The organism is Lentzea sp. NPDC092896 (genome assembly GCF_044754905.1).
Lineage (GTDB): Bacteria > Actinomycetota > Actinomycetes > Mycobacteriales > Pseudonocardiaceae > Lentzea.
The window spans coordinates 111,552-168,805 of sequence record NZ_JBIVPX010000013.1 but is presented as its reverse complement, the minus strand read 5'-3'; the positions used below and the strand labels follow the sequence as shown (position 1 = coordinate 168,805).

Sequence of the window (57,254 nt, the reverse complement as noted above, 5' to 3'; positions counted from 1 at the left end):
ACGGGGTCAAGCTCATCGAGGCCGGTGACCGCAAGTTCCTCGAGATCGCGCCCGAGACGCTGACGCTGCTCGCGAAGGAAGCGATCCGGGACATCCAGCACCTGCTGCGCCCGTCGCACCTCGCCCAGCTGCGCAAGATCATCGACGACCCCGAGGCCTCCGGCAACGACCGCTTCGTCGCCATGGACCTGCTGCGCAACGCCGCCATCTCGTCCGGTGGCGTGCTGCCGATGTGCCAGGACACCGGCACGGCGATCATCATGGGCAAGCGCTCCGAGACCGTCCTGACCGGCGGCGACGACGAGCAGGCGCTGGCCCGCGGCGTCTTCGAGGCCTACCAGGAGCTCAACCTGCGCTACTCGCAGATGGCTCCCGTGACGTTCTGGGACGAGAAGAACACCGGCACGAACCTGCCCGCGCAGATCGAGGTGTTCCACAAGCCCGGCCAGGAGCCCGTCTACGAGTTCCTGTTCATGGCCAAGGGTGGCGGTAGCGCGAACAAGACGTTCCTCTACCAGGAGACGAAGGCGGTGCTGAACCCGAAGCGCCTCGCGTCGTTCCTGGACGAGAAGCTGCGTTCGCTCGGCACCGCCGCGTGCCCGCCGTACCACCTCGCGGTCGTCGTCGGTGGCCTGTCCGCCGAGCAGAACCTGAAGGTCGCGAAGCTCGCCTCCGCCCGCTACCTGGACACCCTGCCGTCCGAGGGCTCGGCGCTGGGCCACGCGTTCCGCGACACGGACCTCGAGCAGCAGGTCCTGGAGCTGACCCGGAACTTCGGCATCGGCGCCCAGTTCGGCGGCAAGTACTTCTGCCACGACGTGCGCGTCATCCGCCTCCCCCGGCACGGCGCGTCCCTGCCGGTCGGCATCGCGGTGTCATGCTCCGCGGACCGCCAGACCAAGGCCCGCATCACGGCCGAGGGCGTGTTCCTGGAGCAGATGGAACGCGACCCGGCGCGGTTCCTGCCCGAGATCGAGGGCGAGGACCTGTCCGACGAGGTCGTCAACATCGACCTCACCCGCCCGATGACGGAGATCCGCGACATCCTCACCAAGCTCCCGGTGAAGACCCGCGTCTCGCTGACCGGTCCGCTGGTCGTGGCCCGCGACATCGCGCACGCCAAGATCAAGGAACGCCTGGACGCCGGCGAGGAGATGCCGCAGTACCTCAAGGACCACCCGGTCTACTACGCCGGTCCGGCCAAGACGCCCGAGGGCTACGCCTCCGGTTCGTTCGGCCCGACCACCGCCGGCCGCATGGACTCCTACGTCGAGCAGTTCCAGGCCGCGGGCGGCTCGCTGGTGATGCTCGCCAAGGGCAACCGCTCCAAGCAGGTGACGGACGCCTGCTCGTCGCACGGCGGCTTCTACCTGGGCTCGATCGGTGGCCCGGCGGCGCGGCTGGCGCAGGACTGCATCCGCAAGGTCGAGGTGCTCGAGTACCCCGAACTGGGCATGGAGGCGGTCTGGAAGATCGAGGTCGAGGACTTCCCCGCGTTCGTCGTGGTCGACGACAAGGGCAACGACTTCTTCGCGGAGACGTCGACCCCGACCCTGCAGATCAGCTTCCGCCGCTAGGTTTCCTCGGCTGTTCCGAAGCCCCCGATCAAACAGTACGGTTGTCCCGTATTCGTTGCGATCGGGGGTTTCGCATTGATCCACCACGTGCAGGTCACCTGTCCGGCGGGAGCCGAGGACGAGCAGCGCGCGTTCTACACGGGCGTGCTGGGCTGGACCGAACTGCCCAAACCGCCACTGCTCGCCGCGCGCGGCGGCTGCTGGTTCGCGGTACCCGGCGGCGGCGAGATCCACGTCAGCGTCGAGGCCGACTTCCGCCCCGCACGCAAGGCGCACCCGGCGTTCGTGGTCGACGTGACCGCGGTGGCCGAGTCCGTGGCGGCAGCGGGCCACCCGGTCGTCTGGGCCGATCCCGCGGAGATCCCCGGCCGCCTCCGCTTCCACACCTTCGACGCCGTCGGCAACCGCGTGGAGTTCCTCGCCGACGCCGGAAACTGATATATCGGCTCGCTCACCAGGCTCGCTTCCCTCCCTTTGCAACAAGTCTTTTGCGGACGAAGTCAAAAGAGTCATTGCTAAGCCGCAGGTGAGCGAGGGTGCGGTCGAGCGCGGGGACGGCGCACGCGAGGGCGTGGTGCGCCGCCCCAGTGCCTGACGACCGCGAAAGTGCGGGGTGTCGAACGCTCAGCCGGTTTCCTCGCGGGACTCGAGGACCAGGCGGCGGTTGCCCAGGGGTGCGTCCAGGCGAACGGTCAGCGGCACCTGCCGGACCTCCTGGGTGCACACGGTGCCGGAGGGCTGCTTGGTGATCGTGACGAGCGTGATCTGGACGACGTCGGCCGACTGGCCGGTGATCTCGGCGCGGGCCTCCTTGCAGCCGCCGCCGACGCCGAAGACCTCGACGTCGCGGCCGTCGCCGAAGACGTAGGCCTCGTCGCGGTAGGTGTCTGACAACGATGTCGTGTCGACCTTCTCCTTCGCCACGGGCGTGACGTTGGGCGGGACGACGGGCTTCTCCTCCGAGATCGAGACCGGAGGCTGGGCGGGAGCGGTGGGGTTGCCGCTCGACGAGCCCGTGCCGGGGGTGCCGCTCGAACCGGGCGCGGTCGTGCCCGTGGGCGACCCGCCCGACGAGCTGGAGCCGGGTGCGCCGGACTGCGTGCCGGACGAGCAACCGACGAGCACGACGGCGAGAGCAACGGCTGCGACGGCGTTTCTCATGCGCACCATCCTCGCAAACCGGGACACGAAGTCCCTGTCAAATGTCCTGCGACCTGTCCGGTCGAACTTTCACCACTGATCAAGAAAGAGGTGCCCGGCCGGCGGGGCAGATGCCGGCCGGGCACCGTGGGGAGGAAGGTCTACTTCTGTTCCTGCCGCGACGTCAGCACGACCGTGCGCTCACCAAGGGGCTCGGAGAGCTGCACCGTCAGCGGAGGGAAGCGGATGTCCATAGTGCACATCTGCTTGGTCAGCGGCAGCGTCTCGAGCAGCTCGATCTTCACCGTGGAAGCGTTCTGCTCCAGCACGGACGCGCTCGCCTTGCCGCATCCGCCCTCCTGGGCGACGACTCCGACGGTCTTCCCGTCGCCCTGTGTCCACACGGTGCGCGGATAGTCCGGCGTCAGACCGTTGGCATCGAGCTTCGTCACGGGTTTACCGTCCGGCGGCACTTCTCCTGGCGCGATGTTCGGGGGCACGTCGGAGGATGAGGTGGCGGTCGGCAACTCCTGACCGCCACCTGCTCCGGTGCCCGCGTTCTGCGCACTGCCACAGGCCGAGATGACCAGCAGCAGGACGCCAGTGCCAACTACGGTTCCTATGTGCCTCATGGTCAAAGGACGGAACCGCGGTCACAACGGGTTGCAGTGACTATCTTGGGGACTTCTCTTCACAGTTACCGGCTAACTGCCGTTACAGCCTCTCGCAAAGCTTCCAACCGTGCCGCGGACGCGAGACCTCCGTGGTAGAGGTGGAACTCCTCCACACCGGCGTCCAGGTACGCGAGCCACTCCTTCGACAACGCCGCACCGTCGGCCGGCTTGGGCGGCAACCCCAGCACGTACGCGGCGATCCGCGTGTCCGGGGCGGCGGCACGAAGAGCCTCGATGCCGGGGACCGCGATCTCCGGGCCGGGCCAGCACATCGTCGTCAGGACGTCGACGTCGGCGCCGACTCCCCCGGCCACGGTCGCGAACGGCCCAGTGCCCCAAGGATCCGCCGTCACGTGCATGCCGACCCGGATCGAAGGCGCGGCGGCACGAATCTCAGAGACCAGCCTCTGCCGCAACGACCGCACCACGCCGGTGCGCACGGCCTGAACGTCTTCCGCGAGCGCACCCAACGCTTCCTCAACATTGGGTGCACCGCGATCAACCCCGGCCCGGACCGCTTCACGCAGGGCATCCGGGTCGGCGTACAGGGCGGTGCAGGCGGAGCAGAAGCACAGCGACAACAGCTTCTGCTGCACCGCGTTCCAGTCCGTGCCGTCGGTCTTCTCGTGGTGCCCGCCGTGGAAGAACCCCAGCGGGCCGCAGGCCTCCAGGATGATCCCGTCCGGCGCGCCGAGTTCCAGCACCTCGGACACCAGCACCGACGCGTACTCGACGACATCGGCCTGCGCGGTGCACAACGCGTACGGGTAGCGATCCCCGAACGCGTTCACCACGGTCACATCGGGATGCAGGTCGCCCAGCCGCGAGTTGTGCGTCAGCACGGTCCACGCGTACACGGGAAGTCCGGCGGCACGAACCAATGCCGCCGCGGCACCGAACGAATCCGAACCGTCCACCCAGGACGGTTCGGCGGGCACCAGCCGGCCGTACTTCTCCGAACGCACCGGCAAGTAGAACGCCGCGTGCCGCGCGTCGACCATCCGATGCGAAGGGTGGAGCGGCGTCGCGGCCCGCACGGTGTGATACGACGCGGCGACGGCGATCGCGTCGACTCCGAGTTCCTGGTACCGCGCGACGGCCTCAGGGTCTCCGATCAGGTCCCACGGATAGGCGTGGACAACCGACTTCACCACCGGGGACGCTTCCTCTCGTAGCTCGGGTCGAACTTCTGCATGTAGCCCGTGTCGTCGCGAGCCGTGATGCCGCAACGTTCGTAGTTCTCGGCCATGCGCGCCAACGCGTCCCGATCCAGCGTCACACCGAGACCCGGCGTGACGGGCACCGGCACCGCGCCATCCACAAAGGACAGCACACCTGGCTCCACGACCTCGTCCGCCGCGTTCCACGGGTAGTGCGTGTCGCACGCGTAGTTCAGGTTCGGCGTCGCCGCGGCCAGGTGCGTCATCGCGGCCAGCGAGATGCCGAGGTGCGAGTTCGAGTGCATCGACAGACCGATGCCGAACGTCTGGCAGATCATCCCCAGCTGGCGCGACCGCTGCAGACCGCCCCAGTAATGGTGATCTGACAGGAGCACCTGCACGGCGTCCTGCTCCACCGACGGCTTGAGGTGTTCGAACGCGACCACGCACATGTTGGTGGCCAACGGCATCGGCGCCTTCGCGGCCACCTCCGCCATCCCGGAGATCTCCGGCGTCGGGTCCTCCAGGTACTCCAGCACGCCGTCGAGCTCCTCGGCGACCTTCAGCGACGTCGCCGTCGACCAGGCCGCGTTCGGGTCCAGCCGCAGCGGGTGCTCCGGGAACGCCTCGCGCAGCGCCCGGATCGCCTCGATCTCCTGCTCCGGCGGGAACACACCGCCCTTGAGCTTGATCGACCCGAACCCGTACTGCGAGATCATCTTGGTCGCCTGCGCCACGATGCCGGCGGGGTCGATCGCCTCGCCCCACTCGTCCGGCTCGGCCCCGGGGTGCCCGTCCCACTTGTAGAACAGGTACGCCGAATACGGGACAGCGGAGCGAACGGCGCCGCCCAGCAGGTCGTGCACCGGACGGCCCAGCGCCCTGCCCTGGATGTCCAGGCAGGCGACCTCAAACGGCGAGTACACGCGGTCGACGGTGCTCTCCGCAGTGATCTGCCCGGTCAGGCCGTGGTTGTCCAGGCCCGTCTTGCCACCGAGAGCCGCGGAGACCCGCGCGTGCATCTCGTTCAACGCGAACACGTCGAGGCCGATCAGGGAGTCCACAACGGACCTCGAGCGCTCCAGGTGCCCGAGGTCGCCGTAGGTCTCCCCCAGCCCCGAAATGCCCTCGTCGGTGTGCACCTCGACGATGGTGCGCAGCGCCCAAGGTTCGTGGACGCCTGCCGAGTTCAGCAGCGGCGGGTCCCGGAACGCGATCGGTGTCAGAACAATCTCGGTGATCTTCATTCCGAACGCCCTCTCAGCTCAGCAGAGCCTTGCCCGCAGCGATGATCTTGTCGAGAGCGGTGAGGTGCTCGTCCAACGGATCGATCAGCGGCGGCCGCACGCCACCGACCTCCAGGCCGTTCGCGCGCACCGCGGCCTTCACCAGGGCGACCGCGTAGCCGGGAACCTTGTCCCGCAGCTCGACCAGAGGCTTGTAGAACTCGTAGAGGAAGCGGTTCACCAGCTCGGTGTCGCCGGACTGCACGGCGTTGTAGAAGCCGAGCGAGATCTCCGGCGCGAAGCAGAACACCGCCGACGAGTACAGCTCGACGCCGATGCCCCGGTACGCGAGCTGGGTCATCTCCGCGGTCGGCAGGCCGTTGAAGAACTGGAACGGCTTGTCAACGTTGGCACGAACCGAGAGCACGATCCGCTGCATCTGGTCGAGGTCGCCGATGCCGTCCTTGAAGCCCACGACGTTCGGGATCTGTGCGACCTCGACGGCGGTCTCCGGCGTGAACCGCGCGTTGTTGCGCTGGTACACGATGATCGGCAGTTCGGTGACGCCGGCGACCTCGGCCACGTACCGGACGAGTCCGGCGGCCGGGTTCGTCACCAGGTACGGCGGCAGCAGCAGGATGCCCTGCGCACCAGCACGTTCCGCCGCCTGGACGAACTGCTTGGTCGCCACGACGGAGCCGCCCGCTCCGGCGAACACCGGCACCTTGCCCGCGGTCGCCTCGACCGCGACGGCCACCGCGCGCTCGAACTCGTCCAGCCCCAGGGCGTGGAACTCGCCGGTGCCGCAGGCGGCGAACACCGCGCCCGGCCCGGCGGAGACACCGTGCTTGACGTGCTCGGCGAGCACGTCGTACGCGATGTTCCCCTCGCTGTCGAACGGGGTCACCGGAAAGAACAGCACACCATCGAGTTGCATAACCAGACTCATCCCTTGATCGCTCCGGTGGTGATCCCACGCAGGAAGGACTTCTGCAGCGACAGGTACACGACCAGGCTCGGTACCAGCGCCAGCAACGCACCGGCCAGCACGATGCCCGTTCCGACCTGGTCGTCGGAACGTAGCGCGAGAAGTGCGACCGTGAGCGTGTAATCGGAGGGGTCAGCGGCGACGATCAGGGGGAGCAGGTACTGCTCCCAAATCATGTTGAAGCCGAACACGGCGATGACGCCGAGCGCGGGTTTGCACAGCGGGAGGATGATCTGCGCGAAGAGACGCAGCTCCCCGGCACCGTCCACTTTGGCCGCTTCCTCCAGTTCGTTGGGGATCTCCTTCATGAACTCCGTCATGACGAAGATGGAGAAACCCCAAGCCCCCAACGGGAGGATGACGCCGAGCAGGGTGCCCTTGAGACTCACGTGCACCAGCGGTAGGTCTCCGATCACCAGCGACAGCGGGATCGCGATGACCTCCTCCGGCAACATCATCGTGGCGAGAATGACCAACAGTGCGATGGCCTGACCGCGGAACTTCTTGCGCGCCAACGCGTAGGCGGCGAAAACACTCACCGACAGCTGCAACAGCAGCGCACCACCGGCGATGATCAACGAGTTCATCAGGTAGTGCCAGATCTTGTTCTCCGCCGCGACCTGGAAGTTGATCAGCGACGGGTTGGCCGGGATCACCGACAGCTTGGTCGGGTCCGGGTTGTGGTCGAACGCGCCGGAGAAGATGACCAGCAGCGGGCCGCAGAAAAGGATTACAGCGAGGGCGCTGAAAAGGAAGCGGACGGCCTTGCTGCCCCACGCGTCCGGCCTGGTGGACCAGCCGATGGCGCTGTCGAAGCGGCTCGAGTTGACGCTCATCGCGCCTCCTTCCTCCGGCGGTACCACTGCACGCTGACCGTGAGCACGAGCGTAACCAGGAACAACAACACCGAGCCCGCCGAGGCGAGTCCGGCTTCGGACTGTTCGAACGCCGTGGTGTAGACGCGGGTCATCCAGACGTCGGTCGACCCCGCGGGTCCACCCCCGGTGAGCACGTACACCTCGGTGAAGACGCGCAGGCCGCGGATCGCCGCCAGCGTCAGGAGGATGGTGATGACGGGCCGCAACGCGGGGAGCGTGACGTTCCAGATCCGTTGCGGCGTCGAGGCACCGTCGATCGCGGCGGCCTCGTACTGCTGGCGGTCGATGCCGGCGAGCCCGGCGAGGATCAGCACCATGTCGTACGGGGCGTGCTTCCAGATGCCCACGAACATGACCGACACCAGCGAGGTGTCCGTGCTGTGGATGTACTCCCAGGGCCCGAGGCCGATCCACGAGATGAGCTCGTTGAGGAAGCCTTCTGGCGCCGGGTAGAAGAACAGCCGCCAGATCTCGCCGATGACCGCGGTGGCCGCCACGACGGGCAGGAACACCGCGGACCGCACGAACCACAGCGACTTGGTGTGGCCTTCGAGCAGCAGCGCGAGGAGGAAGCCGATCACCATCGCGCCGACGGTCTGACCGCCGGCCAGCACGAGGGTGTGCCAGCTGGCGGTCAGGAACTTCTCGTCCTGCAGGATGGTCGCGTAGTTCTTGAAGCCGACGAAGATGTCGCCGAGGAACGGCCGGACCTCGAACAACGAGAGCCGGATGCCCTCGCCCATCGGGATGAACTTGAAGACCAGGAAGATCAGCACGGCGGGAAGCAGGAAGAGCCACGGGATGAAGGTGGCTCCCGTGAGGCGACGCCGGCGGCGCCGCCTCACGGGGTGGGTTTCGACGGCACCGCCGCCACTAGCCGTCGAGCCCACGTCTCGGGTGTCGCCGAGTGATTGAACTGCCGTCACTTCGACGCCTTCTGGTTCTCGAGCTCCTTCTTGAGCGCTTCCGCGAGCGTCTTCAGCTCGGCTGAGGAGTCAGCGGGGCACTTCGCGAAGATGGAGTTCAGGGTCTCCGAGGTCTTCTGCCGGAACGGCGCGAAGTTCGGAACACTGGGGAACGGCCGCGCCTCGCTGGAGTACACGCCCGCCACGGTCGCCCAGCGCGGGTCCTTGTACGTCGCGTTGACGTCGACGGTCTTGTTGACGGGCAGGCGGACCACCGGCTGCGGGTCGCCCTTCATGCCGGCCTGCTGCGCCTCGGGCGTGATCAGGTACTCGGCGAGCTTCTTCTGGTCGGCGGTCTTCGCGGAGCCGGCCATCTGGTAGATGTTCTCGCCCTCACCGAGCACCGTGGCGCCGGCCGGGCCCTTCGGGGAGGCGATGACCTCGTACTTGTCCTTGCCGACCGACTTGTCGAAGCGGCCGATCATGTACGGGCCGGTGAGGTAGATGCCGCTCTTGCCCGACTCGAACAGCGGGTGCGCGTCGTTCGTGCCCAGGGTCAGCGAGCCGGGCTGCATGACCTTGTCCTCGCAGAAGAGCTTGCGCAGCCGCTCGACGGCCTTGGTCGACTCCGGCGAGTCGATGCCGACGCGGAACTTGCCGTCGCCCTCGTCCTCGAGGATGTCGCCGCCGCCCTGCCAGATGTAGCTGGCGGCCCACCACGCGAGGTAGCCGCGGTCGGTCGTGCCCGGCACGAGCATGCCGTAGGTGTCGTTCTGCCCGTTGCCGTCCGGGTCGTTGAAGGTGAAGGCCTTCGCGAGGTCGTCGAGCTCCTCCCACGTGGTGGGGATCGGCTTGCCGAGCTTCTCGCGCCAGTCCTTGCGGATCAGCGTGACCATCGCCTGGGTGGAGTAGGGGATGGCGTAGAACTTGCCGTCCGCGCCCTTCCCGTTGTTCCACGCGCGGTCGACGATGTCGCCGCTGCCCGCGACGTCGTCGCGGTTCACCTCGGTCGTCCAGCCCTGCTTGACGAAGTTGCCGAGCGAGCCGGTGTCGGTGATGACGACGTCGGGGAGGTCCTTCGACGCGGCGCGCTGCTGCACCTGCTTGTCGAAGTCGTTGAAGATCGGCTTGTAGTCGACCTGCACACCGGTCTTCTCGGTGAACGACTTGAAGATCTTCTCGTAGACCTTCGCGGTGGCCTCGGTGGAGCGGGTCCACACCTCCAGAGGCTTGTTCGGGTCTTTGGACGACGCCGCCGTGGTGCCACCGCTGCCGCATCCTGCGAGCAGCGCTGCCACACCGAGTGTGGCAAGTGTCGTGGCTGTTCTACGGCGCATCGTCGAAGCCCTTCGTGTTCAGATATGTGAACGTGGGTCGTACTTGTGAACCTGAGTCAGGACTGTAAGAATCAGCACAGCAACGTGTCAAGGGAAAGTTTCTTCCCTGTTTCGAGGAGGCTTCAGGTGGCGTCGCCGATCGGCAAGGGCACAGCTCGTCCCGGTGCGGTGAAGTCCGCCGACCGCACGGTGGAGTTGCTTGAGGTGTTGTCCGCGTCGGACCGCAGGCTCACGCTCACGGAGCTGCACCGCGAACTCAGCTATCCCAAGTCCAGCCTCTACATGTTGTTGCAGACGCTGGTGGCGCGCGGCTGGGTCGAGGTCGACGCGGACCGCGGCACCTACGGCATCGGTGTGCGCGCACTGCTCGTCGGTACGTCCTATTTGGACCACGACCCTGTTGTGCGCGCGGCGATCCGCGTGATGGAACAGGTCCGTCAGGACATCAACGAGACCGTCCACCTTGCCCGTTTGGACGGCGCGGACGTCGTCTACCTGGCGAGCCGCGAGTCCGAGCACCACCTGCGGGTCGTCTCCCGCGTCGGCCGCCGGCTGCCCGCGCACTCGACGTCGCTGGGCAAAGCGGTGCTCTCGACGCGCACGCCGGAGGAGGTCGACCTGATCCTCCCGGCCGAGCTGGCTCCGCTGACGCCGAACACCGTGATCGATCGGGCGGCGCTGCACGAGCAGCTCGCCGGGTTCCGGAATGTCGGCTATGCCCACGAACGCGAGGAGAACACGCCCGGGCTGGGCTGCTTCGCCGTCGCGCTGCCTTACCGAAATCCCGTTCTGGACGCTATGAGTTGCTCGGTTCCCCTGGGCAGACTGGACCCCGAGCACGAACGGCAGGTCATCGCCGCTCTGCTCGACGCCGCCCGGCAGATCACCGAGCTCCTCCGCCAGTTCGGTCGCTGAGCTTTGCCGACACATCTGAACAAGACGGAGGGGTCCAACCCGTGACCGCACGCATCCTGATCACCGGCGCCGGCGGCGGGGTGGGCACGCTCATGCGTACCCGCCTCGCGGCGGAGGGCCGTGTCCTGCGGCTGCTGGACATCGCGGAGCTTCCCGCGGCCGCCGACGGCGAGAACGTCGAACTCGTCGAGGCGTCGGTGACCGACATGGCCGCGATGGAAGCGGCGTTGAAGGACGTCGACGCGGTGATCCACCTCGGTGGCCACAGCCTCGAGGAGCCGTGGGAGAAGATCCTGCACGTCAACATCGACGGCACGCACACGCTGCTGGAGGCCGCGCGCCGCCAGGGAGTTCGCCGGGTGATCCTGGCCAGCTCGAACCACGCGGTCGGCTACGTCGAACGCGCCGACGGCGAGGCGGGCGACTACGCGTTCCCGCGTCCGGACACCTACTACGGCGTGTCCAAGGTGGCGCTGGAGGCGTTGGGGTCGCTGTACGCCGACCGCTACGGCATGGACGTGATCGCGATCCGCATCGGTTCGTGCTTCGAGAAGCCGCGCGACGTGCGGATGCTGTCGACGTGGATGTCGCCGGACGACGGCGCGCGCCTGTTCGAGGCGGCTCTTTCCTTCCCGTCGCCCGGTTTCCGGATCGTGTGGGGCGTGTCGGACAACAAGCGCGGCTGGTTCTCGCTCGACGAGGCCCGCGCTCTGGGCTACGAGCCCCAGGACGACTCCGAGGAGTACGCGGCCGCGGTGCTGGAGCAGCACGGCGGTGAGCTCGATCCCTCGTCGCCCGCGGCGAGATACGTGGGCGGGGCCTGGTGTGGCCCCGATTTCGACACGGCAGTCAAGGAGGCAGGGCGTTGAGCCACGTCGTTCAGGGATACAACCCGCGCACCGGTGAGCCGTTCGGCGAACCGGTTGCGAAGACCCCCGACAGCGAGGTGGACCGGATCGCTTCCGCCGCGGCCGTCGCGTTCTCGGCGTGGTCGGTCGTCGCGGCGGCGGATCGCGCCGTGGTGCTGGAGAAGGTCGCGGACGCGCTGGACGCCGAGTCGTCGTTGCTCGTGGAGACGGCGGACGGCGAGACGGCGCTGGGCGTGCCGCGGCTGACGACCGAGCTCAAGCGCACGACGAACCAGCTGCGGTTGTTCGCGGAGGTGCTGCGCGAAGGCAGCTACGTCGAGGCCACTCTGGACACGGCGAACCCGGACATCATCCCACCGCGGCCGGTGCTGCGGCGCGTGCTCCGTCCTTTGGGGACGGTCGCGGTGTTCTCCGCGTCGAACTTCCCGTTCGCGTTCTCGGTCGCCGGTGGTGACACGGCCTCCGCGCTGGCGTCCGGTTGTTCCGTTGTGGTGAAGGCACATTCGGCGCACCCGTCGACGTCGCGCGAGACCGCGCGGGTCGTGGTGGACGCTCTTCGCGAGGCCGGTGCGCCCGAGGGTGTGTTCGGCATCGTGTACGGCACCGAGTCGGGTGTCGCGCTGGTGAAGCACCCGGCGGTGCGCGCGGTCGGTTTCACCGGCTCGACCGGTGGCGGGCGGGCGCTGTTCGACCTGGCGCAGGGCCGGCCGGACCCCATCCCGTTCTACGGCGAACTGGGCAGCGTCAACCCGACGGTGATCCTGCCGGGAGCGGCTGAGCGCGAGGACATCGCCGCCGGGTTCGCGGCGTCGCTGACGATGGGCGTCGGCCAGTTCTGCACGAACCCCGGCCTGGTCTTCACGCCGGAGGCGCTGGTGCCCGCGCTGGGTGAGGCCGTCGCGGCGACGTCCGGTGGCGCGATGCTGAACGAGCGGATGTGCGACTCCTACACGGCGTCGACGGACGCGCTGGCCTCGTCGGACCTGGTGACCGTCGTGTCCGCCGGTACGCGCCCGGACGAGGCGTGGGCCGTGGCTCCGCGCCTGTTCAGCGTGCCGGTGTCGGTGTTCGAGGAGAACCTCGAGAAGCTGACCGAGGAGCACTTCGGCCCGGCCGCCCTGGCCGTGACCTACTCCGATCCGGCCGAGCTGCACTCGGTGCTGGCGAAGCTGCCGGGCACGCTGACCGGCACGGTGCACGCGGAGGCGTCGGACCACGCGGAGGCCGGTGAGATCGCCGAGGTCCTGCGGCACGTCGCGGGTCGCATCATCTTCAACGCGTGGCCGACCGGTGTCGCGGTCGCGTGGGGTCAGCACCACGGTGGTCCGTGGCCGTCGACGACGAACCCGCTGCACACGTCGGTGGGCGCCACGTCGATCCGCCGCTGGATCGCGCCGGTGACGTACCAGTCGTGGCCGGACGCGTTGCTGCCGGTCGAGTTGCAGGACGCGAACCCGCTCGGCATTCCGCGCCGGATCGACGGTGTGCTGGGCGTGCACTGAAAGGTTGTCGGATGAGCGGGGCCACCGACCTGAGGTCGGTGGCCCCGTTTTTCGTTGGGAGGACGTGGGATGGTCGGTCGTCGTGCCTACAACTTCATGTACCGGACCTGGGCGCCGTGGGAGGGCGGCCCTCGTGCCGAACTGGTGGACCTCGTGACGTCGGGACGGATCGCGCCAGGCCGTGCGATCGACCTCGGCTGTGGCAGCGGGGCGAACGCGATCTTCCTGGCGGAGCACGGCTTCGACGTGACGGGCGTGGACTTCTCCCCCGTCGGCCTGGAGAAGGCCCGGCGCGCGACGCCGCCGTCGTTGTCGGTCGAGTGGCTGCAGGGGGATCTGACGGCCACCTCGATCCCCGGCGTCTCCGGGACGTTCGACCTGCTCGTCGACTACGGCGTGCTGGACGACCTGGGCGGGCCGGGCCAGGAGGCGATGGCGGCGACCGTGCTGCGGCTGTCTCACCCCGGTTCGGTGTTCCTGATGTGGTGCTTCTACGACGAGATCCCGTGGTGGAAGCGTCGTGGTGCCCGGTTCCCCGGTCTGGCCGTAGGTGGTGAGCAGCGGCTGTTCGGGGAGTCGTTCGACATCGACCGGCTGCCGGAGCCCGCTTCCGGGAGCGGTTTCGCGTGCTTCCTAATGAGACGCACTGATCGCGATTGATTAGTCAGTTAATACCAATACGGCGAGGCGCACGCCGTATTCGTGTCGGTGACATGTCACCACGCCAACAGCAGACCGATGTTTAATTGAATTCGACAGCTCCTTTCGCGGCCCGCCGGGGCAAGATGGTTATCGCACGGCGTCGTCCAGGGGAGTGGGACATGACCGACCTGCGTTTCGCATGGCTTGAGATCACCGGCAAATGTCAGCTGAGCTGCACACACTGCTACGCGGAGTCCGGACCGCGCGGCGACGAGGGCGTGCTCAGAACTCGTGATTGGTTCCGGGTCATCGACGAGCTCGCCGAACTCGGCGTGAACTCGATTCAGTTCATCGGCGGAGAGCCGACATTGCATCCCGATTTGCCGGAGTTCGTCGGCCGCGCACTCACCGCCGGACTCGAGGTCGAGGTGTTCAGCAATCTCGTGCACATCGGCCCACGCCTGTGGGACACCTTCTCCCGTCCGGGCGTGCGCCTGGCGACGAGCTACTACTCCGACACGGCGTCCCAGCACGAGGCCATCACGCGTCGTCGCGGCAGTCACGCCCGCACCCGCGCGAACATCGCCGAGGCTCTGAGCCGGGACATCCCGCTGCGCGCAGGCGTCATCGATGTCAGTTCCTCCGACCGCATCGGCCGCCAACGCACCCACGCCGCCCAAGCCGACCTGTCTTCGCTGGGTGTCGCGAATGTCGGCGTCGACCGGCTGCGCCGCGTCGGCCGCGGCGCAAACGCTTCACCGAGCCCTGACCAGCCCCGTTCTGGTCAACCCGTCCCTGATCAGCTCTGCGGCCGCTGCGGCCACGGCGCCGTCGCCATCTCATCGTCCGGCGAAGTCTGGCCGTGCGTGTTCGCCCGCCGAATCCCGCTGGGCAACATATTGGACACGGACCTGGCGACGATCCTCTCGACCGCCCAGCCGCTCTTACCGGTCACCGCCGGCCCGTCGTGCTGGCCCCAGGGCGGAGGCTCCTGCGCCCCGAACGACGACCCACCCCGCCCTTAGGCGCTCACGACCCGAGCGATCGCCTGCGCGCACTCGACCGCCTCTGCCTTCGCGGTGTCGACCTCGACGTCGTACCTCATCCCGCGATGCACCAGTTCAGCCTGCGCCTCGGCCATCCCGGCGACCCGGTCACCACGGGCAAGCTCACGCCCAGCGGCGACGGCGGCGTCACACCGAACCCCGACCCACACCACGTCCAGCCCGTCCAGGGCCTTCTCCCACCGCCGCCGGGACTCGGTCCCGCCGAGGAACACGTCGTCCACGATCACCCGCGCCCCGGCGCGCACCATCGCCGCGACGCCGTCCATCCACGCGTCCTCCAGCAACCGGAACTCGGCCCCGACGCTGACCTCACCGTCGCCCGCGAGCCCGATCCCCTCCGACCCGAGCCGCAACCGCGCGGGCATCACGTCGATCAACGTGTCGACCCCGATCGCCAGCCACGCATCCGGCAACACCGCCTGCAGACACCGCGCGATCCCCGACTTGCCGGAGCTGGACCCACCGTTGAGAACGATCACCTGAGCACTCGACGACACGCTCCGACCGTACCCACGCCACCCAGCCCTCACCCCTCATTTCCCGCCCGTCACGGCCACGCCCGCCGACTGATATATCGCTTCCCCGCCCTCAAGCCGGATGCAAAAGACGTTTGCGGACGAAGTCAAAAGACTCATTGCAAAGGTCAACATCGGGGCGGCAGGGCTGCGACCAGCGAGAACAGGAAGGGGCGAACAGTCAGCGGCGCGCGGCGGCGGCCCGCCGTTCCTCCTGCAACTCCCGCTGGTACCCGAGGAAGTCGACCTCCAGCGTGTGCCGTTTCGACTTCACGTACCGGCGCCGCAGCGTCTCCCGGTAGGAGGTGATCTCCGCCTTCATCTCCGGCACCGAGGGCAGCGCCCCGCGCCCCGAGATCAGGTCGGCGATCCACTCGGACTGCGCCTCCGCCAGCGGCATGATCGCTCCCAGCGGCTGGATCAGCCCGAGGAAGTAGAGCCCGGGATGCGCCGGATCCACGACCCGCCGGTACAGCGACACCTCGTTGTCCGCGGACGTCACGGCGGGGAACTCGGCAGCGGAGAGGAACGGGAAGTCGACCTTGTACCCGGTGCAGTAGACGATCACGTCGACGTCCTCGCGGGATCCGTCCGCGAACACGACCCCGGATCCGTCCAGCCGCGTCAGGTTCGGCTTCACCGTGATGTCGCCGTGCCCGAGCCGGGTCAGCAGGTCGTCGGACACCGTCGGGTGCGCGGCGAGGATGCCGTGCGACGGTTCGGGCAGGCCGTAGTCGGAGAGTTTGCCGCGCGCCAGCCGCAGCATCGCCCGCACGGACAGCGCCTGCAGCCAGGCGGGCGCGAACCGGGCGAGCGGTGAGGTCGTCAGGTGATCGGTCGGCATGCCGAAGAGGTACTTGGGCATGATGTGCGCGCCTCGGCGCATCGCCAGAAACGTCCGCGCGGAGACGCGTGACGACTCGACCGCGATGTCGCAGGCGGAATTGCCGATGCCGAGAACCAGCACCTTCTTGTCCGCGAATCGTTCGGGCGTCTTGTAGAAGTGCGCGTGCATCTGTTCGCCGTCGAACGAGCCGGGAAACGCGGGCTCGGGCAGTCGCGGCGACCAGTGGTGCCCGTTCGCGACGATTACTGAACGATAGACACCCGAAACCTCGGAACCGGTATCGCGATCGCGCGTCGTGACGGAATAGCCACCGGGTGCGACGGAAACCGAGGTGACCTCGGTCCGGAACCGGATGCGGTCGCGGAACCCGTGGTGCTTCACGAAGTCGTCGAAGTACTCGGCGATCTGGAAGTGCGACGGATAGGCGGGCAGACGCGCGGGCATCGGGAAGGACTTGAACTCCATCATCTGCCGCGAGGTGTTGATGTGAAGGGACCGATAGGCCGACGACATGCCGTTGTCGTTGAGGTAGCGCCAGTTGCCGCCGATCTCCGACCCGGTCTCGAAGCAGTCGAACTCGATGCCGCGGGCACCGAGCACCTGACATGCGGCGATGCCGGACGAGCCGGCACCGATGACGCACACGCGTTCCATGGCTCTGAAGTATTTTCACGTTCAAAGCGCGTGTCAATCACCTGGACACGGTCATGAATCGGGCGAAAATGTCAGACCCCGGCGCCATGATGCCCGCATGACAGACGCGATCGTGGCCGAAGGCCTGGTCAAACGCTACGGATCGGTCGTCGCGCTCGACGGCCTGGATCTCACCGTGCCCGAGGGGACCATCACGGGACTGCTGGGTCCCAACGGCGCCGGCAAGACGACGGCGGTGCGCGTGTTCACCACGCTGCTCGAAGCCGACGCCGGATCGGCGCGCGTCGCCGGTCTCGACGTTCGCCGGAACGCGAACGAGCTCCGCACGAAGATCGGGCTCTCCGGTCAGTACGCGGCCGTCGACGACAACCTCACCGGGTTCGAGAACCTCGACATGGTCGGCCGCCTGTACCACCTCGGCCGCGCCAGAAGCCGGGAACGAGCCCGCGAACTGCTCGCCCGGTTCGATCTCGAGGACGCCGCCGACCGTCCGGTGAAGGGCTACTCCGGCGGCATGCGGCGCCGGCTCGACCTCGCGGGCGCGCTGGTCGCGAAGCCGACCGTGCTGTTCCTCGACGAACCGACCACGGGCCTCGACCCGCGCTCCCGGCTGGGCATGTGGGACGTGATCGAGGAACTGGTCAAGGGCGGCACGACCCTGCTGCTCACCACCCAGTACCTCGAAGAAGCCGACCGGCTCGCCGACCAGATCGCCGTGATCGACCACGGCAGGGTGATCGCAGAAGGCACCGCCGACCAGCTCAAGGACCAGGTCGGCGGCGAACGCCTCGAACTGTCCGTCGCCACGTCCGCCGAACTGAGCAGCGCCGCGAGGGCGCTGGCAGGCCTCGCCGTCGGCCAGATCGAGTCCGACGACCGCCAGAACCACCTCACCGTGCCGGTCACGGGCGGGTCCTCGGTGCTGATGGAGGCGATCCGGCTGCTGGACGCCGAGTCGGTGAAGGTCCTCGACATCGGGTTGCGCAGGCCGACTCTCGACGACGTGTTCCTCGCTCTGACCGGTCACGTCGCGGACGATTCAGTGCAGGGGGAAGAGAAGTGAAGCTGCTGCAGGCGCTCGCGGACGGCGGGGTCGTCGCCAAGCGCAACCTGATCAAGATCAAACGCGTGCCGGACCTGCTGGTGTTCTCCACCGCGGCGCCGATCATGTTCGTGCTGTTGTTCGCCTACGTGTTCGGCGGCTCGATCCAGATCCCCGGCATGGACTACCGCGAGTTCCTGATGGCGGGCATCTTCGCGCAGACCGTGCTGTTCGGCGCCACCATCACCGGCAGCGGGCTCGCCGAGGACATGACCAAGGGCATCATCGACAGGTTCCGCTCGCTGCCGATGGCGCGCTCGGCCGTCCTGGTCGGCCGCACCACGTCCGACCTGGTCAACAACGCGCTGGTCATCGTCATCATGATGATCACCGGCCTGATCGTCGGCTGGCGCATCCACTCGTCGCCGCTGGAGGCCCTCGCCGCGGTCGGGATCCTGCTGCTGTTCGCGTACGCGTTCTCGTGGGCGATGGCGTGGATCGGGCTGCTGGTGCGCAGTCCCGAGGTGTTCAACAACGCCAGCTTCATCTTCATCTTCCCGATCACCTACATCGCGAACACGTTCGTGCAGTCGGAGAACCTGCCGGCGGGCCTGCGGCACGTCGCCGAGTGGAACCCGGTCTCTGCCGTCACGCTGGCCGCCCGCGAACTGTTCGGCAACACCTCTCCCCTGCAGACGCCGCCGGACGTGTGGCCGCTGCAGCACCCGGTGCTCGCGTCGCTCGGCTGGGTGGTGGTATTCCTGCTGATCTTCGTTCCGCTGGCCAACCACCAGTACAAGCGCGCCGTGGCCCGCTGAGCGGACCGGGTCCGTGAGCGCCGAAACTCCTTTGTCGAACAGGTAAAGCGCCGCCTAACCTCGTGGGCATGGCAGCAACCCTGGTCCGCGGCCAGAACGTGGACATTCGCATGTGGACTCGACCGGACGAGGTCGAGGAGTTCGCCATGCGGCAGCTGCAGAACATCTCCTCGCTGCCGTGGGCGTTCAAGCACATCGCGGTCATGCCCGACGTGCACTACGGCAAGGGCGCCACGGTGGGTTCGGTGATCGCGCTGCGCGACGCCGTCTCCCCCGCGGCCGTCGGCGTGGACATCGGCTGCGGCATGACCGCCGTGCGCACCTCGCTCACCGCCAACGACCTGCCGGAGACACTGCGCGGGTTGCGGTCCCGCATGGAGGCCGTGGTCCCCGTCGGTTTCGGTCAGCACAAGGCGACCGCGTTCACCGAGAGGGACGCGTCCGACTGGGGCACGTTCTGGAGGAAGTTCGACGACCTCACGCCCGTCGTGAAGGCGCGCGCCGACAAGGCGCTGCACCAGATGGGCACGCTCGGGGGCGGCAACCACTTCCTGGAGGTCTGCCTGGACGGCGACCAGCGGGTGTGGGTCATGCTGCACTCCGGGTCGCGTGGCATCGGCAACGAGCTGGCGCAGCACCACATCGCGGTGGCGCGCACGCTCGCGCACAACGCCGAGCTGCCGGACCCGGACCTCGCTGTGTTCCTGTCGGGCACGCCCGAGATGGCGGCGTACCGTCACGACCTGTACTGGGCGCAGGACTACGCGCGACGCAACCGCGCGGTCATGCTGCGCCTCGTCTGCGACGTGCTGCGCGGCGAGTTCCCGCAGATCGCCTTCGAGGAGCCGATCTCGGCGCACCACAACTACGTTTCCGAGGAGAACCACTTCGGCGAGGACGTTCTGGTGACGCGCAAGGGTGCGATCCGCGCCGGACGTGGTGAGCTGGGCATCATCCCGGGATCCATGGGCACCGGTTCGTACATCGTGCGCGGGCTCGGGAACCCCGACTCGTTCGAGTCGGCGTCGCACGGCGCCGGCCGCAGGATGTCACGCAACAAGGCCCGCAAGACGTTCACGACGAAGGATCTCGCCGCCCAGACAAGTGGTGTCGAGTGCCGCAAGGACTCCGGCGTGGTGGACGAGATTCCGGGCGCCTACAAGGACATCGACACCGTGATGGCGAACCAGTCCGACCTGGTCGAGGTGGTCGCGAAGCTCAAGCAGGTGGTTTGTATCAAGGGTTGATGTTTCCCTTGTGGGTGAACGGGAAGCCTCCAGGACAGCAGAGTCTTTCTTGCCTGTCTTGGAGGTTTTTCCATGTCAACGGGCGCCATCATCGGCCTGGTGGTCGCGGTTCTAGTGGTGCTGGCGGTCCTCGCGTTCGTGCTGAGGCCCGCTATGCAGCGCAAGAAGCTGCGCGACCGCTTCGGCCCTGAATACGACCGCGCGGTCACGGACAGCGACAGCAGAACGGCCGCGGAGAAGGAACTCGCCGAGCGGGAGCACCGCCACAGCGAGTTCGACCTGAAGCCGCTTTCCCAGACGGCACAGGAGAGTTACCGCCGGCACTGGGCGAACGTGCAGGCGAAGTTCGTCGACTCGCCGGAGAGCGCGATCGCCGACGCCGACCGGCTCGTGACCGATCTGATGGCCGAGCGCGGGTACCCCACCGAGGGTTACGAGGCGCAGCTGAGCGTTCTGTCCGTCGAGCACGCGCGGACCCTGGAGCACTACCGCACGGCGCACGACATCTCGGAGCGCCAGGAGATCGGCGAAGCGAACACCGAGGACCTGCGCACGGCGATGGTCCACTACCGCGAACTCTTCACGGATCTGCTCGAACACGGCGCCGAGCCGCGCAAGGACAGGGAAACCGTGCGGAAGGAGAAGACTGATGTCTGAGGCACCGACTCACGCCGCTGGGGTTCCCACTCCGGCTCGTCCGCAGCAGGGCGAGCGCACCCCGCAGCAGACGCAGCGCACCGATGCGGAACGCACTGACGCGCAACGGACTGAGGCCCAGCGCACCGAGGGCCAGCGCACCGACGCGAACCGGACCGAAGCGCAGCGCACCGACGCCCAGCGGACCGAGGGCCAGCGCACTGACACGAACCGGACCGAAGCGCAGCGCACCGACGCCCAGCGCACTGAGGCCCTGCGGACCGACGCGAACCGGACCGAAGCGCAGCGCACCGAAGCGCAGCGCACCGAGCGCGGCGAGCAGCACCACACCGAGCAGCAGCCCACCGGGTCACAGCGCGCCGACCAGCAGCGCGCCGACCAGAAGCTGTCCAGCAAGCTCGAAGAAGAGTGGCAGTCGGTGCAGTACGACTTCGTCGACGACCCGAAGGCCGCCGTCCGCAAGGCCGACGACCTCGTGAGCCGCGCGCTCGAGGAGCTCAACACCCGGCACCGCTCCCTCACCAAGCAGCTCGAGGGAAACGGTGATCCACAGACCGAGGACCTGCGACTGGCTCTCCACCGCTATCGGGAATTGTTCAAGTCGCTGGTCGCCGTCAAATAAGTGCTGGAAGCCCCGGCGCCGTGGCCGTAACAGGTGGCGGCGCCGGCAGGCATGTCCGGACCTCTTCCCGACTCAGCTGGGCAGTTCGCGGATCTCCATCTCGAGCACGTCGATCTCGTCGCTGATCGCCTCGTCGAGCATGTCGTCCAGCAGCTTGCGGCACTCCGCCGATCCGCAACGGGGAAGTCCCGCGCCGAATCGCGGCACCTGCTCCCACCACACCGCCGGGTTGTTCCAGAACGACCCGGAACCCTGGTCGACACCTTCGAGGCAACGCAGCCTCTGATCACTCGCCGGAAGGGCTCGCACGAACTCGATGAACAACGCGAGTGCGTCGGGATTGCTCACCGGGACCGCGCCGTAGCCGCGCAGGCAATCCTCGAGTTCTGCGAGGAACTCCGCCTTGAAGGACACGGTCCACCCCGCTCCTCCGCACCGTTGCGGACGCCTGAAGTTCGTACCGTCAACAGTACCTCCGCGACTTGAGCGGGAAACGAGTGCGAACGGGCGGTATCTCCCCTGCGCCCGCTCGGGGTGCGGTGACCCGCAGTCACTTCACCTGATGGTCATGTTCCTTCGTGGGACACGTAACGGGACACCAGGAAACCGTTGTCCAGCTTGACGATCTGGCCCACGACCAGCTTGTCGGCCGGGTCGGCTCCGGACGTGCCGCTCGCACCGGTCCGGTCGAACGTCAGCCTCCCGGACGCGCCCGGGAAGTCACGCAAAGTGCGCAGCCTTTCGTAGAGGTCTTCTCGTGACGCCCCAACGGACGTCTGCCGCGCGACAACGCTGACGGCGTCATAGGCGAGCAGAACATGTCCGTTGGGGCCCGAAAGGAATGCCCTGCGGGCGTGCTTCTTCTGGGCGGCCTCGTACGTGGTGAAGAACTGTTGCGTCGGCTGGGGAATCGACTCGCGACCCGGCGTCCACGCGAACGTCGTGAAGTAGAGCCGGCCGTCGGCGAATCGTTTGATGTCTTCCAGATCCGTGAAGTTCGTCGTCTCGAGCTGCGTCAGGTCGTCGCCGCCGAACACCACCGGGTCGGTGCAGTTGCTGTGACTCAGCTCGGTCAGCAGCCCGCCGACCTCCGCGGTGCGGCCCGTGTAGAGGATGAGCGGGTTCGGGGCCTTCTCGCAGATGTCCGTCACCACCTGCCCCAGCTGGGTGGTGACGGCGTTGGCCGTCTCGTCGTAGTCGTGGCGTTCGGGCTTGAGCGCGGCCTCGAACTTCTCGGCGAGATCCGAGCTGTACTCGTCTCCTGGGCTGCGCACGAGGTGCAACGGGCGGCCGCGCAACGCTTCGGTCCGCTCGATGATGCGGGCGGCGACCTGCGCCTGACGGTCGTTGGCCGGCGCCACGCGGAAGAAGTACGGCTTCTGGCTGAAGTTCGTCGACGACAACGACGACCCGATCATCGGGATGCCGGTCGGCCGTTCCTTCGACGGGCCCAGCACGGCGAGCGCCGACTGGGTGGTCTCGCGACTCTGCCCGAGACCGGTCACGGCGATCACCGACGGGTCGCGTTCGGCGTAGGCGCGGATCTGCCCGGCGACGTTCTCCGCGTACTTCGACTCGCCGCCGAAGTTCGCGAGAACCAGGCGCACCAACGGATTGCGGCCGAGCCCGTCGAGCTGATTCCAGTCGCGCTGGGCGAGGTAGGCGCCGCGCAGTTCGTTCACACCCGCGGACAGGTCCCGCTTCACCCGCTCACTGGAACTGAGCATGGTGGCGACGACGATCGTGACGACGCTGCGGTCCTTCACCTTGGTGACGCGGTCGTTCTCCTCCGCGATGAGCTTCGCGATCTCCTCCACCTCGGCGTCGTCGTTGTTCTGCGTGGCCGGGTCACCGTAGGCGAACCTTCCTGGTTTCTCGCTCAGGCCAACGCATTGCACTCCATCCATTTTGGACAGGCGTGTGCGGTCGCCGCTGAGGTCCGCGACGAGTTCATCGGGTTCGAGAATGCCGTAGCGCAAGCAGTTGGTGCTGCTCTGCACGTAGAAAGCCGCGCCGTACAAGGCAAGCAGCACGACGACGAGGTAGACGGTCACGCGGCGCACCGAGTTGCGACCCGGCCAGCGCCGCGGATACGGGAACCTGCCGACCGTGGACTGGCGCGGCAACGACACCGGTGGCGACGCGGGCGTGTTGTGTTCCAGGGCGCGTTTCGTCGCGCGGTAGGCGGTCAGGCGTTCCTCGGCGCCGTCGAGTTCCTGGTGGGTGCGCAGAACCCGGTCGTACATCTCGACGGTCGGGCGGACGGTCCGGCTGCGGGAGCGCAGTTCCCAGGTCGCGATGACCGCGTCCTCCAGCAGTCCCGTCTCCGGGCGCACCACGCTGTCGTAGCGGCGGTGCAGGTTGCGTTTGGTGCCGGTTCTCAGGCGCTCCCACCACGTGCGCGGTTCCTCGTCGAACTCCGGTTCGCCTTCGCCGGGCGGCATCGGCGCCTCGGCGACGGCGGCGAGCTCGGCGATCCAGCGGTCGCTGCGCTCGTCGACGTGCGGCCGCAGGCGATGCGCGACGAGGTGGACTTGACCGAGTGCGAGCGCGTGGTAGAGCGCGTCCTCGCGTTGCCCGAGGCTGTCGTAGCGGTCCTTCAGCAACCGGTGGACGTTCGCGTGCGAGAAAGGCTGGTCCGCCGGAACATCGCGGAGCCTGCGCGCGAGAAGGTCGCGCAACAGCGGGTGCAGGACGAAGTTCTCGCCCTCCTGGCCGACGAAGCTGAGCTGTGCCAGCAAAGCCCGCATGTTCTCGGCCGACCACGACGGCGGCAGCAGCGCGCGGATCACGTGCCGATCGAGCACGCGCGGGGCGGCGAGACGGGCGAAGATCTCACGCGCCGCCTCGCGTTCCGGCATCTCCTCGGTGCCCGGAATTCGTTGGAAGAAGCGGAGAAGCAGGTAGTCGCCGACGGTGGCGTCCTGGAACGTCGTGGTCTCGTCGACCGGCAGCCGTTCGTCGAACACCGACCGCACCGACGGCAGCACCTGGTCTCGTGCGAACACGAACTGCACGAGCTGGATGGCGAGCCGAACCGCCAGCGGGTGGCCGTGCGTGACCTCCTGCAGCTCTTCCACGAGCGCCTCGGACTCGACCGTGCTGTCGCGGGTGCGGTTCCACTCGGCGAGGAACTGCCGCGTCTGCGCCAGCGTGAAGGGTTCCAGGCGCACCGGTTTGAAGACCGCGGAGCCGGCCAGTGCGGGCGCGGACTGCTTGGTGGCGATCACGAGCAGCGGCACGTGCGGTTCCTTCGCGCGACGCTCGGCGAGCAGGCTCAGGAAGTCGGTCGCCCGCGCGGCGGGGCGTGGCCGTTTCGGGGGCAGGTAGGAGTCGATGCCGTCGAGCAGGTCGGCGCCGTCGAGCAGCAGGAGACTGTTCATCCTGCGGTAGCGGCGGAACCGGTAGGCGGCCGTGATGTCGGCGAGGAAGGCGGCGACGAGCAGCCGGTCGATCTCCAGCGTGTCGCCGGAGCGGTGAAGGCTCCACGTGTGCACGAGTGCGGCGTCGAACTTCAAGCTGTGTCTACTTTTGGGCCCGGATTTCAGTTCCTGTCCGACGTAGTTCTCGAACCAGCGCAACGCACTCGCGACCCGAGGCCCGCCCAGCAGCCAGCGCAACGGCCGCGGCGCCACGACCGCGAGCCCGATGAGCCACAACAGCAACGGCCGCAACACCTTGCCCAGGCCCTGAGCCGGCGGCAGCATCTCGACGACCTCGGCGGCGTCGGCCACCGCGACGAGACGGGTCATCTGCTTGGCGGCGAGCTCACGGGCACGGTGGTGCGGATCGTCCGCGGGCTCCGTGTACAGCGCGAGCCGGGCGAGGTCGTAGCGCGGCAACCGCATGCGGCCGAACTCGGCGTGCCGGTAGGAGCGCAGCTGCTCGGCGGCGACGTCGAGGATGTCCTTGCAGGAACGGGATCCGGCCTTGTCGAGGTCGACCTTCGCCGTCGGCGCGTCGCGGTAACGCCGGCGGACGTGGTCGAGCAACGACGTCTTGCCGCTGCCGCCGGGACCGAACGCGACGATCACCGGCAGGGGGTGTTTCGCGCGGCGTTCCACCAGGGACTCCACCAACGCGGTGATGTCGTCCCTGCCGACGAGCCCGATCTCCGGTTCCAGCGCCATGATCCTCAGACGCTTCGGAGGCCGATCCTGTTCCGTTCCGAATGAACCGGCTAGCGGTCCGCGTGCAGCCTGGCCACGAAGCTGAACCGATCACCCCGGTAGAGCGACCGGGCACGTTCGATCGGGTGGCCGTCGACGTCGTAGGAGACGCGGTGCAGCAGCAGCATGGGCAGCGCCGGGTTCGTGCCGATCAGCAACGCCTCGCGGGGCGTGGCGAGCACCGTCTCGACGCGTTCCTCGGCCTCGGCGAAACGGACGCCGAGCCGTTCGGTGAGGCACGCGTAGAGCGAGCCGGCGGGGTCGAGCTTCTCCAGCAGGTCGGGGAAGCGGCCCAGGCTCAGGTACGTCGACTCGAGGCCGATGCGTTCGTCGTCGGCGAGCAGGACGCGCTCGAGGTGCACGATCGGGTCGCCCGGTTCGAGCATCAGGTCGCGGGCCAGGCCCTCGTCGGCGCCGAGCTCCTCGACCGTGATGACCGTGCGGTTCGGCTCGACGCCCTGACGACGCATGCCCTCGGTGTAGCTGACCAGGGACAACGGCTGGACGAGCTTGGGCGGCGCGACGAACGTGCCACTGCCCTGGCGGCGGATGAGCTTGCCTTCGAGCACGAGTTCGCTGACAGCCTGCCGCAGTGTGACGCGCGAGACGGAGAACCGTTCGGCGAGTTCACGTTCGGAGGGCAGGACGGTGCCTTCGCCGAGGTTCTCGACGAGGTCGAACAGCTCGGCCTTGACCGCGTAGTAGCGCGGGACTCTGCCGTGTTCGGGAATGCCCGCGCGAACGGGTCGATCAGCGCGGTGCGGCGGGACGCGGTTCACGTGGCGTGAGCCTACGTGACGCCCCGTGTGATCAGGGGGCCAGCTTCGGCGGGTCGGGAATCTTGTAGCCGGAAGATCCGATGTTGACCTCGAGCGACTTGCGCCAGGCACCCGTGTCGATCATCTTCTGCATCGCGGCCTGGACCTTCGTCTTGCTGGCGGGGTCGTCGCGGTGCAGGCCGACGCCGTACTCCTCCTTGCTGAACGGGTCGCCGACGACCCGCAGGAGCTCCGGGTTCTGGGCGGCGTAGCCCGCGAGCAGCACGTCGTCGGTGGTGACGGCGTCGACGTTCTCCGCGAGCAGCGCCGTGACGCAGTCGCTGAACTTGGCGTACTCGACCATCTTCACGTCCTTGGCGAACTGGTCGCGGACGTACTCGGCCGAGGTCGAGCCGGCGGTGGAACACAGGCGCAGGGTGGCGTTGAGCGACTTGGGGCCTTCGATGCGGTTCTCGTTCATGCGCACCAGCAGGTCCTGGCCTGCGACGAAGTACGGGCCGACGAAGTCGACGATCTGCTTGCGCTTGTCCGTGATCGAGTAGGTGGAGACGACCATGTCGGCCTCACCGCTGGTCAGCAGCGTCTCCCGGTTGCCGGGCTGCGCTTCCTTCCAGGTGATGTTCTCCTCTTTGACGCCCAGCTCGTTCGCGATGTACTTGGCGACGTCGACGTCGAACCCGCGGTAGCTGCCGTCCAGCCTGCGGATCGACAGTCCCGGCTGGTCGTACGACACGGCGATGACCATGCGGTCACTCGAACTGACCTTGCTGGCCATGCCGGAACCGCCGCCACCCGCGCACGAGGCGAGCAGGAGCACGGCCGCACATGTTGTCGCGACCAGGCGGAGAAGTGCTCTCGGCGTCATTCGTCCCTCTTACAGCGGTTATCCACTACAGCGATATTCCACGGGCATGCGCCTGCGCACCTGCTTCGGCGCTGCTGGGCGATGCGGGAAACCTAAGCGGCGAACCGACGCATGTCCATACCTCGACGCGAATGGAAACAACGGAATCGGTGCGGTAACAGATCAGTCCGGAGCCGGTCCCGGTGTCAGCGCAGGCGACGCGGACCGGCGTCGTGCAGGGACGGAGGCGGTCCGATGACGATGCGGGCGCTGCTCACGAAAGCCCCTGCGGCAGAAGCAAGAACGGGTTCGAGCTTCAGCGAACGCACCTCCGGAAGGTCCTCGGCCAGTGCCGCCAAACGGAGTACCAAATCCTGAAGTGCTTTCAGGTCCGCGGGTTCGTCGCCGCGGTAACCGGTCAGCAACGGCGCTGCTTTCGGTGCGGCAACGAGTTCCGCCGCGTCGGTGTCGGTGAGTGGTACCGCCCGGTAGGCCCGATCGCCCAGCAGGTCGCTGACCAGACCCGACAGTCCGAACCAGACCAGAGTGCCGAAGCTCGGGTCGTCCTGCAGGCCCAGCACGCAGCTGACTCCCTTGGGCGCCATGCGTTGCACGTACACGCCCGGTTTGCCGGAGAGTTCGGCGAGGTCCTGGTAGGCCCCGGTGACCGATTCGGCGTGGGCGATGTCGAGCCGGACGCCGACGAGATCCGTGCGGTGGCGCAGGCGTTCGCTGGTGGCCTTCATCGCGACCGGGTAGCCGAGTTCGTCGGCCGCGTGCACGGCTTCCTCGGCACTGTGGGCGATGCGGAACGGGACGACGTCGATTCCGTAGCACTCCAGCAGTTCGACGGCTTTGCGGTCGTCGAGGCGGAGTTCGCTCCGCGGGCTGTCCACAATGGATCGCGCCTTGTCTGCGTCGATGCCTTCGGGCCGCACGAAGGTGCCCTGCGGCGCGGCGCGCCAGCGGGCGTAGCGGACGGCGCGGGCCAGGGAGAGCACGGCGCGTTCGGGACTGGCGTAGCTGGGGATCGACCCCTTGCCGGGCATCTTGAGCTCGTCGGGGATGCCCTCGACCGCCAGGAACGTGGAGACGATCGGTTTCGTGCGGTGCGCGGACTCCTTGATCGCACGCGCGTAGGCGGCGCCGGGGACCGCGATCGGCGGCACGAACACCACCACGAGCGCGTCGGTGTCGGCACGGTCCAGGGCCTCCTTGACCGCCTTCGCGAACTCTTCGGGGGTGGCCTGGGCGCCGACGTCGACGGGGTCGCCCGCGAGGTCGAGGTCCTGGGCGAGCAGCGTGTCGGCGGCGAGCAGGCCGATCGCGGTGGAGTTGCCGACGACGGCGACGCGCTTGCCCTTGGGCAGCGGCTGGTGGGCCAGCAGGAGCGCGGTGTCGAACAGCTGGGCCAGCGAGTCGACCCGGATCACGCCGGCCTGCTCGAACAGGGCCTGGACGCTCGCCTCGTCGACCTTCGCGGCGGTGGCGGCGAGGCCGGGGACGACGGCGTGCCGGCCCGACTTCACCGCGACGATGGGCTTGGTGCGGCCGAGTCGGCGGGCGAGCCTCGCGAACTTGCGCGGGTTGCCGAACGACTCCAGGTAGAGCAGGACGACATCGGTCGCGGGGTCGGTCTCCCAGTACTGCAGCATGTCGTTGCCGGAGACGTCGGCGCGGTTGCCTGCCGAGACGAACGTGGACAGACCCAGGCCCCAACCGGCGGCGTTGGCGAGGATGGCCGTGCCGAGGGCGCCGGACTGGCAGAAGAAGCCCGCGCGGCCCCGTTGCGGCAGCTTCGGGGCGAGGCTCGCGTTGAGGCGGACCTTGGGGTCGAGGTTGATCACGCCCAGTGCGTTGGGACCGACGACGCGCATGCCGTGCGCTCTCGCCTCCCCCGCGAGCCTGCGTTCGGCCGACAGCCCGTCCGGTCCCGTCTCGCCGTAGCCCGAACTGACGACGACGAGCGCCTTCACGCCCTTGGCGAGGCATCCGTCCATGACCTCGTCGACGCTGGCCGCGGGAACGGCGACGACGGCCAGGTCGACGTCGTCGGGGATGTCGAGCACGGTCGGATAGGCCCGGACGCCCCGCACGGCGCGATGCTCGGCGTTGACGGGGTAGACGGGCCCGTTGAAGTCGGCTTCGAGAAGGTTCTTGAGGACCGCGTGCCCGATCTTGGTCGGGTCGGTGGACGCGCCGATGACCGCGACGCTGCGCGGGTGCAGCAGGTTGTGCACGCTGCGGGCCTCGGCGGCCTGCTCGCGGGCCCTGGCGACGGCGACGGACTCGTCGGTGGGGTCGATCGCGAACTCCAGGTGCAGCACGCCCTCCTCGAACGCCCTGCTGACCTGGTAGCCGGCGTCGCGGAACACCCGGACCATCTGCCCGTTCTCGGCGAGCACCTCGGCCTCGAACCGCTCCAGCCCGACCTCCCTGGCCGCGGCGGCGAGGTGTTCGAGCAAGATGCTGCCCATCCCGCGGCCCTGGTGACCGTCCTCGACGACGAACGCCACCTCGGCGCTGTCTCCCCGATGGCCGTCACCGCGCAGCCGATCGAACCGGCCGACGGCGACGATGTCGTCGCCGAGGAGCGCGATGAGCGCGACGCGATCGTGGTGGTCGACGGTGCTGAACCGGTCGAGGTCGCGCTGCGGGATCCGCGGGTACGGCCCGAAGTAGCGGAAGTACCGCGTCCGTTCGGACAGCCGGCCGTGGAACTCCCGCAGCTTCTCGCCGTCGTCGGGCGTGATCGGCCGCAGGTGGACGGTGCCGCCGTCGCTGAGGACGACGTCCGCCTCCCAGTCCCGCGGGAAGTCGAACGGATCCCTGCCGATGTCTCTGGCGTTGTCCGGCACTGGTGTCAGTCCCTGGGGTCGTCGGGATCAAGTCCGTGCAGGGGGAACACCGCGCGACGGGTCTCGCGGATCGCCTTGTCCACCGGCTCCTCCGCGTCCCCACCCCACGGCTGGTGCCCAGGGTCGCACCCATCCGTCATCGACGCAGGCAAAGGCCACTCGGGCGCGATCCGTGTCGCGTGCGCCACCCAGTCCGCCGGCAACGGCCGGTTCGGGTCGACGTCGCGGTCCAGGACCGTGGCCAGCAGGTGCGTCCACGACCGCGGCACCACCCTGAGCAGCTCGTACCCACCACCCCCGAGCGCGAGCCACTTGTACCCGTGCTCGTTCACCAGGTCCCGGAACGCCTGGTAGATCGCCCGATGCCCGTCCACGCTCAACGACAGGTCCGCGAGCGGATCCTCCTTGTGCGTGTCGACACCGCACTGCGTCACCAGCACCTGCGGCCGGAACGCCCGCAACAACGAGGGCACCGTCGCGTGGAACGCCCGCATCCAGCTGCCGTCCCGCGTCCCCGCGGGCAACGGCACGTTGACCGCGCTCCCCTCGGCCCCGGCGCCCCCGACCTCACCGGCCCACCCGGTACCGGGCCACAGGCTCATCGGATGCTGGTGCAACGACACCGTCAACACTCGCGGGTCGTCCCAGAACGCGGTCTGCACCCCGTCCCCGTGATGCACGTCGACATCAACGTAGGCAATGCGCTCCACCCCGCTGCGCAACAGCCACTCGATCGCCACCGCGCAGTCGTTGTACACGCAGAACCCGGCCGCGCTGTCCGGCATCGCGTGGTGCAGCCCGCCCGCGATGTTGACCGCCCGATCCGCCTCACCCGACGCGATGGCCCGAGCCGCCGCCAGCGACCCGCCCACGACCAACGCCGAAGCCTCGTGCATCCGCTCGAACACGGGATTGTCCGGCGTCCCCAGCCCGTGCCCGACGTCCCATCCGGCGGTAGGCGCCGCCTGCACGGCACTCAGATAGCCGGGCTTGTGCACCAGCTCGATCTCTTCGTCGCTGGCCGGCTCGGGAACCCTCAGCTCAACGTCGTCCAGCACACCGAGCGCCGTGGCGAGCCGGACGGTCAGGTCGAGCCGAACCGGATTCAGGGGATGGTCGCCACCGAGGTCGTACCCGAGGAAGGACCTGTCCCAGACAACCGCGGCTGGCTTACCCATGCCCAGCAACTTACAGTCGCGTCTTTGCGGCGCACCTTTCCGGCGCACCAGCCGGAACCGATCTCACCGAACAGGGGTCAGAGGCGACATGCACCTGCGACCAGCGGCCGTCCTCCTAGCACTGGGCCTGACCCTCGCCACCGTCACCGGCTGCGCCGAACAGGTCAAGGGCTCGGCGGCAGCCGACCCGAAAGCGGTCCAGGAACCCGCCGACCCCACCACGACCACGAAGAAACCGACCGCCAGCACCCCGGCCTCCAAGCCGGCGGCCCCCACCGCCCCGAAGCAGGGCGACGTGAAGATCACCACCAAGAAGAAGGCCGCCGGCCTGGAAACCTGCGGTGTCCTCAAGGCGGCGGACATCGAGGCCGCCACCGGCGGCAAGTCCTCGGCGGACGGCGGCTGCATCCACACCACCACCGGCCCGTCCACCGTCATCACCCAGATGGTCACGGTCCCCGAGGTGGCGGACCAGGAGGGCGAGAAGAAGCAGATCGAGATCGGCGGCAACACCGCATGGCAGGTCAGCGCCTCCAAGGAGGACTGCCAGGTCACCGTCATGCTGACCGACGACCCGAACGCCATCACCTCGGCCTTCTCGGTGAGCGTCCTGGCGATCGAGGAACTGGACACCTGCGCCGCGGCCCTGAAACTCGCCACCGAGGGCTTCAACCGCATCCCCAACGCCTAGCCAGGCGCCCCACACTCTGACGGGCAACGTCAGCCGCCGGTCGCGACCTCCCGGTCCAACGCACACCAGTTGGACCACGACCCGGCGTACAGCGCCGCCGGCTTCTCGGCCGACGTGATCCCCGCGACCTCCAGCGCGAGCACCACGGACGACGCGGTGACACCCGACCCGCAGTACGCGCCGACAGCCACACCGCCCGACACCCCGAGCCCGGCGAACCGCGCGGCCAGCTCCTCCGGCCCGAGCCACCGCCCGTCCGCTCCGACATGCCCGGTGGTCGGCGCGTTGAGCGCCCCCGGAACATGCCCGGCCTTGGGATCCACCGGCTCGGTCTCCCCGCGATACCGAGCAGCCGCCCGCGCGTCGAGCAGCACACCCTCCTGAGCGAGCGCCGCAGCCTCGTCCGCGTCCAGCACGGGCAGCTGCCCAGGCCGCACCACCACATCACCGGCGGCGTCACCCGTCAGGACGGCCGGAACCTCCGCGGTCACCGGCAGCCCGGCGGCCTCCCAGGCGGCGAACCCGCCGTCCAGCACCGCGACCTCACCGAACCCGGCCCACCGCAGCAGCCACCACACCCGCGCGGCGACCGACCCGTCCCCACCGTCGTACGCCACGACCTGAGCACCCTCGCGCACGCCCGCGCCGCGCAGCACCTCCTGCAACCGCTCCGGATCCGGCAGCGGATGCCGGCCCCCGATCCCGGGCGGAGCGGACAGCTCGGTGTCCAGATCCACGTACACCGCGCCAGGCACGTGGCTGACCTCGTAGTCTTGGCGTCCGGGTGGTCCGCCGAGACGCCACCGCACGTCCAGCACGACGGTGGCCGAACGCGCACTCAGCGCATCGGCGAGGGCCTCAGGAGTGATCAAGGGATGCACGGCTCACATCCTGCACCCGCGCGGACACCTGTGTCCCCCGGCACGACTACCATTGACACCATACGAAGGGGAGCGGGTGTGAACGACCTCATCGACACCACGGAGATGTATCTCCGCACGATCTACGAGCTCGAAGAAGAGGGCGTGGTGCCACTGCGCGCCCGCATCGCCGAGCGTCTCGGCCAAAGTGGACCGACGGTGAGCCAGACCGTCGGCCGCATGGAACGGGACGGCTTGGTCATCGTGGCGGAGGACCGCCACCTCGAGCTCACCGAGCAGGGCCGCAACCTCGCGATCGCCGTCATGCGCAAGCACCGGCTCGCCGAGCGCCTCCTCGTGGACATCATCGGGCTCGAGTGGGAGCACGTGCACAGCGAGGCGTGCCGCTGGGAGCACGTGATGAGCGAGGCGGTCGAGCGCAAGCTCATCAAGCTCCTCGGCAACCCCACCACCTCGCCCTACGGCAACCCGATCCCCGGCCTCGACAAGCTGGGCGACGGCGAGCCCGCCCCGCCCGCCGAGGCGGACCTGGTGCGCGTGGACGAGGTGGCCCGCCGCGGCGGCGGGCGCGTCGAGGTGCGCCGCATCGCGGAGCACGTCCAGCTCGACCCGGACCTCATGGCCGAGCTGAAGTCCGCCGGCGTCGTGCCGGGCGGCACCGTGGAGGTCGAGGCGCTCGGTGGCGCCAAGGTCATCCAGGTGCGCGGCAACGGCACCACGGCAGAACTCGACCCCGCGGTCGCCCACGCCGTCATGGTGCTCGCCCGGTGACCCAGGCGACGACACCGGCGGAGAAGGCGGCCGAGGCGTTCGAGCGCCTGCACGGACGCGCGCCCGAGGGAGTCTGGTCGGCCCCTGGCCGCGTCAACCTCATCGGCGAGCACACCGACTACAACGACGGCTACGTGCTGCCGTTCGCGTTGCCCCACCGCATCGCGGTGGCGGCGTCGCCCCGTGCCGACGGCGTCATGACCGTCAGCACGATGGGCGACGACGGCGGGCTGCAGGAAGCGGACCCGGTCGTGGTCGCCGACCTAGTCCCCGGCACTGTCAAGGGGTGGGCCGCGTACCCCGGTGGAGTCGCCTGGGCCCTGCGCGAGCAGGGGATCGCCGTCACCGGCGGGGCGGACCTCGTCATCGCGGGCGACGTGCCCGCGGGGGCCGGTCTCTCCTCCTCGCACGCCTTGGAGTGCGCCGTCGCGCTCGCGCTGCTCGGCCTCGCCAGCGTCGACGCCGAGCGGGCGGACATCGCGCGCTGGGTGCAGCGCTCCGAGAACGACTTCGTGGGCGCGCCGACCGGCATCCTCGACCAGACGGCATCGCTGTGCTGCATCGAAGCGCACGCCCTGTTTTACGACGTGCGCTCCGGCAAGCCTGAACAGGTCGCGTTCGACGCGGCTGCCAGCGGGCTCGAGGTGCTCGTCATCGACACCCGCGCCAGCCACGCCCTCGTCGACGGCGGCTACGGCGCCCGGCGGGCAGGCTGTGAACGCGCGGCCGGCATCCTCGGTGTCCCCGCGCTGCGCGACGTCGACATCGCCGAGCTCGACCAGACGCTCGTCCGGCTGCCCGAAGAGCTGCGTCCGCTGGTGCGGCACGTCGTGACCGAGAACGACAGGGTCCTGCGCACCGTCGAACTGCTCCGCAACGGCAGGCTTGCCGACGTCGGCCCCCTCCTCTCGGGCTCCCACGCGAGCCTCCGGGACGACTACCGGGTCTCGTGCCTCGAGCTCGACGTCGCCGTCGACTCCGCCATGGCGGCGGGCGCCCTGGGCGCCCGGATGGTCGGCGGCGGTTTCGGTGGCTCGGCCATCGCCCTCGTGCCCGTCGAACGGCACGACGAGGTCGAGCGGTCCGTGCTCGCCGGCTTCGCCTCGCGCTCGCTCACGCGGCCGAGGCTCTTCACGGCGGTTCCGTCCGCGGGCGCGGGCAGGGACCGGTAGCCAAGAACGATCTTGACCAGGAATGCGAGGACTGTGGTGAAGCTGCTCGTCACGGGCGGGGCCGGATACGTCGGCAGCGTGTGCGCCGCCAGGCTGCTCGAAGCCGGACACGAAGTGGTCGTCCTCGACGACCTCTCGACCGGCCACGAGGACGCCGTCCCTGCGGGAGCGCGCTTCATCAAGGGCGACATCGCCGAGGTGATCGGCGATGTCCTCGCAGAAGGGTTCGACGGAGTTCTGCACTTCGCGGCGAAGTCCCTCGTCGGCGAGTCCATGCAGGACCCCGGCAAGTACTGGACGGGCAACGTCCTGACGGCGATTCGTCTGCTCGACGCGATGAAGGATCACGGCACGCCGAAGCTCGTCTTCTCCTCGACTGCCGCGACGTACGGCGAGCCGCGGGAGGTGCCGATCCCCGAGACCGCGCCCACCGCGCCCACCAACACCTACGGCGCCACCAAGCTGGCCATCGACCACGCGATCACGTCGTACGCGGCCGCGCACGGCCTGGCGGCGACGAGTCTGCGGTACTTCAACGTCGCCGGCGCCTACGGCAGCATCGGCGAGCGGCACGCGACCGAGACCCACCTGATCCCGCTCGTGCTTCAGGTCGCGCTCGGGCAGCGTGAGCACATCTCGATCTACGGCGAGGACTGGCCCACCGAGGACGGCACCTGCGTCCGCGACTACATCCACGTCACGGACCTCGCGGACGCTCACCTCCTCGCGCTGGAGAGTGCCACCGCCGGCGAGCACCGGATCTACAACCTGGGCAACGGCACCGGCTTCTCGGTCAAGCAGGTCATCGACACCTGCCGCGAGGTCACCGGCCACCCGATCCCCGCCGTCGTCGCCCCGCGGCGCGCCGGCGACCCGGCCGTCCTCGTCGCCTCCGCCGAGCGGGCCCGCACCGACCTCGGCTGGAAGCCCGAGCGCGCGGACATCACCGGCATCGTCCGCGACGCGTGGGAGTTCACCCGCGCCCGTCACGAGGCCTGAGCCGGAGTGACCGACTTCGCCTCCTTCGAGAGCTACAACGCCACCCCGCGGCTCGCGTCGCTCGCGCTGTCCCCGGACGGCACCCGGCTCGTCACGGTCGTGTCGACGCTCGCGCCGGACGGCAAGACGTGGCAGGGCTCCCTCTGGGAGGTCGACCCCACCGGCGAGCGGGAAGCCGTCCGGCTCACCCGTTCCGCCAAGGGCGACTCCTCCCCCGTGTTCGCCCCGGACGGTTCGCTGCTGTTCCTGTCGGCCCGCCCTGACCCGCTCGCGAAGCCGGGCGAGGCCAAGGACAAGAAGGCGCTGTGGCGGCTTCCGGTCCGCGGTGAGGCCGCCGAGGTGCTGCGTCCTGGAGGCGGAGTCGGTCAGGTGCGCGCCGCCGGCGAGACGGTGCTGTTCACGTCGTCGGCGTACCGCTTCGCGGAGTTCGGCGACGGCGACAACGCCAAGCGCAAGGCCCGCGAGGACGCCGGCGTGACAGCGATCCTGCACGAGTCGTACCCGATCAGGTACTGGGACGCGGACCTCGGTCCTGCCTACCCCCGCCTGTTCGCGGCTCCTGTCGCGGACATCAGCGCCGAGAAGGTCTCCACCCTCAGCGAGGACTCCGAAAGCCGGCTCAGCGACGAGGACGTCGCGCTCAGTCCAGACGGGAAGCACGCCGTTCACGGCCACGCCGTGGACGTCAGCGCCGCCTACGGCCGCAGGGTCGAGCTTCGGGTCGTGGCCACGAGCGGTGGCGCGTCTCGGGTCATCGCCTCCGAGGACGGTTTCTCCTTCCACAGCCCCACGTTCACGCCGGACTCCGCCGCCGTGATCGCGATCCGGTTCCGCGAGTCCACTCCGGACTCCCCGTACCGGCGCGACCTGGTGCGCATCGATCTGGCGGACGGCTCGATCACGCCACTGGCGCCCGATTTCCAGGAGGAACCGGACCACCCGGTGGTAAGCCCGGACGGGTCGGCGGTCTTCTTCACCGCGAGCCACCTCGGGCACCAGCCGCTGTGGCGGCTGGACCTGGCGAGCGGCGAGATCACGAAGCTGACGGTCTCCGGTTACTACAGCGATCTGATCGTGAGCCCGGACAGCAAGACGCTGTACGCGTTGCGCAACTCCGTGGACCATCCGCCGCAGCCCGTGCGGTTCGCCGCCACCGGGGCCGACCAGGATCCGGAACGGTTGCGCGCGCCCGGCGCCCTCGGTTCGGTGCCCGGCACCCTCACCGAGATCTCCACGGTCGTCGCCGACGGCAGGACCGTCCGTTCGTGGCTGGTGCTGCCGGAAGGCGCGTCCGCCGACTCGCCCGCGCCGCTGGTCCTGTGGGTCCACGGTGGTCCGGTCATGAGCTGGAACGGCTGGACCTGGCGCTGGAACCCGTGGCTGATGGTCGCTCGCGGCTACGCCGTCCTGCTGCCCGACCCCGCCCTGTCGACCGGGTACGGGCCGGACTTCATCGAGGCCGGCTGGGGCCGCTGGGGTGCCGAGCCCTACACCGACCTGATGGCCATCACGGACGTCGCCGTCGAGCGGGCCGACATCGACGCCTCCCGGACCGCCGCGATGGGCGGGTCGTTCGGTGGCTACATGGCCAACTGGATCGCCACCCAGACCGACCGGTTCCGCGCGATCGTCACCCACGCGTCCCTGTGGCACCTCGACGCCTTCTCCGGCGGCACCGACAGCTCCTACTTCTGGATGCGGGAGATGGGCGATCCCCTCACCCAGCCGGAGCGGATCCTGGCCAACTCCCCGCACCTGCGGGTGGCCGACATCAAGACCCCGATGCTCGTCATCCACGGGGACAAGGACTACCGGGTTCCCATCGGTGAGGGACATCGCCTGTACTTCGACCTCGTCCGCCACGGGGTCACGGCGAAATACCTTTACTACCCAACCGAAAACCACTGGATTCTCACCCCCGGGAACTCTCGGGTCTGGTACGAGACGGTGTGGGCGTTCCTGGCCGAACACGTCCTGGATCAGGACTGGGAGCGACCAGAACTGCTCTGAGCGCCGGCGAGCAGCTCACGGGCGCTGTCCAGGTACTTCGCGGACAGCGCCCGCATCTCCGACGGCGGTAACGCGGCGCTGACGGCGGCGCGGATGAGTTTGCTCAGCGCGTGGCCGGGGCAGGCCTCCTCGGCCGCGTCGAGCGCGATGGACGCGATCCCGCCGTCGCCACGCTGATAGGCGTAGAACGCGAGCAGGCAAGCGGGCTCCGCTCGTTCCGGTGCCGGACTGGCCCTGGTGAGTTCGAGCCACAGGCGTTCAGCCAGCCGGGACCTGGACTGCGCCGCGAACCCCATGCTCGCGTCGCGCACCTCGGGCACCGACAACGCCCTCGCCAGAGCGACGATCTCCTTGTCCGGCAACGATCCCTTGCGGTGCTCCACGGCGTCGATCGCGTCGCTCACCCGATGCAGCTCGGTCCTCGGGTCAGGGTCGTGCGAGGTCGTCACGAGCTCGTCGAGCAACGTGGATCTGCGTTCCAGCGCCTCGGGTGGATCCAGCGCGGCGATCGCGGCCATGGCGGCACGCGACTCGAAGGTCACGTTGCCCTCGTGTGCCGACGCGGCTGCCATGGCGGACAACTGGGGATCCGGCAGTGTCCCGTGGCAGTCGACGTCGAGATAGCAGAGCCATCGCGCGTCCTTCTGGCACGACGGCAGCCACACGGCCTCGACGACTTCGATGCCCACACCGCCCAGTTGGAGTTTGAGCGCGGTGACCAGCGGCTCGTGCGGCAGTTCCTCGGGCATGTGCTCAGATGGCGGACACACGACCACCAAGAGCACTTCGGTCGCGCCTTGTTCTTGCAGCGGACCTTCCAGTTGAGCCGCTAGAAGGCCTCTATGTCGCGGGCGGGGAAGGTCGACGCGCATGGTCATGCTGACCAGATGGTCTTTCAGCACCAGCACGACGAGCGAGTCGGCCGGGTGGAACCCCATCAGGTGGGGGATCGCGGCGTAGAGATCGCCGGCTTCGCGGACGCGGATCGGCTTCGAGAGGGCTGAGGACATGGGCCCACTGTGGAGGGTGGGGCCGGGTGGTGAGCCGGGTCGCCGCGAGGTTGTGGACAACTCGGCGGTTGTGGACAGGTTGAGATCTTGGGGTGCTCGGGAGCGGGGTTCTGTCGGGGATGGGTGCTAGGTTGCCGCGCTTCGGTCTCCGCAGACCGAAGCGCGGCACCCCATCAGAACGTCTGGAACACAGTCCGCCAGCCGCCGACGACCGGCAGCTCCACCGACGTCCGGGTGAGGTCCAGCGACAGGCCGGCACCCGGCTGCGGGCGCAGCGTGTAGTCGTAGTCGCTGGAGATCACGACGAACTCGAGCCGATGACCGGTCTGCAGGATGTAGTCGTCCGGCACGATCGGCACCTCGACGTCGTAGAACTTGCCGGGCTTGATCGGCGACGTCCTGTCCGGCCGTTCCCTGTTCTGCGGGTCGGTCGAGCCACGAGTGATGACGTGTGACGTGCCATCGGGCTTGCGGTCGACGAGCAGCGTCGTCACGTTGGCCGCGGGCCGGTCGAACGCGACCCGCAGGTTCGCCGTCGACCTGCCCGACAGCCGCACCGGCTTCTTCGCCACCCCTGAGGTGTAGGAGAGCCGGTTCGGTGAGGTCGCCAGGTCGATCAGCGACTCAGCCGTCTTCGTCGCGTCGTCGGTCAGCTTCTCGACGCCGCGGCCGGGCAGAATCCCGAGGCCGCCCTTGGTGGATCCTCCCGCGGACAGGCGCAGCTTCACGTCGGACGTGCCGGGAGCCGGCCAGTCCTTCTCGTCGACCCACGTCTTGTCCTCGCGCTGCAGCGTCGCCTTCGGCTCCTTGTCGACGCCGTTGCGGTGACCCCAGAGGTACTGGGTGAACCAGCGGTTCAGCGTGCGCCGCCACTCGACCGAACGCAGCGTGTCGGGATCGGTGTGGCCGGACTGGTGCAGCCAGATCTTGTGCGGCACACCGACCTTCTTCAACGCCGAGTACCACTGCTCGACGTGCGTCATCTTGACGTTCCAGTCGTTGAGGCCGTGCACTGCCAGCACAGCCGCACGGACCTTCTTGACGTCGTTCAGGTAGTTCCGCTTGTCCCAGAACCTGCTGTAGTCGCCGGTGACGCGGTCCTGGTCCTTGGCGATCTCGGCGATGATCGGCTTGCAGATCTCCCGGTCCGCGCGCGTGTAGACGTACTCGGCGAGCACGTCGGCGTCCTCACCCTGGAACGTGCCGGGGGCGACGACGGCACCGTCCGCGCGGTAGTAGTCGTACCAGCTGGAGATCGCGGCGATCGGCACGATGGCTTCGAGACCGCGCACGCCGGTGGAGGCGACGGCGTTGGGCAGCGTTCCGTTGTAGGACACGCCCATCATTCCGGTCTTGCCCGTCGACCAGGTCGCCTTGATGGCTTCGCCCGTGGCGGTGCGTGCGGTCGCACGGCCGTTGAGCCAGTCGACGACGACACGCGCGCCGATCGTCTCGTTGACGTCGCCCGTTGTCGGGCAGCCCGTCGACTTGCCGGTGCCAAGCGATTCGGCGTAGACGACGGCGTATCCGCGCGCGATGAAGTAGGCCTCGTAACGACCCGAGGTGATCGGGTTCGGGCCGAGGGCGGCGGTGATTCGTTCGTCGGAGGAGGACTTCAGCAAACGGCCGTCGCGCTTGTCAGGCACGTACAGCTCGACGTCGACGTTGTGGTTGGCGACGTCGTTGCCGCCCGAGAAGTACGGGCTGACCATGTAGACGACGGGGACTTTGAGACCGCGTTCGGTGGCACGTGGCCGGACGACCTCGGTGTAGACCTCGTCGTCCTTGCCGTCGCGGTCGCTGTCGACCGGCGCCCGGACCCAGAGGCTCTCCTTCACCACGTCCTTCGGATCGAAGACGGGTTGCGCCTCGCCGTCCAGGAACACCGGCCCCTCGGCGGCTTGGGCCGTCACGGGCAGGAATGGCAGAACCAGCACCGCTGTCAGCAGTGCAACTCTTCGTGCGCCCCTCACGAGGCACCCCCAATGCGGAAGCCAGAGACAGGGATTCGCCTGCACCCTCTCCTTTGACTGCAAGACATGTCACCCGTCGAACGGCCCTTGACCTGAGAGCATGGACCGTGCACATTTCCGACTTCGTCCACGCGTTGCCGAAAGCCGAGCTGCACGTCCACCTGGTGGGCGCGGCTTCCGTCGACACCGTCCTCGCGCTCGCCCGCAACCACCCCGGCGGACGGGTGCCGGCCGACGAGGACGCGTTGCGGAAGTTCTACGAGTTCAGGGACTTCCGGCACTTCATCAACGTGTACGGCATCGTCAACGACCTCGTCACCACCGGCGAGGACGTCCGCACCCTGATCGTCGGATACGCGCGTGACGCCGCACGGGCCAATATCCGATATGCAGAACTGACGATCAGCGCGACCAGTCACCTGCGGGCGGGCATCGCACCCGACGAACTCGTCGAAGCATTGCAGGCGGGCCGCGACGAGGCGCTCGCCGTGCACGGTGTGGCGTTGCAGTGGATCTTCGACGTTCCCGGAATCTGGGACCGCGACTGGGGCATGACGAGTGCGCGGTTCGCGACCGAGTACAGGCCGGACGGGCTGGTCGGGTTCGGGCTGGGTGGATTCGAGTCGGACTCGCCGAGGTCGAACTTCCGCGAGGCGTTCGCGATGGCACGCGATGCCGGGCTGCGCATGGTGCCGCACGCCGGTGAGACGACGCCGCCCAGCGAGATCTGGGCCGCGTTGCGCGATCTGCGCGCCGAACGGATCGGGCACGCCGTCAGTGCAGTGCGGGATCCCGAGTTGGTGCGGCATCTCGCCGACGAGGGCGTCGTAGTAGAGGTGTGTCCAACGTCGAACATCCGCACGGGTGCGGTGAAGTCATTGGACGAGCACCCGTTGCCTCGGCTGGTGGAAGCGGGGGTGCCGGTGACGATCAGCACCGACGACCCCGGCATGTTCCACACCGATCTCGACCGCGAATACCTGCTGTGCCACGAGAGGTTCGGGTTCGGCCGTGACGAGCTCGCCGATCTCGCACGGGCGGCGGTGCGGGCGTCGTATGCGCCGGCCGAACTGAAGGATCAGGTGCTGAAGGAGATCGACGCGCTGTGAGTGATGTGAGCGTGGTGACGACGACGGTCGATTCCGCCGAGGCCGCGGAGTCGCTGGCGAAGGGCGTGATCGAGGCACGGCTTGGCGCGTGCGTGCAGATCGTGCCGATCCGCAGCGTCTATCGGTGGGACGGCGAGGTGCGCGTCGACGCGGAGTGGCAGTGCGTCGTGAAGACGTCCACCATCCGCGTCGACGATCTCGTCGCGCACATCAAGACGCATCACACCTATGACGTGCCCGAGGTCGTCGTCACCCCCGTGACCGGAGGTAACGACGACTACCTGGCGTGGGTCTCAGAGGAGACCTCTTAGGTGACGCGGCAACGGTTCGGTGTGCAGGACGCCGAGCCGTTGCGTCGCCCTCGTCAGCGCCACGTACAGCTCGCTGGGCGACATGCGGTGCGGTTCGACGACGAGGACGACGTCGAACTCCAGCCCCTTCGACGCGCGCGGAGGCATCCAGCCTTCGCCGATGACGGCGATCGTGCGCTCGTTGTGTGCGTCAGCGTGCGCGTCGAGTTCGTCGCGCACTGCGGCCGATATATCAGTGACGCGGCGGGCCCACGGACGTACGCCGGCCGTGCGCACCGATACCGGCGCCGACGCGTCGGGGTCGACGAGCTTCAGGACCGGAGTGGCGACGGCCATGATCTCACCGGGCGTGCGGTAGTTGACCTCCAGCCGGCGATAGGCGAACCGCTCGAACACCGACCCCCAGCTCCGCACGCCGCCCGCTGCCTGGCGCTGGGCCAGGTCGCCGACGACGGTCATGGACCTGTTGGGGCATCGGCGCAGCAGCACGCGCCAGTCCATCGCGGACATTTCCTGCGCTTCGTCCACGACGACGTGGCCGTAGGTCCACGTGCGGTCACCGGCGGCGCGTTCTGCGAGGGTGCGCTGGTCGCGAACTTCATGCCGGGCGGCCAGCACCTCGGCGTTGACGAAGTCCGTGACGATGTACTCGTCGGAGTCCGCACGCCTGTCGATCGACAGGACGTCCATGACGCCTCGCGCGTAATCGAGCTGCTCTTCCTCCTCTCGCCGGGCCGCGCGCTCCGCTGCGCCGTCGGACCCGAGCAGTTCGGCGAGCTCGTCCAGAAGCGGCACGTCGGACACCGTCCACGCCTCGGCGTCGGGCCGGTACAGCTCCGGTGCGCCGATCCGGAAACAGCGGCCTGCGTACAGGTCGGCTAGCAGCTTCTCTGGTGTGAGCAGCGGCCACAGCCTGTCGACGACGTCGCGCAACGCGGAGCTGTGGCGAAGTTCGTGGCGGACGTCCTCCTCGATCTCCGGCCAGTCGACGCCGATCAGCCGCAACGCCGGCGCGACGAGTTCCTCGGCGAGTGCGAGGAAGAAGTACTTGCGGGCGGCGTTGTGCGGTAGGCCGTAGTAGCGGGTCTTCTCTCGCGCGAGGGCGGCGATGTGCGCGTCGAGCGGGACGATGACGTCCTCAAGCTCGATCTCGACGGGTTCGTCGGGAAGCTCCTGCCGGTCGGCGACGGCGACGGCTAGCAGGTCCAGAACCGATATATCGCCTTTCAGTCGTTGCAACAGTGCCGTGTCCTCGACGTCGGTCACGAAACCGGGGTACAGCTCGCCGGGCGTCGCGAAGACGACATCGGTCTCCCCCAGCGACGGCAGGACGTCGCCGACGTAGCGCAGGAAACCGGTGTTCGGACCGATGATCAGCACGCCATGCCGCGACAGGCGTTCACGGCGCGTATACAGCAGGTATGCCACGCGGTGCAGGGCCACGGCGGTCTTGCCGGTGCCGGGACCGCCCTCGATCACCAGCACGCCGGGACCCGAGTAGCGGATGATCTCGTCCTGTTCGGCCTGGATGGTCGAGACGATGTCGCGCATCGTCGCGGTCCGCGGCGCGTTGAGTGCGTCGAGCAGTGCGGTCGTGTCGGTCAGGAGTTCGTCGTCGTGGAAGTCGCACAGCTCCCGGTCACGAACGCGGAAGTGACGCCGCAGCACGACACCTTCCGGGTTCGCGGCGGTCGCCGTGTAGAACGGGCGCGCGGCCGGCGCGCGCCAATCCAGCAGCAGCGGTTCGAAGTCGTCGTCGAACAACCCGACTCGTCCGATGTAGGTGCAGTCGCCTTTCTCCGAGTCGATGCGGCCGAAGCACAACCCTTCCTCCGCCGCCCGGTACTTCCCCACTTCCCTGGTCAGCAGCTCGACTGAAGCCTCGCGGTCCAGTCGCTGGGTGACGGTGTCCCGCAGCGCGGCCGCAAGGTCGGCCGCTGCTTTGTTCCGTTCTTTGTCGAGCTTTTCATACAGAGAGGTGATCCGTGCCTGTTCGCTCGCCAACACCTTGCCCCCTGTGATACAATAATTCTGTCTTCCCGGAAAATTAATTCCGAAAATGCAAAGCCATTCTTTTTATCACACTTCAGTCGCGCGTGGAACCCTTCGAGAGATCCCGCGACGAAGATGATCCGCCCAGGTCAGCAAGCCCGGCGAGTGACCACAGACCCCAGGTTCCATTGCGCAGGACGACGAGTCGACGCTGGCCGAGGAACCCCCGGCAGGCCACTGGTAGGTCCTCCGGCAATTCGTCGTCCACCGCATCTGAAAATGTAAGATCCAGCGAAGCGGCTCGCACTGCAAGGAGAGGCCCTCAAGGACGTGGTCAAGGCATGAAGCTGGTCATCCTGGGCGGAGGCGGCTTCCGCGTGCCGCTCGTCTATCGCGCGCTGCTCGCCGATCGCTCGCCCGGCCGCGTGACCGAGGTCGTGCTGCACGACCTCGATGCCGCCCGGCTCGCCGCGATCGGTGGCGTCCTCGCCGAACTCGCGACTGATATATCGGATGCGCCGACTGTGACGACGTCGACCGATCTCGACGAGGCACTGCGCGGAGCGGACTTCGTGTTCTCGGCGATTCGCGTCGGCGGGCTTGACGGACGCGCGGCCGACGAGAGCGTCGCTGCGGGCTGCGGTGTGCTCGGGCAGGAGACAGTCGGGGCTGGAGGCGTCGCATACGGGCTGCGTACCGTGCCCGTCGCCCTCGACATCGCACGCCGTATATCAGTGCACGCTCCAGACGCGTGGGTCATCAACTTCACGAACCCGGCCGGCATGGTCACCGAGGCGATGTCGGCGCACCTCGGCAACCGCGTCATCGGCATCTGCGACTCCCCCGTCGGGCTCGGCAAACGGGTCGTACGGGCGGTCGGCGCCCGTCTCGAAGACGCGTGGCTCGACTACGCCGGCCTCAACCACCTCGGCTGGTTGCGGGGCGTCCACGTGCGCGGGCGCGATGTGCTGCCGGACCTGCTCGCTGACACCGAGCGGCTCGAGTCGTTCGAGGAAGGCAAGCTCTTCGGTGCGGAGTGGCTGCGAACGTTGGGCGCCATCCCGAACGAGTACCTGCACTACTACTACTTCACACGTGAGGCGGTGGAGTCCGGCGCGTCACGCGGGGCATTCCTGCTGGAGCAGCAGAAACAGTTCTACGCGGCGCCTTCGTGGGAGAGCTGGGAACGAACCCGTCTCGAACGCGAGCAGACCTACATGGCCGAGACCCGCGACGACGAACGCGACAGCGACGACCTCGACGGCGGCGGTTACGAGCGGGTCGCCCTGGACCTGATGCACGCCATCACGTCCGACCAGCGAGCCACCCTGATCCTCAACGTGCCGAACGGGACGACGTTGTCGTGTCTCGACGCGGACGCCATCGTCGAGGTGCCGAGCCTTGTCGACGCCAACGGAGCGCGGCCCGTCTCGGTCAGCCAGGTGCCGGAGGAAGGCGTCGGACTCGTCACCGCGCTCAAGGTCGTCGAACGCGCCACCATCAAGGCAGCCATCAGCGGTGAGCGTGCGCACGCCGTGAAGGCGTTGGCGCTGCATCCGCTCGTCGACTCCGTCAGCGTCGCTCGCAAGATCGTTGACGCACATCCACTTCTGTCCGGAGTCTTTCGCGCTACGTTCTGAGGTCGTGGACACCACTCTGTTGAGGCAACTCAACGACGACGTCTGGCATCCGTTCCCGCTCCTCTACGCACGGCTGGACGCGCCGGCGTTCCTGGACCTGTACTCGCCGGAGCTGATTCGCGCGGGCGGCCCGGCGAAACAGGTGTTCGGGTTCACCGAGTACGCGGACCAGACGGAGAAGTGGTTCGCCGAGCTCGCTGACCGCGGCAGCTCGGTGAGCATCACGTTCCGGTTCGTCGAGCGCATCGCGGCGAACGACGTCGCGAGCGAGCGCGGCATCTTCCAGCTCGTGTCGACGCGTGCGGATGGCGACGGGCGCACGTTCTACGGCCGCTTCCACACGTATTCGCGACGCGCAGACGGACGGTGGCGGATCTGCGTCGACTACGACACCGACGAGCGGTCAGCGACGCTGGAGGAGGAGTTTCTCGCTGCAGCCGACGTCGACGACGTCGACGCGTTCAAGGAGTGACCAGGGTCTGATGCCGAGTGGCGGTGTTCTTAACTACGCTCGTCCGCAAATGGACACCACCACCTCTCGCCGCGTGCCACTCGTCATGGGCATCGCCGTGCTCGTGCTGCTGCTGGACCAGGCCACGAAGTTCTGGGCCGAGAGCGCGCTGACCGGCCGCGCGCCCATTCCCGTTCTTGGGGAGTTCCTGCAGCTCAGGCTCCTCTACAACCCCGGCGCCGCGTTCTCGATCGGTGCGGGGTCGACGTGGATCTTCACCATCGTCGCGGCCGTCGCCGTCGTGATGCTCGCCCGGTACGGCATGCAGCCGCAGTCGAAGCTGCGAGCGATCGCACTCGCGTTGATGCTGGGTGGCGCGACCACCCACCTGCTTGACCGGCTGTTCCGGCCGCCGGGCTTCGCGCGCGGGCACGTCGTCGACTTCATCGACTACAACGGCTGGTTCGTCGGCAACGTCGCGGACATCGCGCTGGTGGGCGGTGCGATTCTGCTCGTGCTGCTGAGCTTCACCCCGACGAAGCAACCTGCTTCGTGAGCGTGTCGGCGCGACGGGTCGTCTCGGGCAGCCGGTAGCGCGGAGCCAGGCGCAGCACCTCGGCGCACGCCCGGTCCAGGTCGATCTTGTGGCCGACCGACACGAAGACGGGTTTCACGCCGTCCTGGGTCCGCAGCGCCCTGCCGACGACCTCGTCGCCGTTGTCGCCGCCCATGACGAGGTCGCTCATCGAACCGCGGGCATGGCCTGGCTGCTCGAACGCGCCCATCGCGTTCTTGGCTACGCCGATGCTCGGAATCCCGGTGTGCACGCCGAGATGGCACGCCAGGCCGAAGCGGCGCGGGTGTGCGAGGCCCTGACCGTCCGCGACCAACAGGTCGGGCGCGACAGTCACCTGATCGAGAGCGCGCAGCAGAACGGGCATCTCGCGGAACGCGAAGAGCCCGGCAATATATGGGAAGTCCGTCGTGTCCTCGACGACGACCTCGTCGAGGACGACCAGCGTCTTTGCATCGAACACCACGCAGACGCCCACAACTGTGTCATTGCTACGGTAGCCGACGTCCAGGCCTGCGACGGTGTCTATGCGCAGGTCAGGGGCGCTGGTGGTGATCACCTGGATGCGCAGGCGCTCCTGTGTTGCCACGGCGGCGTCGATTCTCGGGTCAACCGTTCTGGTCCACTCCACGGGCGACAGTGTGCCGTGACGCGCCGTAGTGAGCCGCAAGTAGGTCGTCGCCGAAGTCACCTGAATGGCGACGCCAGACTGTGTGGACGTGGTTGGCCTCGTTGGCCGTGTTGTCGTACTCGATGAGCAGTTCCGGGCCCTCGACTCGGTAGTAGTGGCCCTCGCCTCGGCGCAGCGAACCCTCCCACGAGAAGTGCAGGCGCTCTGGGTCGATCTGGGCGAACTCCTCGTCAGCCAGTTCGTACGCGAGCCGGTCGAGGTAGAAGCGGACGATGTCGACGAGCAGCTCCGCAGCGGGTTTGCCGAGCTGGGCCGGGGTCACACCGACCGGTTCGGACGGGCTGATTCGTGGCGCGTTACCGGTGCGGATGTCGTGTGGCGCGGTGTCCGAGACGACGGCCAGGCGGCGGGCGGTCGGGCCCATGCGGCCGAGGAGTTCGCGGGCGAGTTCCTCTTCCAGTCGCAGTGGCTGGGCGACGACGCGGCCGCGGTAGGTGACGCGGGCCGGGTTCGCGCCGAGGAAGAACGGTGTCGCGGAGACACGGCCGTCGGCGATGACGACGTTCACCGACAGGTGGTGTCCTTCGACGCGCCAACCCCACGGCTCGTCGCTGCCGGGCCCACCGAAGAGCACGGTCCAGAAGTCACCGCTGTGCCGGTCGCGGCGTCCGCCTTCGCGGTGGTCGAGCACGTCTTCCAGCGCCATCACCGCTGCGGCCTGGGCATAGGCGTGCGGGCTGAGCACGGTCGCGAGCATGCCGTGTACCGCCTTGCGCTGGTCCCGCCGGAGTTCGCCGAGCGCGAGTCCAGAGCGTGTACCGGGTGTATACGCCCAGCGGTGCCTGAGGTCGTCATCAGTGATCTGGCGAATCGCATGTTCGCGCTGGTCACCGGCGAGCAAATTAATATATTGGTGCGTGGCGTCAGCGACGTCGTGCAGCATCACTCGAACTTATAGGCCTTGAGGTCGATGTTCCGATGCTCGACATGGGCGCACTTAGGTGTTAAAAACCTTACGTAATGAAGTTGCCACATGACGATGACGCCGTCTGGCGCGCCCTCGCGAACCCGCTGAGGCGCGCGATCCTCGACGTCCTGCGCGCGGGACCGCGCACCACGGGAGAGCTGGTCGACGAGTTGGAGACCGGCCGGCACGTCGTCATGCAGCACCTCGGTGTGCTTCGCGAGGCCGATCTGGTGCTCGTGGAGCCGCGGGGCCGGAAGCGGGTCAACCACCTGAATCCCGTGCCCATCCAGCAGATTCACCAGCGGTGGGTCGCGCATTACGAGGAGAACTGGGCAGCGGCGCTGGTCGGCCTGAAGTTCACGGTCGAGAGCGCCGGACAGGAGGATGAGGACGTTGGCTGAACCCGGCACCGAGCTGTTGCACAGCATCGTGATCGCCGCGCCCATCGACCAGGTCTGGGCGGAGATCACCAAACTCGACGGCAAGCAGCGCGCCATGATGGACGCGATTCTCGACTCCGCGCTCGAGCCGGGCGCGCCGCTGTACTACCGGTCGACCGACGGGAAGCGGGTCTTCGTCGTCGGCCGCGTCGTCGAGGTAGACCCGCCGCGGCTGCTCTCCCACACGCAGCGGCTCACCATGCGCGACGACCCGTGGACCGTCGTCTCGTGGGAGCTCGAAGAGGTTGACGGTGGCACGCGTGTCACGCTGCGCAACTCCGGTTGGCCAGAGGGCGTCAAGCGGCTCGACAAGGTCGACGCCACCTGGAAGGGCATCCTCGCCGCGCTCAAGCAGGTCGTGGAGTCCGGCGACGTCGGCGCCGGCCTGAGGTTCCAGTACGCGATGATGCGCGCCTTCATGTGGGCGATGCCGTCAGGCACCAAGACCGAGAACGTCCCCGAACCGCCCGGCATCGGCCAGGCCGTCTAGAACGTGAAACCTGGTTTAGCAATGGCTCTTTTGACGACGAGGTCCAAAGAGCCATTGCTAAGCAGCAGGTCAGGCGGTTGTGGGAAGTGATATATGGGTTGGGCTAGGCGTGGCAGGCGATGGGGCCGCCGTGGAGTTCCATCATGTCCATCCAGACGCGAGGGAGCTCGAGGCGTTCGGAGAGAGGCTTGCCGTCCAGTTCGTGGTAGGCGCGGTGGAGGTTGCCGACCAGGCGTTCGGACTCCTGCCACGACGAGAAGCGCGACTCCGCCGCCTCGCGGACGACCTCCATCGGGGTCTTGGCGGCGGCGTGGCCGGACGTGGCGAGTTCCGAGAGATAGGTCGTGTAGGCGACCAGGTCGTCCAGGACGCGGTTGATCTCGGGGCCTCGCAGTAGCGGACCGTGACCGGGGACGACCACCTCGGCGTCGAACGAGCGCAGGAACTCGAGCGCGGACAGGTAGCCGTGGATGCTGCCCTCGGCGAGGAACGGCTGGCCGCCCGCGAAGACCAGATCGCCGGTGAACAGGGCGCGTTCGGCCGGCAGCCACACGACGGTGTCGCCGCGGGTGTGCGCTGGGCCGGGGTGGTGCAGTTCGACCACCCGCGTGCCCAGGTGCAGCGTCAGGGACGTGGCGTAGGTGAGCGACGGCGGACGGACCTCGATGTGGCCGTAGTCCGGGCCGGTCAGGACCTGCGCGGCGAGCAGGCCGGCGGCGAGCACCTCTTCGCGGCACGCGTCGTGGCCGACGATCACGGTCGACGGTGGCATCAGCCAGTTGCCGAAGGTGTGGTCGCCGTGGTGGTGGGTGTTGATCACGTAGCGGGGTTCGGCAGGGCACACCGACGCCACCGAGGCGAGCAACGCGCGGTTGCGTGCCTCGGTGGACGTGGTGTCCACGAGCAGCAGCGTGTCGTCGGAGCCGACGACGACGCCGGTATTGTTGATCATCCAGGACCCGTCGGGCTGGATGTAGGCGTGGACTCCCGGTGCGACCTCCACCAGTTCTGGGACGAGTCCGGGCTGACCAGGAGAAGGTTTCACCCGATCCAGCGTAGTGAGTGGCTCGGGTCAGCCTTGGGCGATGTAGGCCTGCAGCTGGTCCTGCGACTGTTCGAGCTGCCCGATCCGGCTCTTCACCACGTCGCCGATGCTGACGATCCCGACCAGTTGCCCGTCGGACAGCACGGGCACGTGACGGAAGCGCCGCTCGGTCATCACGACCGTGAGGCTGTCCACCGTGTCCGACGGCGAACAGGTGAAGACGTCGGCGGTCATGATCGCCGACACGGGAGAAGACAGCAGGTCAACGCCCACTTCGTGCAGGTGACGCACCACGTCGCGCTCCGACACGATCCCCGCGACGCCGGAAGAACCGACGACGACGATCGCGCCGATGTTGTGTTCGGCGAGCGCTCTGAGCAGTTCGGACACCGGAACGTCCGGGTCGATTGTGGCGACCGCCGTTCCCTTGGCACGCAAAACGTCAGCGATCCGCATCTGGCGCCTCCGATCCTGTCGGTCCGGTAGCAACTCAGGCTAGATCGGATCCGGACAGAACGGGAGATCGAACCCACGAAGAGAGCAGGGGACGCGTTCGAGCGAACGCGTCCCCTGCCGGTGTCGCGCCTGGTTCGGCGTCGGCTACGCGGTTCCTCCGCGGCGACGGGTCGCGAACTGGCGCGGCTGGACCAACGGCGCGCGCAGCTGCGGCGGCTGGAAGTGCGCGTTCTGGTCCTGCTTGCCCCGCTTCTGCGCACGACGCGCGGCGCGGTTGCCCGGCTCGGGCTGGGGTTGGGGTTGGGTGGTGTCAGGCATGCGAAAGCCTCCTCGCGAAGAGGGCGTGCAAAGGGCACGGCGAAAAACAGCCGTGAGAGATGGACCCGCTCGTGGGTCACCGGAGGCGCGCGACGACGAGGTCGCGAGGGCAGCGTCAAGAGCGCTGCGGGGCTTCATCAGATGAGGCGCATGTCCGCAACGTTAGCGACGCCGTCGCCGCACGCCAACCGAATTAACTAGCCCCGTGCGCGAGCGGCTGCCGCTCCGGCGCCGAACATCACGAGGATGACGGTCACCACCGCCCACTTGCGGGACTTGGTCAGCGGAGTGGTCTCCGGATCGGCCGCGAGTTCCTGGCGGGGCTCGGTCCTCTGACGCGCGGCGCGGACCGGCACCGGTTGCGGCGCAACGGAAGACGGCGGGGTCGTGGCGACCGGAGGCGGCTGCCGCACGATCGGCACGGGCGCCGGGACCGGAGCAGGAGGAACGCCAGGGGCGGGAGGTGGCGGAGCCGGTACCTCGGGGCGGGGAGCGGGAGGTTCGACGCGGGGCGGCATCGGGTTCGGCAGGCAGCCCGCCGCGTCGATCAGGCCCATCTGCGGACCCGTCGAGAGCTCCGCCGCCGTGGTGCTCGTGACGCGGTATAGGCGGCTAGAACCGTTGTAGCCGTTGTTGATGGCGTAGACGGTGCCGGCGGCGTCGATCACCACGGCGCCGTAGGTGGACTTGCCGGGCAGGCCGGCGATCTCCGTCCTGTTCTGCACGCGCCCGGACACCGGATCGAACGACACGACCTCGCCCGGCCCCCAGCCCGCGGCCGACACCCCGGTCAGCTTGCCGGTCGCCGGGTCGGCGGTGAAGTCGTCGAGTGTGAGAGCGGGCCAGTCCAGCACGACGGTCCGCACGATCTTGAGGTAGGCCGGGCTGGCCGGGTCGATGTCGATGGCGTGCAGCCGGGCGGTGTCGCGCACGTAGAACGTGGTGCCGACGACCGCTCCCGCCGACACATCGTCGGTGCGGAACCAGTGCGCGTCAACAGGTCCGAGGTCGTTGACCACGCCCTTGGTGTCGATCAGCACGACATGGGAGGGGTTCTTCCACCAGTGATGACCCTTGGACGTGAGACCGACCAGACGGCCCAGCGTCGCTGAGTACCCCAGTGCGTTCACCGCGTAGTCCAGGCGGGCTACTTCTGTCACCCCACCGGATGAGACGTCCACTTTCGTGAACGTCGAAAAGTCTCCACGATGGGATGAACGTACTTGATAAGCGTCACAGTTCGGGAGTGCGGCTTGAGCAACACCGCTGGTGAACGGCGCGGAAAGCATCAACAGGGACGAGACACCACCCAGTGCGAGCATATTCCGCCGCCACCGGAATGGAGTAGCCCAATACGACAACCGGGTATCACTGCTGTTGCCGCGCATTCCCACCTGACCATTACTCGTTAACCAGACCGTGCTGTACCGGTCACAGTAGACCGTGGTCTAATCCCACACCAGAAAGGAGCCGAATTGAGCATTTACCTCAGCGGCACGCTCTGGGTTCTCGGTGCTGCCGCCATCTCCGCCGTTCTCGTCGTCATCACCCGCCGGTTCGGCTCGGAGGAAGTGGGCGAGAAGAACCTCGGCGCGGGCGGATCGGTGTTCAGCATCGTCGCCGGACTGCACGCGGTGCTGGCCGCCTTCATCCTGATCTCCCTGTTCGACGCGGCCAACGGCGCGGAGGAACAGGTGCAGAAAGAGGCCAACTCCCTCGTCGCCGTCAACTGGTCCTCGGACTCGCTGCCCGAGCCCGCCAAGACCAAGGTCGACGACCTGATCCGCGACTACGTCTCGACCGTCGTCCAGGACGAATGGCCCCGCATGCGCGACGGCGAGAACGTCGACAACGCGGGCTGGACAACGTTGAACCAGATCAGGGACTCGATCGCGGCCGCGGCGCCGGACGGCGACTGGCAGCAGGACCGCAAGGCCGAGGCGGCGAACCAGCTGTGGGAGGTCTACCAGGCCAGGCAGGAACGCCTGGACGCGGCGGACAACGGCGTCAACCCGGTCGTGTGGCTCGCGCTGCTGATCGGCACCGGTCTCTCGCTGCTGTTCCCGTACCTGTTCCGCGGGCCGACCCTGACCTCACAGCTGCTGATCACCATCACGCTGACCTCGACGCTGGTTCTGCTGCTGTTCGCGATCTACCAGCTGCAGAATCCGTTCAGCGGTGGCGTGCTGATCCCGTCGGACGCGTTCAGCTCCGCACTGGACCGGCTCAGTTAGCGCGAATCGGACTTTCCGTCGGCTTCCTCGATCTGCACGGACAGCACCTCGCCGTCGATGACCTTCGGCAATGCGTCCGTCTGAGCGAAGTAGCGATTTGCGAATGCGCCGACCGCTCTGGTAGAGGCGGCGTCGATGCCCCCGCCGATCACGCCGCCCAGCACCGGAACACCCTTCGCCGCGACGGTGCCGAGTTTCTTCGTACCGTATTTTGTGATGAGTGCCGACGCGGCCTTCTTGGTGAACTGCTTGATGCCGACCTTTTTGAACAGCTCGGTTCCGGCATTGCCGAGCAGGCACAGCAGGATGGCCATCTGCACCTCGTCGCTGTCCACGTCGTGGCCGCGCAACGACGCGATGGACGCGATGAGGTGCGTCTGGATGACGTACGTGGCCGCGATGTTGGACGGCAGCGACACCGGAAGCGTGATCAGGCCGCCGAGGTTCGTGACGAAGCCCTGGGCACCCGCCAGGGCGACGTGCGTGCGGATGAGGTGCTTGATCGCGTCGACCTCGTCGCCCTTCTTGGCGAGCGCGTCGGACGCGGACTCGCGGGCGCTCTTGAACGGGCCGAAGCCGTCGACGCCGGCGCGCAGCAGGTAGTCGGCGATGCCCTGCTGGACCTTGTTCAGCTCACCCTTGGACTCAGCCACAATCCCGACATTACGCGTTCGGTTGCCCCGATGACGCGTCAACAGGCTGTTCCAGCAGAACCGCGCCGGTGGCACCGTCCACGGTGATCCGCTCGCCGGTCTTGATCCTCGTCACGGCCTCGCGCACGCCCACGACCGCCGGAATCCCGTACTCCCGCGCCACGACCGCGCCGTGCGAGTTCGCGCCGCCCATCTCCATCACCAGGCCGCCCGCCGTCAGGAACAGCGGTGTCCAGCCGGGATCGGTCGACGGTGCCACGAGGATCTCGCCGGGTTCGAGATGTGCGCCGACCGGGTCCATGACGACGCGCGCGACACCGGTGATCGTGCCCGCCGACGCCGGTGTGCCGACGAGATCGCCCTCCACCGCGGCGCCGTGGTGCACCGCCTCGGGTTCCGTGCCGTCCGACAGCAGCACGCGCGGGATGTGCCTGCGTCGCATCTCGCGGCCGTAGACCTCACGGCGCTCGATCACTAGCGGGCGCAGATCTCCTTGCGGGGAGCGCATTTCCTCGAAGTTCAGGAAGAACACGTCGTCCGTGGTGTCGAGGCGGTCCGCCGCGACGAGCTGGGCACCGATGTCGGCGACGCGCTTCCGCAGCGCGCCGAACAACGTGATGACCAGGTACTTCGGGTACTCCCGCAGACCGGCGAGCAACCTGGTGCGGCGCAACGCGAAGCGCACGAACCAGCCACGGCCCCACGCGCGGCGGGCGAGCGTGTCGATCATCGCCTCGGCCTCGGCGGCGCCGCGGGCGAAGACCACGTCCGGGTGGGCCTGGCCTTCTTCCAAGCGCAGGAAGTTCTTCACGACGCCGATGACGTGCGCCGGGTCGTCGGACCACCTCGGCAGGCCCAGGTCGATCTCGGCGACGGCGCGATGGCCCCACTGCGCGAGGAACCGGTCGAGCGCGGCAGGCCGTTCGCCGTTCTGGAACTGCCGCAGCGCGACGGGGTCGTGGCGGATCTCCTGCGCCAGGTCCCACATCGCCATGTCCATCTCGGTGGTGATGTTGTTCGGCAGGCCGCGCAGCACGGTCTGCAGCTCCCCCGGCCTGGTCTTCACGATCTTGCCGACCAGGCCGAGCATCGCGAACCCGATCAACGCGGTGGGTGCGAGCCGAGGCAGCACGGGCACGACGCACTGCTGCAACGCCTGCTCGATCGGGAGGGCGGCGGACTTCCGCAGGACCTCGCGCTCCAACAGCAGTGCGTTCCGCACGGCCTTCTCGGGGTTCGCCAGCGCCTTCATCGCCGTCACAGGCACGTGGAAGCGGCGGGCAAGCCGGAAGACGCGCTTCAGGGCGGGCGCCGGCGAGGAGTTCCTGATCGCGAACCTCGGGTCGTCGAACAGGCCGCGCAGCACCTCGGAGGAGCGCGCCTCCATCACGCCGAGCAGGCGCGTGACGAACACGCGGCCCACCTTGCTCTGCAACGCCTTCGTGGCGTCGAAGAAGATGCGCTCACCGGCCTCCACATAGGACTTGCTCTTCGGGTCTCCGATCACGATCTCCAAGGCGGACTTGGCGATCTCCCGGAACGCCGCGCGCCCCATCGGCGTGATCGGGCGTTCGAGACCCTGCGCGAGGCTGAAGCAGAAGTAGACGTGCGCGTGGCCGTCCGGGTTGTCCGGCAACGGGAACAGCGTCGTGATCGGGCGCGCCTGGGTGAGGTGCAGGTCCCCTTCGTCGTCGATCGCCCACTCGGTGTCCTGCGGCGAGCCGTAGTGCTGCTGCACCTTGCGGCCGAGCACGGCGAGTGCGTGGATCTGCCCGTCGGTGAGGCATTGTTCGTCGCTCTCACCGACTTCGAGGTGCTCGGTACCGCCGCCGGGCAGCGACCGGATGACGAACTTCTTGTCCCCCAGCCGCTTCTCGACGATCTCGCCGCCGTCGACGACGAAGTGGTCGGGGTTGACCGCGCCGGACACCACGGCCTCACCGAGGCCAGGGCTCGCGTCGATGACGATCTGGTCGCGCGTGCCGGTGACCGGGTTCGCCGTGAACATCACGCCGGACACCGCGGACTGCACCATCCGTTGCACGACAACGGCCAGGTAGGTCGTGGTGTGGTCGATGCCGTTCGTGTCGCGGTAACTGACCGCGCGGTCCGTCCACAGCGAGGCCCAGCAGCGGCGCACGGCGTCGACCACCGCGTCCTCGCCCACGACGTTGAGGAACGTGTCCTGCTGGCCCGCGAAGCTCGCGAACGGCAGGTCCTCGGCCGTGGCGCTGGATCGGACAGCCACGGGTACGTCGTTGCCGAGCTCGCGGTACTCGGCAACGATCGCGTCCCGGATTTCTTGCGGCACAGCGGTTTCCAGCAACGTCCTGCGGGCGTTCTCCGGAGTGGTGCTCGCCAGTTCGTCGGCCTGCGCGACGGCGCGGTAGGCGTCCGTGGTGACGCAGAAGCCCTGCGGCACCGGCAGGCCGGCGCGGGTGAGCTCACCGAGGTTCGCGGCCTTGCCGCCGACTGTGGCGAGCATCGTGCCGTCGATGGACTTGAAGTCGATCGTGAGCGCCATGGTTACCCCTCCAGGTTCCGCTGAGGAGGAGGTTACGAGCGTTCGACCAAAAACTCAACACGTGATGAATAAATCACTCCGCAGAGGTCAAAGCTCCTGTTCAGAGCGGCTCACCCAGTCCGGGAGCGGTTCACGTTCCTGCCGCCAGTGCTCCGGCGGGTTCGCGACGATGCCGCCGACGATCGCGGCCGTGGTGTCGACGTCGCCACCTGCCCGGACGCACGTCGTGATGGCGGCGCGGTAGTCGCCGAGGTGGTGGGCCGCGACCCAGAGCGTGAACGGCACGGTGTCCTGCGCCGTCACGCGCGAGCCGTTGCCGAGGACGTACGCGGCTTCTTCGGCGTTGCCGATCTTGCGCGCCTTCTCGATCCCCTTGCGCACGAACGAGTCCTCGAGGTGGTCGAGGACCGTCCCGAGCAGGTCGTGTGGTGGCGCACCGGTCAGCCGCGCCTTGGCCGCGACGGCCGACGCTTGTGCCACCGCGAGGCCGCCCATGACACCTTCAGGATGCTGGTGCGTCACCTCGCTGGCCCGGATCGCCTGCGTCGTAACCGTTTGAGGGTCGTCGGCGAAGTAGGCGCCCAGGGGTGCGATCCGCATCGCGGCGCCGTTGCCGCACGAACCCTGCCCGTCGAACGCGCTGGAGGCCGCCTCTTTCCACGGCGTGCCCTGGCGAATCTTGCGGAGGATGGTGAAAGCCCCTGCGCCGTAACCGCGGTAGGGCTCGCAGCGATCGGCGAACGTCGCCGCGAGCCGCGTTTGGTCGACGTCGCCGTGATCACGGAGCTCGGCGACGAGGTTG

The 57,254-nt window shown here is 68.2% G+C and carries 54 protein-coding genes (2 of these 54 cut by a window edge); 25 read left to right on the top strand and 29 right to left on the bottom strand.

The features are described from left to right. Window positions 1-1,577 carry the 3' portion of a fumarate hydratase gene (locus ACIQF0_RS43050; protein WP_401039963.1) on the top strand. It extends 88 nt beyond the left edge of the window, so 1,577 of the gene's 1,665 nt are visible here — the last part of the coding sequence; its start codon lies beyond the left edge, outside the window; its stop codon occupies window positions 1,575-1,577. A 75-nt stretch (window positions 1,578-1,652) separates the two neighbouring features. Next, window positions 1,653-2,015: a glyoxalase gene (locus ACIQF0_RS43045; protein WP_401039960.1), complete on the top strand. Its 363-nt coding sequence runs from the start codon at window positions 1,653-1,655 to the stop codon at window positions 2,013-2,015. Window positions 2,016-2,201: 186 nt separating this feature from the next. Here ACIQF0_RS43045 and ACIQF0_RS43040 read toward each other — a convergent pair whose 3' ends face one another. The 8 genes from ACIQF0_RS43040 to ACIQF0_RS43005 form a co-directional block, all read right to left on the bottom strand. Next, window positions 2,202-2,738 carry a hypothetical protein gene (locus ACIQF0_RS43040; RefSeq protein WP_401039958.1) on the bottom strand — a complete coding sequence of 179 codons (537 nt, stop codon included), beginning with the start codon at window positions 2,736-2,738 and terminating at the stop codon, window positions 2,202-2,204. 140 nt (window positions 2,739-2,878) lie between these two features. Further along, window positions 2,879-3,169 carry a hypothetical protein gene (locus ACIQF0_RS43035; RefSeq protein ID WP_330278011.1) on the bottom strand — a complete coding sequence of 97 codons (291 nt, stop codon included), beginning with the start codon at window positions 3,167-3,169 and terminating at the stop codon, window positions 2,879-2,881. 245 nt (window positions 3,170-3,414) lie between these two features. Continuing rightward, window positions 3,415-4,542, bottom strand: coding sequence for a hypothetical protein (locus ACIQF0_RS43030; protein WP_401039956.1), 1,128 nt, complete (start codon window positions 4,540-4,542; stop codon window positions 3,415-3,417). Further along, entirely contained in the window at window positions 4,539-5,798 is a 1,260-nt protein-coding gene (locus ACIQF0_RS43025) for a glucarate dehydratase family protein (protein WP_401039954.1), read from the bottom strand. Before ACIQF0_RS43025 ends, ACIQF0_RS43030 begins: the two co-directional genes overlap by 4 nt. A gap of 13 nt (window positions 5,799-5,811) precedes the next feature. After that, window positions 5,812-6,714 (bottom strand): 5-dehydro-4-deoxyglucarate dehydratase, encoded by a 903-nt coding sequence (locus tag ACIQF0_RS43020; RefSeq protein ID WP_401039951.1) that lies wholly within the window; start codon window positions 6,712-6,714, stop codon window positions 5,812-5,814. 8 nt (window positions 6,715-6,722) lie between these two features. Then, window positions 6,723-7,601 (bottom strand): carbohydrate ABC transporter permease, encoded by an 879-nt coding sequence (locus ACIQF0_RS43015; protein ID WP_401039946.1) that lies wholly within the window; start codon window positions 7,599-7,601, stop codon window positions 6,723-6,725. Then, window positions 7,598-8,569, bottom strand: coding sequence for a carbohydrate ABC transporter permease (locus ACIQF0_RS43010; RefSeq protein ID WP_401039944.1), 972 nt, complete (start codon window positions 8,567-8,569; stop codon window positions 7,598-7,600). The genes ACIQF0_RS43015 and ACIQF0_RS43010 overlap by 4 nt, the downstream gene beginning before the upstream one ends. Then, complete coding sequence (locus ACIQF0_RS43005) at window positions 8,566-9,885, bottom strand: extracellular solute-binding protein (RefSeq protein ID WP_401039941.1); 1,320 nt, start codon at window positions 9,883-9,885, stop codon at window positions 8,566-8,568. Before ACIQF0_RS43005 ends, ACIQF0_RS43010 begins: the two co-directional genes overlap by 4 nt. 126 nt (window positions 9,886-10,011) lie before the next feature. On the opposite strand from ACIQF0_RS43005, the gene ACIQF0_RS43000 reads away from it, so the two are divergent. The 5 genes from ACIQF0_RS43000 to ACIQF0_RS42980 all read left to right on the top strand — a co-directional run bounded on the left by ACIQF0_RS43000 (window position 10,012) and on the right by ACIQF0_RS42980 (window position 14,838). Beyond that, complete coding sequence (locus ACIQF0_RS43000) at window positions 10,012-10,800, top strand: IclR family transcriptional regulator (protein WP_360043438.1); 789 nt, start codon at window positions 10,012-10,014, stop codon at window positions 10,798-10,800. 41 nt (window positions 10,801-10,841) lie between these two features. Then, window positions 10,842-11,669: an NAD-dependent epimerase/dehydratase family protein gene (locus ACIQF0_RS42995; protein ID WP_401039938.1), complete on the top strand. Its 828-nt coding sequence runs from the start codon at window positions 10,842-10,844 to the stop codon at window positions 11,667-11,669. Beyond that, window positions 11,666-13,171, top strand: coding sequence for an aldehyde dehydrogenase (NADP(+)) (locus ACIQF0_RS42990; RefSeq protein ID WP_401039935.1), 1,506 nt, complete (start codon window positions 11,666-11,668; stop codon window positions 13,169-13,171). Before ACIQF0_RS42995 ends, ACIQF0_RS42990 begins: the two co-directional genes overlap by 4 nt. A 69-nt stretch (window positions 13,172-13,240) precedes the next feature. Beyond that, window positions 13,241-13,831 (top strand): class I SAM-dependent methyltransferase, encoded by a 591-nt coding sequence (locus tag ACIQF0_RS42985; protein ID WP_401039932.1) that lies wholly within the window; start codon window positions 13,241-13,243, stop codon window positions 13,829-13,831. 161 nt (window positions 13,832-13,992) lie between these two features. Beyond that, window positions 13,993-14,838 carry a radical SAM/SPASM domain-containing protein gene (locus ACIQF0_RS42980; RefSeq protein WP_401039930.1) on the top strand — a complete coding sequence of 282 codons (846 nt, stop codon included), beginning with the start codon at window positions 13,993-13,995 and terminating at the stop codon, window positions 14,836-14,838. Here the strand turns inward: ACIQF0_RS42980 and cpt are convergent. Continuing rightward, on the bottom strand, window positions 14,835-15,377 hold the full coding sequence (cpt, locus tag ACIQF0_RS42975) for a chloramphenicol phosphotransferase CPT (RefSeq protein WP_401039927.1): 543 nt from the start codon (window positions 15,375-15,377) through the stop codon (window positions 14,835-14,837). The genes ACIQF0_RS42980 and cpt overlap by 4 nt on opposite strands. Before the next feature lie 199 nt (window positions 15,378-15,576). Next, window positions 15,577-16,896 (bottom strand): flavin-containing monooxygenase, encoded by a 1,320-nt coding sequence (locus ACIQF0_RS42970; RefSeq protein ID WP_401039925.1) that lies wholly within the window; start codon window positions 16,894-16,896, stop codon window positions 15,577-15,579. A gap of 97 nt (window positions 16,897-16,993) precedes the next feature. On the opposite strand from ACIQF0_RS42970, the gene ACIQF0_RS42965 reads away from it, so the two are divergent. From ACIQF0_RS42965 to ACIQF0_RS42945, 5 genes are all read left to right on the top strand, one after another. After that, window positions 16,994-17,959 carry an ATP-binding cassette domain-containing protein gene (locus ACIQF0_RS42965; RefSeq protein ID WP_401039922.1) on the top strand — a complete coding sequence of 322 codons (966 nt, stop codon included), beginning with the start codon at window positions 16,994-16,996 and terminating at the stop codon, window positions 17,957-17,959. Then, window positions 17,956-18,756, top strand: coding sequence for an ABC transporter permease (locus ACIQF0_RS42960; protein WP_319978262.1), 801 nt, complete (start codon window positions 17,956-17,958; stop codon window positions 18,754-18,756). The genes ACIQF0_RS42965 and ACIQF0_RS42960 overlap by 4 nt, the downstream gene beginning before the upstream one ends. Window positions 18,757-18,824: 68 nt before the next feature. Next, complete coding sequence (locus ACIQF0_RS42955) at window positions 18,825-20,003, top strand: RtcB family protein (RefSeq protein WP_401039919.1); 1,179 nt, start codon at window positions 18,825-18,827, stop codon at window positions 20,001-20,003. Window positions 20,004-20,075: 72 nt separating this feature from the next. Then, window positions 20,076-20,660, top strand: a complete 585-nt coding sequence (locus tag ACIQF0_RS42950) for a hypothetical protein (protein WP_360043414.1) — start codon at window positions 20,076-20,078, stop codon at window positions 20,658-20,660. After that, a complete protein-coding gene (locus ACIQF0_RS42945) occupies window positions 20,653-21,282 on the top strand; it encodes a hypothetical protein (protein ID WP_401039917.1) in 630 nt (209 codons plus the stop codon). Before ACIQF0_RS42950 ends, ACIQF0_RS42945 begins: the two co-directional genes overlap by 8 nt. 72 nt (window positions 21,283-21,354) lie before the next feature. Here ACIQF0_RS42945 and ACIQF0_RS42940 read toward each other — a convergent pair whose 3' ends face one another. The 6 genes from ACIQF0_RS42940 to ACIQF0_RS42915 form a co-directional block, all read right to left on the bottom strand. Continuing rightward, window positions 21,355-21,696 carry a hypothetical protein gene (locus ACIQF0_RS42940; RefSeq protein ID WP_093599595.1) on the bottom strand — a complete coding sequence of 114 codons (342 nt, stop codon included), beginning with the start codon at window positions 21,694-21,696 and terminating at the stop codon, window positions 21,355-21,357. Window positions 21,697-21,848: 152 nt separating this feature from the next. Beyond that, entirely contained in the window at window positions 21,849-25,412 is a 3,564-nt protein-coding gene (locus ACIQF0_RS42935; RefSeq protein WP_401039913.1) for a hypothetical protein, read from the bottom strand. A 50-nt stretch (window positions 25,413-25,462) separates the two neighbouring features. Continuing rightward, the gene (locus ACIQF0_RS42930) at window positions 25,463-26,230 is read right to left on the bottom strand and encodes a GntR family transcriptional regulator (RefSeq protein ID WP_319978268.1); all 768 of its coding nucleotides are present in this window, start codon (window positions 26,228-26,230) and stop codon (window positions 25,463-25,465) included. A 31-nt stretch (window positions 26,231-26,261) separates the two neighbouring features. Then, a complete protein-coding gene (locus tag ACIQF0_RS42925) occupies window positions 26,262-27,095 on the bottom strand; it encodes a glutamate ABC transporter substrate-binding protein (protein WP_401039910.1) in 834 nt (277 codons plus the stop codon). Between the two features lie 185 nt (window positions 27,096-27,280). Then, window positions 27,281-29,932: a GNAT family N-acetyltransferase gene (locus tag ACIQF0_RS42920; protein ID WP_401039908.1), complete on the bottom strand. Its 2,652-nt coding sequence runs from the start codon at window positions 29,930-29,932 to the stop codon at window positions 27,281-27,283. 5 nt (window positions 29,933-29,937) lie between these two features. Continuing rightward, window positions 29,938-31,110, bottom strand: a complete 1,173-nt coding sequence (locus ACIQF0_RS42915; RefSeq protein ID WP_401039907.1) for an acetoin utilization protein AcuC — start codon at window positions 31,108-31,110, stop codon at window positions 29,938-29,940. Between the two features lie 88 nt (window positions 31,111-31,198). Between ACIQF0_RS42915 and ACIQF0_RS42910 the strand changes: the two genes are divergently transcribed. Then, entirely contained in the window at window positions 31,199-31,801 is a 603-nt protein-coding gene (locus ACIQF0_RS42910) for a hypothetical protein (protein ID WP_401039906.1), read from the top strand. Between the two features lie 29 nt (window positions 31,802-31,830). On the opposite strand, the gene ACIQF0_RS42905 is transcribed toward ACIQF0_RS42910, so the two are convergent. Beyond that, window positions 31,831-32,682, bottom strand: coding sequence for a sulfurtransferase (locus tag ACIQF0_RS42905; protein ID WP_401039904.1), 852 nt, complete (start codon window positions 32,680-32,682; stop codon window positions 31,831-31,833). Between the two features lie 78 nt (window positions 32,683-32,760). Between ACIQF0_RS42905 and ACIQF0_RS42900 the strand changes: the two genes are divergently transcribed. From ACIQF0_RS42900 to ACIQF0_RS42885, 4 genes are read left to right on the top strand one after another with little or no spacing between them, the layout of a single operon-like run. Then, complete coding sequence (locus ACIQF0_RS42900) at window positions 32,761-33,453, top strand: iron dependent repressor, metal binding and dimerization domain protein (RefSeq protein WP_360043388.1); 693 nt, start codon at window positions 32,761-32,763, stop codon at window positions 33,451-33,453. After that, window positions 33,450-34,625, top strand: a complete 1,176-nt coding sequence (gene galK, locus ACIQF0_RS42895; RefSeq protein WP_401039903.1) for a galactokinase — start codon at window positions 33,450-33,452, stop codon at window positions 34,623-34,625. The genes ACIQF0_RS42900 and galK overlap by 4 nt, the downstream gene beginning before the upstream one ends. A 36-nt stretch (window positions 34,626-34,661) precedes the next feature. After that, window positions 34,662-35,624 (top strand): UDP-glucose 4-epimerase GalE, encoded by a 963-nt coding sequence (galE, locus tag ACIQF0_RS42890; protein ID WP_360043382.1) that lies wholly within the window; start codon window positions 34,662-34,664, stop codon window positions 35,622-35,624. A 6-nt stretch (window positions 35,625-35,630) separates the two neighbouring features. Then, window positions 35,631-37,634: a prolyl oligopeptidase family serine peptidase gene (locus tag ACIQF0_RS42885; protein WP_401039901.1), complete on the top strand. Its 2,004-nt coding sequence runs from the start codon at window positions 35,631-35,633 to the stop codon at window positions 37,632-37,634. Here the strand turns inward: ACIQF0_RS42885 and ACIQF0_RS42880 are convergent. Together ACIQF0_RS42880 and ACIQF0_RS42875 are read right to left on the bottom strand one after the other, a co-directional pair. Next, window positions 37,604-38,644 (bottom strand): DUF4192 domain-containing protein, encoded by a 1,041-nt coding sequence (locus ACIQF0_RS42880; RefSeq protein WP_401039900.1) that lies wholly within the window; start codon window positions 38,642-38,644, stop codon window positions 37,604-37,606. The genes ACIQF0_RS42885 and ACIQF0_RS42880 overlap by 31 nt on opposite strands. A gap of 173 nt (window positions 38,645-38,817) precedes the next feature. Continuing rightward, the gene (locus tag ACIQF0_RS42875; protein WP_401039899.1) at window positions 38,818-40,617 is read right to left on the bottom strand and encodes a Xaa-Pro dipeptidyl-peptidase; all 1,800 of its coding nucleotides are present in this window, start codon (window positions 40,615-40,617) and stop codon (window positions 38,818-38,820) included. A gap of 107 nt (window positions 40,618-40,724) precedes the next feature. Between ACIQF0_RS42875 and add the strand changes: the two genes are divergently transcribed. Beyond that, window positions 40,725-41,726, top strand: a complete 1,002-nt coding sequence (add, locus tag ACIQF0_RS42870) for an adenosine deaminase (protein WP_401039897.1) — start codon at window positions 40,725-40,727, stop codon at window positions 41,724-41,726. After that, window positions 41,723-42,037, top strand: a complete 315-nt coding sequence (cutA, locus tag ACIQF0_RS42865) for a divalent-cation tolerance protein CutA (RefSeq protein WP_401039895.1) — start codon at window positions 41,723-41,725, stop codon at window positions 42,035-42,037. Before add ends, cutA begins: the two co-directional genes overlap by 4 nt. On the opposite strand, the gene ACIQF0_RS42860 is transcribed toward cutA, so the two are convergent. Next, window positions 42,020-44,044, bottom strand: coding sequence for a helicase (locus ACIQF0_RS42860; protein ID WP_401039894.1), 2,025 nt, complete (start codon window positions 44,042-44,044; stop codon window positions 42,020-42,022). The two genes, cutA and ACIQF0_RS42860, sit on opposite strands and share 18 nt — an antisense overlap. Window positions 44,045-44,370: 326 nt before the next feature. On the opposite strand from ACIQF0_RS42860, the gene ACIQF0_RS42855 reads away from it, so the two are divergent. The 3 genes from ACIQF0_RS42855 to lspA are packed head-to-tail and all read left to right on the top strand — an operon-like array spanning window position 44,371 to window position 46,676. Beyond that, window positions 44,371-45,669 (top strand): 6-phospho-beta-glucosidase, encoded by a 1,299-nt coding sequence (locus ACIQF0_RS42855; protein ID WP_401039892.1) that lies wholly within the window; start codon window positions 44,371-44,373, stop codon window positions 45,667-45,669. 4 nt (window positions 45,670-45,673) lie between these two features. Further along, window positions 45,674-46,141: a YybH family protein gene (locus ACIQF0_RS42850; protein ID WP_401039890.1), complete on the top strand. Its 468-nt coding sequence runs from the start codon at window positions 45,674-45,676 to the stop codon at window positions 46,139-46,141. A gap of 49 nt (window positions 46,142-46,190) precedes the next feature. Next, window positions 46,191-46,676: a signal peptidase II gene (lspA, locus tag ACIQF0_RS42845; protein ID WP_360043356.1), complete on the top strand. Its 486-nt coding sequence runs from the start codon at window positions 46,191-46,193 to the stop codon at window positions 46,674-46,676. On the opposite strand, the gene ACIQF0_RS42840 is transcribed toward lspA, so the two are convergent. After that, window positions 46,648-47,325, bottom strand: coding sequence for an endonuclease V (locus tag ACIQF0_RS42840; protein WP_401039887.1), 678 nt, complete (start codon window positions 47,323-47,325; stop codon window positions 46,648-46,650). The genes lspA and ACIQF0_RS42840 overlap by 29 nt on opposite strands. Next, entirely contained in the window at window positions 47,303-48,268 is a 966-nt protein-coding gene (locus ACIQF0_RS42835; protein ID WP_401039886.1) for a DUF3500 domain-containing protein, read from the bottom strand. The genes ACIQF0_RS42840 and ACIQF0_RS42835 overlap by 23 nt, the downstream gene beginning before the upstream one ends. 77 nt (window positions 48,269-48,345) lie before the next feature. On the opposite strand from ACIQF0_RS42835, the gene ACIQF0_RS42830 reads away from it, so the two are divergent. Then, complete coding sequence (locus tag ACIQF0_RS42830; RefSeq protein WP_401039884.1) at window positions 48,346-48,693, top strand: ArsR/SmtB family transcription factor; 348 nt, start codon at window positions 48,346-48,348, stop codon at window positions 48,691-48,693. Continuing rightward, window positions 48,677-49,222, top strand: coding sequence for an SRPBCC domain-containing protein (locus tag ACIQF0_RS42825; protein ID WP_401039881.1), 546 nt, complete (start codon window positions 48,677-48,679; stop codon window positions 49,220-49,222). Before ACIQF0_RS42830 ends, ACIQF0_RS42825 begins: the two co-directional genes overlap by 17 nt. Before the next feature lie 103 nt (window positions 49,223-49,325). Here the strand turns inward: ACIQF0_RS42825 and ACIQF0_RS42820 are convergent, their stop codons facing one another. From ACIQF0_RS42820 to ACIQF0_RS42805, 4 genes are all read right to left on the bottom strand, one after another. Then, window positions 49,326-50,267, bottom strand: a complete 942-nt coding sequence (locus ACIQF0_RS42820) for an MBL fold metallo-hydrolase (protein WP_401039878.1) — start codon at window positions 50,265-50,267, stop codon at window positions 49,326-49,328. A 27-nt stretch (window positions 50,268-50,294) separates the two neighbouring features. Next, entirely contained in the window at window positions 50,295-50,723 is a 429-nt protein-coding gene (locus ACIQF0_RS42815) for a CBS domain-containing protein (RefSeq protein ID WP_360043342.1), read from the bottom strand. Window positions 50,724-50,867: 144 nt separating this feature from the next. Beyond that, window positions 50,868-51,041 (bottom strand): hypothetical protein, encoded by a 174-nt coding sequence (locus tag ACIQF0_RS42810; RefSeq protein ID WP_360043339.1) that lies wholly within the window; start codon window positions 51,039-51,041, stop codon window positions 50,868-50,870. A 197-nt stretch (window positions 51,042-51,238) separates the two neighbouring features. Beyond that, a complete protein-coding gene (locus tag ACIQF0_RS42805) occupies window positions 51,239-52,201 on the bottom strand; it encodes a DUF6923 family protein (protein WP_401039875.1) in 963 nt (320 codons plus the stop codon). A 315-nt stretch (window positions 52,202-52,516) separates the two neighbouring features. On the opposite strand from ACIQF0_RS42805, the gene ACIQF0_RS42800 reads away from it, so the two are divergent. Beyond that, window positions 52,517-53,275 (top strand): DUF4239 domain-containing protein, encoded by a 759-nt coding sequence (locus ACIQF0_RS42800; RefSeq protein ID WP_401039873.1) that lies wholly within the window; start codon window positions 52,517-52,519, stop codon window positions 53,273-53,275. Here the strand turns inward: ACIQF0_RS42800 and ACIQF0_RS42795 are convergent. From ACIQF0_RS42795 to ACIQF0_RS42785, 3 genes are all read right to left on the bottom strand, one after another. Next, window positions 53,272-53,928 carry an EcsC family protein gene (locus ACIQF0_RS42795; RefSeq protein ID WP_401039870.1) on the bottom strand — a complete coding sequence of 219 codons (657 nt, stop codon included), beginning with the start codon at window positions 53,926-53,928 and terminating at the stop codon, window positions 53,272-53,274. The two genes, ACIQF0_RS42800 and ACIQF0_RS42795, sit on opposite strands and share 4 nt — an antisense overlap. A 10-nt stretch (window positions 53,929-53,938) precedes the next feature. Next, the gene (locus ACIQF0_RS42790; protein WP_401039868.1) at window positions 53,939-56,452 is read right to left on the bottom strand and encodes a PEP/pyruvate-binding domain-containing protein; all 2,514 of its coding nucleotides are present in this window, start codon (window positions 56,450-56,452) and stop codon (window positions 53,939-53,941) included. Between the two features lie 87 nt (window positions 56,453-56,539). Next, window positions 56,540-57,254, bottom strand: partial view of an ADP-ribosylglycohydrolase family protein gene (locus ACIQF0_RS42785; protein WP_401039866.1) — the 3' portion only. It continues 182 nt past the right edge of the window; only the last 715 of its 897 coding nucleotides appear in the window; its start codon lies off the right edge, out of view — the gene reads right to left on this strand; its stop codon occupies window positions 56,540-56,542.

Bases quoted from the DNA above. Each gene is read 5' to 3' on its own strand.
- ACIQF0_RS42825 (WP_401039881.1), top strand. From the start codon at position 48,677: ATGAGGACGTTGGCTGAACCCGGCACCGAGCTGTTGCACAGCATCGTG.
- ACIQF0_RS42955 (WP_401039919.1), top strand. From the start codon at position 18,825: ATGGCAGCAACCCTGGTCCGCGGCCAGAACGTGGACATTCGCATGTGG.
- ACIQF0_RS42835 (WP_401039886.1), bottom strand. From the start codon at position 48,268: ATGCTGCACGACGTCGCTGACGCCACGCACCAATATATTAATTTGCTC.
- ACIQF0_RS42910 (WP_401039906.1), top strand. From the start codon at position 31,199: ATGCACCTGCGACCAGCGGCCGTCCTCCTAGCACTGGGCCTGACCCTC.
- ACIQF0_RS42935 (WP_401039913.1), bottom strand. From the start codon at position 25,412: ATGGCGCTGGAACCGGAGATCGGGCTCGTCGGCAGGGACGACATCACC.
- ACIQF0_RS42945 (WP_401039917.1), top strand. From the start codon at position 20,653: ATGTCTGAGGCACCGACTCACGCCGCTGGGGTTCCCACTCCGGCTCGT.
- ACIQF0_RS42985 (WP_401039932.1), top strand. From the start codon at position 13,241: ATGGTCGGTCGTCGTGCCTACAACTTCATGTACCGGACCTGGGCGCCG.
- ACIQF0_RS43025 (WP_401039954.1), bottom strand. From the start codon at position 5,798: ATGAAGATCACCGAGATTGTTCTGACACCGATCGCGTTCCGGGACCCG.
- ACIQF0_RS42965 (WP_401039922.1), top strand. From the start codon at position 16,994: ATGACAGACGCGATCGTGGCCGAAGGCCTGGTCAAACGCTACGGATCG.
- ACIQF0_RS42950 (WP_360043414.1), top strand. From the start codon at position 20,076: ATGTCAACGGGCGCCATCATCGGCCTGGTGGTCGCGGTTCTAGTGGTG.
- ACIQF0_RS42915 (WP_401039907.1), bottom strand. From the start codon at position 31,110: ATGGGTAAGCCAGCCGCGGTTGTCTGGGACAGGTCCTTCCTCGGGTAC.
- ACIQF0_RS43005 (WP_401039941.1), bottom strand. From the start codon at position 9,885: ATGCGCCGTAGAACAGCCACGACACTTGCCACACTCGGTGTGGCAGCG.
- ACIQF0_RS43015 (WP_401039946.1), bottom strand. From the start codon at position 7,601: ATGAGCGTCAACTCGAGCCGCTTCGACAGCGCCATCGGCTGGTCCACC.
- ACIQF0_RS42815 (WP_360043342.1), bottom strand. From the start codon at position 50,723: ATGCGGATCGCTGACGTTTTGCGTGCCAAGGGAACGGCGGTCGCCACA.
- ACIQF0_RS42855 (WP_401039892.1), top strand. From the start codon at position 44,371: ATGAAGCTGGTCATCCTGGGCGGAGGCGGCTTCCGCGTGCCGCTCGTC.
- ACIQF0_RS42790 (WP_401039868.1), bottom strand. From the start codon at position 56,452: ATGGCGCTCACGATCGACTTCAAGTCCATCGACGGCACGATGCTCGCC.
- ACIQF0_RS42970 (WP_401039925.1), bottom strand. From the start codon at position 16,896: ATGGAACGCGTGTGCGTCATCGGTGCCGGCTCGTCCGGCATCGCCGCA.
- ACIQF0_RS43020 (WP_401039951.1), bottom strand. From the start codon at position 6,714: ATGCAACTCGATGGTGTGCTGTTCTTTCCGGTGACCCCGTTCGACAGC.
- ACIQF0_RS42880 (WP_401039900.1), bottom strand. From the start codon at position 38,644: ATGTCCTCAGCCCTCTCGAAGCCGATCCGCGTCCGCGAAGCCGGCGAT.
- ACIQF0_RS42980 (WP_401039930.1), top strand. From the start codon at position 13,993: ATGACCGACCTGCGTTTCGCATGGCTTGAGATCACCGGCAAATGTCAG.
- lspA (WP_360043356.1), top strand. From the start codon at position 46,191: ATGGACACCACCACCTCTCGCCGCGTGCCACTCGTCATGGGCATCGCC.
- ACIQF0_RS43040 (WP_401039958.1), bottom strand. From the start codon at position 2,738: ATGAGAAACGCCGTCGCAGCCGTTGCTCTCGCCGTCGTGCTCGTCGGT.
- ACIQF0_RS42830 (WP_401039884.1), top strand. From the start codon at position 48,346: ATGAAGTTGCCACATGACGATGACGCCGTCTGGCGCGCCCTCGCGAAC.
- ACIQF0_RS42925 (WP_401039910.1), bottom strand. From the start codon at position 27,095: ATGACGCCGAGAGCACTTCTCCGCCTGGTCGCGACAACATGTGCGGCC.
- ACIQF0_RS42810 (WP_360043339.1), bottom strand. From the start codon at position 51,041: ATGCCTGACACCACCCAACCCCAACCCCAGCCCGAGCCGGGCAACCGC.